The following is a 57,671-nucleotide window of genomic DNA, read 5'->3' as shown; positions in this document are numbered from 1 at the left end:
ACTGCATGGGCTTCGAACGCCGCACTCGACCAGCTCGGAATGCCCGACGCCACTGGCGGCGTCGTCACGGGTGCCGGGGCGGAATTCGCCATTGCGGGCCGCATTCCAGTTCCCGACTACTTGCGCTTCCTCGAACCTCTGATCGTCGCCCCCCAGCAAATCGACTCTGACGACCCGCATACCGTCAGCATCCTCGTCGTGATCGCGGAACGCCCCGACCTTGTCTCCCCAGTCTCCCAAGTGGTCCTGTCGGTGCTGGCCGTCGACGATCCGACTAAAGTTACGCTGACGACCAGCGAGGGCCTCGCCACCCTTCGCGCCCTCATCGAAGGCCAGCTTGGCAGCTTCGGCCGTAACCTCGTAATCGTTATATTCGCCCTCACCGCCTTGCTCGTAGCGGCGATCCTCTACGGTTTCGTGATGCTTCGCCGCAAGGATTTCGGACGCCGCCGCGCACTTGGCGCATCCCAAGGCCTGATCATTGGGCTGTTATTGACCCAGATGGCCTTCCTGAGTGGGATCGGTGCGGTCATCGGGTGCGCCGCGACTGCGATCAGCCTCGTCATTACTGGCGACCCACTCCCTGGAATCGCGTTCTTCGTCGCCGTCAGCGTGCTCGCGATCGCCGTCGGCGTCATCGCCGCACTGTTACCCGCTAGCGTTGCCGCACGACGAGACCCCCTCGCCGAGCTAAGAGTTCCGTGAGGCCCTGGTTTCAGCGGCTTGCAGGGCACCAACGACGTTGATCCCTCCTACGGTGAGAGAGTCAGGCGTTGAGCGCAGAGCGTACACGTCAGCAGGGTGCGCAATTCGCAGCACCCGATACACATGGCTGGTAGACCCCAGCGACCACGCGCAGAAAAGCGATTCAACTTGGTATAGGACCAATCCCGTTCCTCCGCTCGGCGGCCGAAGGCGGCCCGCTCCCGCTGAGTCTGAGCAAGGGAAGTCTGCTGTCCGCCGACCTCCCCTGGGCAACCGCCGCACCATCAGCCGAACCAGGGGCGCTGGAAACGGTCGTCGCCGCTTGCCCAGCCCGACATGAAGCCCGATCAAGCGAGCGTCTAGCGCGACAACCTATCCAAACCAATTGAGCCGACGAGCCCCCTCGTTAGGCGAGCGACCAGCCGGTTGTGCAGGCGTGTGCTGACATTTGTGCAATCGTGAACGGAAAATGACACGCTCGCTACGCGACGTGGGGTGAAACAGAACGGTGGCATGCCACGATCGGTTCGCTGGAGTGTGGCCGCAGCGACAGCTGAACTGTGCGCATTGAATCGACACGAAACCGACTGAAAGCCGAAGATCTCAAGGTGGGGGTCAGGTCGAGCATGACTCCACGATTTCGATCGTGGATTTTCTCGACAAGGCGAACGCGGAGGGCCTGTGTGGGAACGTTCACTGCTCAGCGCTCCGACGAGCGCGGGCGGCTACCCTAGACTGACATCGACGCTGGCCTCGGCCGCGTCACCCGATCACTGCTAATGGAGGCAGACGCTCATGGGATACGGCTTGAAGAGTTCGTCGTCGGTCCCGACCGGCGACGCGCGGGAGAGCATTGTCGCCCTGGAGCGGGCCCACGAATCCGCCATCACCGATCGGGTCTTTCAATCCGGGGTGCGCCAGCTCGTGCAGGACTCCTGGCAGCGTTCCCTGTCGCTGCGCCTCGACCCGTCGAGTGTGGCTCCCGAGCGGGCGCTGACCGACGGCGAATTGCGCGACCTGCGCAATCAGCATCCGCTCGCCGCGGTCTTGCCGGTCGTGCATAACCTGCTCATCCGCCACGCGACCGATGCCGAGCTGATCGTTGCTATCGGTGACGAATCGGGTCGACTGCTCTGGATCGACGGCGATCGGGTGCTTCGCCGCCGGGTTGAGGAGATGCTCTTCGTCGAGGGCGCCGACTGGTCGGAAAGCCGGGTCGGCACGAGCGCACCGGGAACGGCGCTCGCCCTCGACCGCGGAATCCAGATCTGGCGAGCCGAGCACTTCAACACTCTTGCGCACCCGTGGAGCTGCACGGCCGTGCCGATCCACGACCCGGACACCGGCAAGATCCTCGGGGTCATCGATATCACCGGCGGCGACCAGGCTGTCGCGCCACAAACTCTGCCGCTGGTCGAGGCTGCCGTCGCCGCGATGGAAGCGGAGCTGCGCATCCAACGACTCGACCGGCCGGCCGATTCACCGCTTGCCCAGCGGTCGCGGGCATCGATGTCGGTGAGTGTGCCGCGACTGGTGCCGGCCGGTCTGAGCGTGCTCGGTACCGATCACGGCCAGCTGCACTGCGCCAGCAGCACAGTGGATGTCTCGCCACGCCACACCGAAATTCTCACGCTCCTGGCCTGGCACCGCGAAGGACTATCCGCCGATCGCCTGGCCAGCTTTCTATCGGACCAAGACACGGCGGTGGAGACGCTGCGCGCCGAAATGGTGCGGGTACGCAAAGTGCTCGCGCTCCTCGACTCCCCCATCATGATCACTTCCCGCCCGTATCGGCTGGAATCCAAACTCGAGCTAGATGCCCAACGCGTGCTTGCCTTTCTGGAACGCGGCGCCCACCGCGTCGCCCTCGGCGCCTACCGCGGGGCTGTACTGCCGGGATCGTCAGCCCCCGGCATCGTCGAAATTCGCCAGGAAGTGAGCAGTCGGCTGCGCGAAGCGCTGCTCGCCGATGCATCAGTCGATCTGCTGCTCAGCTACGCGCGCACCGAAGAGGCCACCTGGGACACCGAGGTGTGGCGTGCCTGCCAAGAGCTGCTCCCGGCCCGTTCACCCAAACGCGCAATGGTCGTGGCGCATCTGGCACGCATTGAAGACGAAATCGGTGGGCATTGCAACATTCTGCAACGTTCCCGCTCTTAGAGTCGAAGCAGGTCGCAGCTTTGCGAATCCGACACCGTCGTCGATATACAGGAGTGACATGACCGTCTATGCAGTACCCGGAACACCCGGCTCCAAAGTTACCTTCAAGTCGCGGTACGAGAACTGGATCGGCGGCGAATGGGTCGCCCCGGTCAAGGGCCAGTACTTCGAAAACATCACCCCGGTCACCGGCAAGCCGTTCGCCGAGGTGGCTCGCGGAACCGCCGAGGACATCGAGTTGGCTCTCGACGCCGCGCACAAGGTGGCACCGGCCTGGGGCAAGACCAGCCCCGCCGAACGCGCTGTCGTGCTCAACAAAATCGCCGACATCATCGACGCCAACACCGAAATGCTCGCCGTCGCCGAAACTTGGGATAACGGCAAGGCTATTCGCGAGACGCTCAACGCCGACATCCCTCTCGCCGCCGACCACTTTCGCTACTTCGCCTCTGCGATCCGCGCCCAGGACGGCGACCACGCCCAGCTCGACGGCGACACCGTCTCATACCAGTTTCACGAACCGCTCGGCGTCGTCGGCCAGATCATCCCCTGGAACTTTCCCATTCTGATGGCTGTCTGGAAGCTCGCCCCGGCCCTCGCCGCTGGCAACGCGATCGTGCTCAAGCCCGCCGAGCAGACCCCGGTTTCGATTCTCGTGCTGTTGGAACTCATCGGCGACATCCTTCCACCTGGCGTCGTCAACGTGGTCAACGGTTTCGGCCTGGAGGCCGGCAAGCCGCTCGCCTCGAGCAACCGCATCCGCAAGATCGCCTTCACCGGTGAGACCACGACCGGCCGCCTCATTTTGCAGTACGCCTCGGCCAATATCATCCCCTCAACCGTCGAACTCGGCGGTAAAAGCCCGAACATCTTTTTCAGCGACGTCGCCCAAGAGAAGGATGCCTTCTACGACAAAGCCCAAGAAGGCTTCGTGCTGTTCGCCCTCAACCAGGGCGAGATCTGCACGGCCCCGAGCCGTGCGCTGCTGCAGAAGTCGATCTATGACAGCTTCCTCGGCGACGCCGTCACCCGCGCCGGGAAGATCATCCAGGGCAACCCGCTGGACACTGATACCCAGATGGGTGCACAGGCCAGCAATGACCAGCTTGAGAAGATCCTCTCGTACATTGACATCGGTACCAAGGAGGGTGCCAAGCTAGCCCTCGGCGGCGAACGCGTCGATCTCGGCGGCGACCTCACCGACGGCTATTACGTACAGCCGACCATCTTCGAGGGCCACAACAAGATGCGGCTGTTCCAGGAGGAGATCTTTGGACCGGTGCTCGCCGTGACGAGTTTCACCGACTACGACGACGCCATCTCGATCGCCAACGACACCATCTACGGCCTGGGCGCCGGGGTCTGGTCGCGCAACGGCAACGTCGCCTACCGGGCCGGCCGTGACATTCAGGCCGGTCGCGTTTGGGTTAATAACTATCACTCCTATCCGGCCGGAGCAGCTTTCGGAGGCTACAAGAGCTCCGGAATCGGCCGCGAAAACAACAAGCTCGCCCTCGGTCACTATCAGCAGACCAAAAACCTGCTCGTGTCATACTCCGAGAACAAGCTCGGCTTCTTCTAAACCGAACCGCTAGACCAATGGATGCTCACCCGTTCGATGGGAGTTCACTGAAGGTCTGGCCTGGGGGCTGTCGACGACGTAACGTCGGAGACAGCCCCCTTCTTCAGCAGAAAGGTCCGTCAATGTCGACTCCCACAATAACCGCATCGGTCACGATCGCCGGTGAAACCATCCCTCGCGTCGAGCTCAGACCCGTTGCTGTTGACCTTCTCCGCAGCCTGTGGGAGGAGTACGGCCCGCTCATGTTTCACCAGTCCGGCGGCTGCTGTGATGGCAGTTCGCCGATGCTGTTCATGGCCGGCGAATTCATCACCTCCGACCAAGACGTGCGGCTCGGCCAGTTCGATCTCGCGCCGACCGGCGGGCCAGCCCAGCCGCTCGACTTTTGGATGTCGATCGAACAGTTCAACTACTGGAGCCACACCTTTCTCACCGTCGACGTGGTGCCCGGCCGCGGCAGCGGCTTCAGCGCCGAGGCCCCGCGCGGCGTGCGCTTTCTCATCCGTTCCGAGCTCATGACCACGATCACCCCGTTCGCCGGTCCCGCAGCTATCCCCGCGTAGCGTCCCGTCCACCGCCGCCGAGCAGTGAGTGGCAAAGCCATAGCTTCCGCGCCGTGGGAAAAGGTGATGCTGCTACTGCCCGATGGCCTGGTACGCGCTAAACAGCAACGAGGCATCCGGGCCTTCGAGGATGGTGGCCTTGCCCACATCGTCGAGTACCACGAAGCGCAGCATGCCGCTGCGGGTCTTCTTGTCGCGCTGCATGGTAGCGAGCAGGGTGGGCCACCGACCCACCGGGTAGCTGGTCGGCAGGGTCAGCGATTCGAGGATGCTGCGGTGCCGGTCGACGGCCTCGACCGAGAGCCGGCCGCTCAGGGCGGCCAGTTCCGCCGCGAACATCATGCCAACGGCGACGGCAGCGCCGTGGCGCCAGCCATAGCGTTCGGCGTGTTCGACCGCGTGGCCGAGGGTGTGACCGTAGTTGAGGATCTCGCGCAGGCCGGCTTCCTTGAAGTCCTCCCCCACGATGCGCGCTTTCATGGCGATCGACAGTTCGATCAGACGACGGAATTCGGGGGTGGTCGGGTCGGTGGCGCGCTCGACATCCGCTTCGATGATGTCGAGAATCTCGGGAACCTGAATAAAGCCGGCCTTGACGATTTCGGCGAAGCCGGCGAGGATTTCATTTTTCGGCAGGGCATCGAGCAGGTCGAGGTCGCACAATACTGCGGCGGGCGCGTAGAAGGTGCCGACGAGATTCTTGCCCTCGGCGGTATTGATACCGTTCTTACCGCCAATGGCCGCATCGACCATGCCGAGCACGCTCGTGGGAATCTGCACGAGCTTCACGCCGCGCAGCCAGGTCGCGGCCACGAAACCGGCGAGGTCGGTGACGGCACCGCCACCGAGCCCGATCACGGCGTCGGTGCGGCTGAAGTCGGACTGACCCATGACCCCCCAGCAGAACGCGGCGACCTCGACCCGTTTAGCTGCTTCCGCGTCGGGAATCTCGGCTAGCAGAACCTCGGCGTAGGTTTCGAGCAGGCTGTCACGCAGGGCGACAGCGCGGGCGCCGACGGTCGAGGTGTGCACGATGAGCACCTTGTTGACACCGGTTCCAAGGTGCTCGGCGACGGTATTGACCAGGCCACGCCCTACGCTGACCGGATAACTGTCGACCCCAGTCACGGTGATCACGGTAGTACTGGTCTGTTCGATCATCTGTGTTGTCCCTGACTTCTCAATCATCATTTCTTTCTTGTACCCAGTTCACGATCTCGTCGGCAATGCCGGTGATCGGTCGGTTGGAGGTGTCCAGGCGAATCGTCGCGAGGGCCTCATAGGTGGGGCGGCGCAGGTTGTAGATGCGCTCCCAGTCGTTGATACCGCCGACCAGGAGCGGCCGTTTACTGCCGCCGAGGCGGGCCTGCACGGCCGCGGTGGTCACGCTGAGGTAAACCACCGTCGCAGATTCGAGGTCGCCCTGCGTCTCGGCGTGCAGCACGGCGCCCCCGCCGAGGGAGATGACGGCCGGCTCGCCGAGGGCCCAATCCACGGCTTCGCGTTCGACGATGCGAAAGTACTCTTCGCCCTCGCGCGCGAAGATCTCCGGAATTGGGCCGTAGCTTTCGACGATGCGCTTGTCAGTGTCGATGAACGGCAAATTCAGGTCGCGCGCCACTCGACGACCGATCTTGGTCTTGCCGGCTGCCATCGGACCAATGAACACGATCGGCAGCAAGGCGTTCCGCAGGGTCAGCATCGCATCGGCCTGTCTACAGCGACGCGTCGCTCGACGCGCCCGTGCGCAGGTTCGCCGGAATGTTGGCGAGGTACGACTCCAGGTTGCGACGGGTCTCCTCGATCGAGTCTCCGCCGAACTTCTCCAGCACCGAGTTCGCAAGCACGAGTGCCACCATGGCCTCGGCCACGACGCCGGCTGCTGGAACCGCGCAGACGTCGGAGCGTTGGTGGTGCGCCGCTGCCGGCTCACTCGTGGCGACATCGACGGTGCGCAACGCCCGCGGAATGGTCGCAATCGGCTTCATGCCGGCGCGCACGCGCAGCACGGTTCCGGTACTCATGCCGCCCTCGGTACCGCCGGCCTTGTCGCTGACTCGCTGAATGGCGCCATCCGCTTGAACGAGTTCGTCGTGCGCCTCTGAGCCGCGGCGGCGCGTGGTCTCGAAGCCGTCACCGACCTCGACCCCTTTGATCGCCTGGATTCCCATGAGCGCGGCGGCCAGCTGCGAATCCAGTCGGCGATCCCAGTGCACGAAGGAGCCGAGCCCGGGGGGAAGGTTGTAGGCAAGCACCTCAACGACGCCGCCGAGGGTGTCGCCGTCCTGGTGGGCAGCATCCACTTCAGCCACCATCAGAGCGGATGTCGCGGCGTCGAAACAGCGCAGCAGATCGGCATCGAGCGTGTCGACGTCCCCAGGCTCAGGAATCGGCGCGCCGTCGGGCACGCGTACCGGCCCGATGGCGATGGTGTGACTGACCAGGTGAATTCCGAGTTCGTTCAGGAACGAGCGGGCGACGGCGCCGAGCGCCACGCGGGCGGCGGTCTCGCGGGCGCTCGCGCGCTCCAGCACGGGGCGCGCCTCGTCAAAACCGTACTTCTGCATGCCGGCGAGGTCGGCGTGCCCGGGGCGGGGGCGGGTCAATGGTGCCCCACGGCCACGGCTCAGGGTGGCCGGGTCAACCGGCGCCGCACTCATCACATCGACCCATTTGGGCCATTCCGAGTTGCCGATACGCAGTGCGACCGGGCCGCCGAGGGTGAAGCCGTGCCGTACGCCGCCTGAGAGAGTGAGCTCGTCCTCTTCAAATTTCATGCGCGCACCCCGGCCGTAGCCGAGTTTGCGGCGCGCGAGATCGAGGCGGATCGAATCAAGGGTGACCGGGATTCCTGCGGGCAAACCCTCGACAATAGCGATGAGTTCGGGGCCGTGGGATTCTCCGGCGGTGAGCCAACGAAGCATGATTCCTATCTTTCCACAGCATCGTGCTGGCCAGCGTCACCCGGGGTAGCGTCGCGGGTTAGGGCACTGCGCATGGCGGCGAGCACGTCCGGCTCGCTGGGGAGTGGTTCGAAGGGGTCTGCGGTCACGAAGACCCGTACCTGGATGAGCGCCTGATGCAGCAGCATGCCCAGACCGTTCAATACGGTTCCGCCGGCCGATTCCCATGAGATGGCCACCGCGCTCGGCCACGGCGAGTAGGCAACGTCGAACAGCGTCGTGCGCTCGCGCAGCTCGAGCGGCAGCGTGGTCGGCAGCACCGTCCCACCGGGCAGCGTGCTGATCACAAGGTCGCTGCCGGTGCCGGTGCCGGCGGACCCGCTGAAATCACCGAGGTCGACGACGACTCCGAGCGACCGGCCGAGTTCAACGAGCGACTGCGCCTTCGTGAGGTCGCGCACGAGCACGCTGACGAACTCAGCTCCAAGTTCCGCGGCGGCCATCAGAGCAGATGCCGCTGTCGCGCCGGCTCCGAGCAGAGTCACGTGCTTAGCCCGGGAGACGCCGCCTTCGGCCAACGCTCGCACCAGACCAGCGACATCCGTGTTGTAGCCCGTGAGAGTGCCTCGCCCAGCCACCTGACGTAGTAGCACTGTGTTGACCGACCCGGTCAGCTGTGCGACCCGGTCGCAGTCGTCAATGAAGGGCAACACCTCGTGTTTGAGCGGCATGGTGAGCGAAAGCCCACGCCAGTCCGGCCCGACGGAGCTCAGAAACATGGCGAGCGATCCGGCCTTCACCTCGACGGCGTCGTAGGACCAGTCGAGGCCCAGCTGCCGGTAGGCGGCCCGGTGCAGCAGCGGCGAACGGGAATGTTTGATTGGTGAGCCGAGCACCGCGAGCCGATTTGACGTGGCATTATCCATATTCGGGGTGCTCCCTCATCCAGTTCTGCCAAACGATAACGGCAGCATTGTGTTCCCCAACCGTGGTGGAGAAAGCCGTCTCGCCGGAGTCGAGGTTGATCGTCACGAAGAACAGCCAGGATCCGTCTACCGGGTGCAGGGCTGCGTCGATCGCGAGGTCCCCGGGATTCGAGATCGGGCCGACGACCATATCGGGGTGCGCATAGGTGTTGTAGAGGTTGCCGGCGTCGGCACGTTCAGCGTCGGTCGTAGTGACCAGGTGGGTTTTGCCCGTGCCATAGGCGACAGTCGCGTCCGACTGCAGCAGCCCGCTGTCCCACTGGGCCGGGTCGAGTCGGTTTAGAAATACCCGGGACACCTTGTAATAGTCATCACGCAGGCCGGCTTCCCGCTGGATCAGCGAGGCGAACACGATCGTCGACCAGCGGTCCGCGACGGCCACACCGGCCGCATCGAGGGCCTCATACTGCCGGTTAACCATGGTCTGCAAAGCAATCTCGGCGGTGTCCTCCGGCGAGAAGGTGTACGTCGCGGGAAAGAGAAAACCCTCAAGAGTGGTCGCTTCGGTGGGCAGGCCAAACTGGGCCACGTTGGCGGCCGCGGCCTGCAGGTTCGCCAGGGGAATGTCTGTTCCCTCGGAGATCGCCGCCAGCACGTCGACGGCCGCGGTCCCCTCAGGCACGATAACGGTCTGGTTCAGTCGAGTGTTTTCATTTAACAGGGCGTCCAGCGCGGTGCTCGCGACCATCTTCGTTTTGAGTTGGTACGCACCGGGCTGGAACACCGGCTCTGGGGCCGTCTGCAACAGGAGGGAGTAGAACGCATCAAAGCTCTTGACCACGCCCTCTTCGACGAGGGTTGCGGCGATCTCCGAACCGCCGTTGCCGTTATGAATCATGACGATCACGCTTTCGCCGGCCGCCGCTTCCTCCGCGGTGAAGTCGGCCGGGCCTTGCGTGGCAGCAATGATCTGGGAGATCGGTCCCTGCAGAAACAGCGCAACTCCAGCCACGAGAGCGGCGAGAACGACGAAGACGATCAGGCAGCCCCAAGCTCCCTTGCGGCTCCTCTTTTCCCGCCGCGGTTCGTCCGCGAGCAGTGAGCGCCGGTTCGTGCGTCCCCGACCGGAGCCACCGATCTCGCTCGCCGTCAGGAACGTGGCGGCATCATCGCTTGGTTCTGCCAACTCGGCTGCTCGTCTCGGCAGCAACGGCGGTTGAACAGATGCCGTTCCCCCGGACGGTGCCGCCGGCTCGGCTCGAGATTGCTCGACGCCAGTTCGATCTGTCGCCCCCGGTTCCGTCGCGCTCGTCTCCGCCGCAGCGGCCTGCTCCGCGCGTAATTGGCGACGGCTCGGCAGGGGCTCTTCCGGAGTACTCGGCACGATTACGGCCTCTCGGTCGGTTCGACGGGTGACCCTGGCGGCCGCCCGGAGGAACGCTCACTATTGAGCGCATGTTGCAAAATGATAGTCGCGGCCACCTGATCGATCACTGGCCGCTGCGTTTTCGCGGCACGACCGGATGCCCGCAGCGCGGATTGCGCCGACACCGTCGAGAGACGTTCGTCGACGAGCCGCACCGGAACGGCCAGAGTTGCGGCCAGGCGCGCGGCGAAACCGACCGCGTCGTCCGTGGAGGCGGTGGCGTTGCCTGACAATGCCAAGGGCAGGCCGACGATGACCTCGACGGCGTCAAGCTCGAGGGCCACCGCGAGAATGCGGGCCAGATCGGTCACTCCGGTCTGGTCGCGGACGACGGTTTCCACCGGGGTCGCGAGCATGCCGTGGTTGTCGCTGCGGGCTAGACCGATGCGTACCTTGCCCACATCCACGCCGAGGCGTACTCCTGAGCGCATCTTGCCGGGGACCGCATCCGGCACGACACCGCCGGACAGCTCCGCCGAACGACAAGGTTCGGCGGAGCCAGAGCGTGAGGGAGCTCGGTCAGACCTCATCGTTAGCGACTGACCGCCGCGACAACCGCCTGGAGAGCGGCCGGTAGGGCGTCGCCGTTGGGGCCACCGCCCTGGGCCAGATCGTCCTTGCCGCCGCCGCCGCCGCCGAGAATTCCGGCGACGGTCTTGGCGAGAGCCCCGGCCCTGTGGCCGGCATCCCGAGCAGCCTGGTTGGTGGCAACGATGACGACGGGCTTATCGGCGGCAACGGCCGACAAGGCTACGACGACCGCGTCCGTGCCGAGACGTTCCCGGGTCGCGAGGGCAAGCATGCGCAGGTCGTCCGGGGAACCGAGCACGCCGAGGTCTTCGGCCACGATCGTCACAGCACCGACCCGGCGAGTCGCTGCCAGCAGGGCAGGAACCCGGTCGGTCAGGGCGTGGGCTTCGAAGGCCGCAATCTTCTTCTCGGCCGTCTTGAGGCTCGTCACCAGATCGCTGATGCGTTCGGGCAGCTGGTCACGCGGAGTCTTGAGGCTCGAGGTCAGCTGCGAGACCAGCATGCGCTCGGTGGCAAGGTCGCGGAACGCTTCGAGACCAACGAGCGATTCGATGCGACGGTTGGTCGATCCGACAGACGCCTCGCTGATCAGGTTGATCATGCCGATTTCAGCACTGCTGCCCACATGGGTGCCGGCGCACAGTTCGCGCGACCACGGGCCGCCGATGTCGACGACGCGCACGACGTCACCGTACTTCTCTCCGAACAAGGCCATGGCACCGAGCGCCTTGGCTTCGGCAATGGGCAGTTCACGCGTGGTGACCGGCAGATTATCCCGAATGGCGTTGTTGGAGATTTCTTCGATTTCGGTACGGGTCGCCGGTGACAGTGCCTGGTTCCACGAGAAGTCGAGGCGAAAGAAGCCGGCTTTGTTGTACGAGCCGGATTGGTGGGCGTTCGGGCCGAGCACCTGACGCAGGGCTGCGTGCAGCACATGAGTGCCAGAATGTGCCTGGCGGGCGCCACGTCGCCAGCTTTCGTCGACCACGCTCGTCGCACTGTCCCCCACACCGACCTCGCCGGACTGCACGAGCACCTTGTGACTGATCAGGCCCTTGACCGGCTTCTGCACATCGAGCACCTTGAGCTCGTAGCCGGGACCGACGATGCGGCCGGCATCCGCGACCTGCCCGCCCGCTTCCGCCCAGAGCGCTGTCTCGGCGAGGATGACTTCGGCTGTTTTTCCGGCGACGGCGGTCGTGACGGACTCACCGTCGACGATCAGGCCGAGCACGCTTGACTCGTTCTGCAGATCGTCATACCCGGTGAACACGGTCTCTCCGATGGCGCGGAAGGCGCTATAGACACCAAGGTCGGCGAGGGTCGTCTTCTTCGACTTCGCATCGGCCTTGGCCATGGTGCGCTGCTTGGTCATGAGTACGTCGAACGCATCACGGTTGACACTGAGGCCAGCTTCTTCGGCGATTTCCAGGGTGATCTCGATCGGAAAACCGTAGGTGTCGTGCAAGAGAAAAGCGGTCGGTCCGGCGAGTTCGGTCTTGTTGGCCTTCTTGGTCTTAGCTACGGCGAGGTCGAGCACTGCGCTACCACTGGCGAGGGTGCGCAGAAAGGTTTCTTCCTCGGCAAACGCGGCCTGGCTGATTCGACCGAAATCACTCTTGACCTCGGGGTAGGCGGCACTCATTGCATCACGCGACGCTGGCAGCAGTTCGGGCATACTCACGGTGTCGACGCCGAGCAGGCGCATCGCACGCACGCTGCGCCGCAGCAGGCGGCGGAGAATGTAGCCGCGGCCTTCATTGGATGGCATGACGCCGTCGCTCATGAGCATGAGCGAGGAACGCACGTGGTCGGCGACGATGCGCATGCGTACGTCGTCGTCGTGGTCGGCGCCGTAACGTCGTCTGGAGAGCGCGGCGGCGCGGTCGAGTACCGGGCGTACCTGGTCGATCTCGTACATATTCTCGACACCCTGCTTCAGGAAGGCGACGCGCTCGAGGCCCATGCCCGTGTCGATGTTCTTCTTCGGCAGGTCGCCGAGAATCTGAAAGTCGCCCTTGCCGTTGCCTTCGCCGCGCAGGTACTGCATGAAGACGAGGTTCCAGATTTCAACGTAGCGATCGTCGTCGGTAGCCGGGCCACCGTCGACGCCAAAGGCGGGGCCGCGGTCGAAGAAGATTTCCGAGCAGGGGCCGGCCGGGCCGGGCTGACCGGTGGACCAGTAGTTGGAGTCCATGCCGAGGCGTTGGATGCGGTTGTCCGGCACGCCGAGCGCACGCCAGTAGCGGTGCGCCTCATCATCGTCGAGGTAGATGGTTACCCAGAGGTCGCTCTCGCGAAAGCCGTAGCCGCCCTGGTTCTCCGGGGTGGTCAGCAGTTCCCAGGCGAAGCCGATGGCCTCTTCCTTGAAGTAATCGCCGAAGCTGAAGTTGCCGTTCATCTGAAAGAACGTGCCGTGGCGCGGGGTCTTGCCCACTTCTTCGATGTCGTTGGTACGAATGCATTTCTGCACGCTGGTGGCGCGCGGATACGGCGCCGGAACCAGCCCAGTCAGGTACGGCACGAACGGCACCATGCCCGCCACGGTGAAGAGAAGGGTGGGGTCGTCACTCACCAAGGAAGCGGACGGCACAACGGTGTGTCCACGATCGGCGAAGAAGTCGAGCCAGCGCCCGCGAATGTCAGCAGTCTGCATGGTGTCCGTAGTTTTTCTAGTGCATGAGTGAGGTGGTGCGGTAAAACCTGGTGTTTCAACTGAGCGGATGCTCAGGGCGCGCTGGGTGTCGGTGCGTCGCCAACGGCCGCGTCCTTAACAACCTCAGCGACATCACCGAGTGCGGCGTGCAGCTCGGCCTCGCGCTGCCGGTACCCCTCGGAGATGGCCTCGCCGAACTCCCGGGCCTTGGTGTCGAGTTCGGTGAAGAACTGCTTGCCCTGCTGAGTCTTGTTGACCTCGTGGGCAACGACGAAGCCAGCGGCCACACCGATGACCAACCAGATGACATTCTTCATGGCACTTCTCCCTGAATCTGCGCGGCCTGTGCTTTCAGTCAATAGAACCGAATTGAATGGAGCCAGGCACCGCTAGCCGTAGCTATCGATAAGACGGGCGTGAGAATATCAACGCCGTATTCAGAGTAGCCGGTCAACCCCGATTTCGCCCGGACCCCGGCCGTCCGACGCGAAAGGCCGCCCGAACCCCGGCCGAGAAGCCCGCGAGCTTGATTAGCGGACCGCCGACGGTGGCGGCGAACAGAGCGACGAGCGCTGAGACGTTACCGGTGACATCCGCTACGTTGCTGGTGATGGTGTCGACGCGGGCCAACTGCTGGTTAGTGGAGCGGATGGTCTCGGTCGTCTCGGCCAGCATCGGGGTGATTCCCGCGCTGACGTCATGGATGGCCGCGGTGGTTTCGTCAAACACCCGGCCCAGCTTGACCAGTGGAACGGCGATGACCGCCACCAGAATCGCAAATACGCCGGCGGCCACCAGCCCTGCAATATCTCCACCCGTCACTGTGACTCCACTCAGATCAATGGGCCCCTGGGGAGCCCGGGTATACAAAAAGGGCGGATCATCCAGAGACGATCCGCCCTTCAGCGTACCGGTCAAAGACCGGTTAACGAGCTAGCGAGCTGCGTAGTACTCCACGACGAGCTGGACTTCACAGGTCACGGGGATCTCGATGCGCTTCGGGGTGCGCACGAGGCGGGCCTGAAGCTTGTCGAGCTCAACCTCGAGGTACGGCGGGAGCTTGGGAAGCAGGTCGACGTGTCCGCCGGCTGCTGCAACCTGGAAGGGCTCCATGCCCTCGCTGCGAGCCTTGACGTGCATGAGTTGGCCGGGCTTCACGCGGAAGGAGGGCCGGTCGACGAGCTCTCCGTCGACGAGGATGTGCCGGTGCACGATCATCTGGCGAGCCTGAGCGGTGGTGCGGGCGATAGCCGAACGAACGAGGAGAGCGTCGAGACGGGTCTCGAGGATCTCAACGAGGTTCTCACCGGTCAGTCCCTGACGACGACGAGCCTGCTCGAAGGCAATCTTGAGCTGGGCTTCGCGGATGCCGTACTGGGCGCGTAAGCGCTGCTTTTCGCGGAGGCGCACGGCATAGTCCGAATCGGTCTTGCGCTTGGTGCGGCCGTGCTCACCGGGTGCATAGGGGCGCTTCTCGAGGAAGCGGGCTGCCTTCGGCGTAAGGGCAATGCCCAGTGCGCGCGAGAGGCGGGTTTTACTGCGGGTACGTGACTTGGTAGACACGGTTTCCTTTCAATCGGACTCAATAACAGGGATACCAGGGCGAGTGCGAACGTGATCGACACAGGTCATGGGAGATCAGAGGATTGGGTGCCACGGGACGTTCGGCTACAGAACGATTCCCCTCCAAACTGGAAACGGACGCAGCCGCATGCCGAAACCAGTTGTAGGCAGAATTAAGGGTAGCACACGGCCGTCTTGAGCGGATGCGGTAAGTCCGGTTGGTGAGACCGCCATCGGCGGTCACGGACGATCTCCTTAGTGCTGGTCACGCACTCTACTCATTGCGTACTATTCGGCGGATTTTCAGGAGGCGGGCCGAGATGTCGCGCTCGTGGCCGTGCTCGGTCGGCTCGTAGTAGCGCGTGGATTTGAGTTCGGTCGGCGGGTATTGCTGGGTCACTACGCCGAGGGCGTCGTCGTGCGGGTACCGGTAACCCTTGCCGTGGCCGAGGCGCTTGGCGCCTGGGTAGTGCGCGTCGCGCATACCCTTGGGCACGCGGCCCATCTTGCCGGCACGCACGTCAGCGATCGCCGCGTCGAGCGCCACGTAGGCAGCGTTCGATTTGGGGGCGGTCGCGAGGTGAACGACGGCCTGGGCCAGCGGTATGCGACCCTCCGGCATACCGATCAGTTGCACGGCATCGGCGGCGGCGACGGCGATGAGGAGAGATTGCGGGTCGGCCATGCCGATGTCTTCGGATGCAAGGACGATGATGCGGCGGCAAATATAGCGCGGGTCTTCGCCAGCCTCGATCATGCGTGCGAGATAGTGCAGGGCGGCGTCGACGTCACTGCCGCGCACCGATTTAATGAACGCGCTGATCACGTCATAGTGCTCGTCACCGTTGCGGTCGTAGCGCAGCAGCGCACGGTCAACGGCGAGCGAGACGATGTCGGTCGTGATCACTGGCTTGCCGGGCGCACCAGCTTCGAGCGTTGACTCCGCAGAAACGGATGCCGCCTCCAGCGCGGTCAGCGCCCGCCTCGCATCTCCGGAGGCGAGGCGGATGATGGCGCCGCGGGCCTCTGGCTCCAGTTCGAACCGGTCAGCGAGGCCGCGCGCATCGGTGACGGCGCGGTCCACAACAATGCCGAGGTCGTCGTCGCTGAGCACCTCGAGGGTGAGCAGAAGGGATCGAGACAGGAGCGGGGAAATGATCGAGAATGAGGGGTTCTCGGTGGTTGCGGCGACCAGGATAACGACGCCGTTCTCGACCCCGGGAAGCAAAGTATCTTGTTGAGCCTTGGAGAAGCGGTGGATCTCGTCGAGAAACAGCACCGTCGACAGTCCATACAGGTCCCGGTTGGTTCGGGCGTCCTCCATCACCTGGCGCACATCGCGCACGCCGGCCGTCACAGCCGAGAGTTCAACGAAACGACGTCCGGAACTGTGTGCGATCGCCTGTGCGAGCGTGGTCTTGCCGGTGCCGGGCGGTCCCCAGAGAATGACCGACACGCTTCCGCGCTCCCCCGTCTTGTCACTGGCCAGACTGACCAGGGGCGATCCAGGGGTGAGCAGATGACGCTGACCTGCTACCTCATCCAAGGTTTTCGGGCGCATTCGTACAGCGAGGGGGGTTGCGCCGCTGCGCAGACCCGGTTGAGCATCCGACATTCCTCCAGCGTAGTTTGTGCGTAGAGTTCTACGAGGTCGGGAGCGTTGGCGCCCGATTGCGTTTGTCCGGTCGTCGCCAACCCCGACGGCCCTGGAGGGGTTCCAAGTGGCTTCGAATTACAAGCTTGAGCGTGCGGCACGTGAAGAGCGCGGACGTGTTCGTTCCTACCAGGCTCGACGGGCGGTGCACGCGCGCCAGACGAAGCGGCGCGTGCGAGACAACCTGATCGCCGGTGGGGGCCTGCTCGTCGTGCTCACGCTGATCGTGGTGGCGCAAGTCTTCTACTTCAACGGCGGACCAGGTACTCCAGGAGCGACCACTGCGGCAACCGACATCCCGACCACGACGCCGACAGCTGCCGACGGTGCCAATTCGGGTCAGGTGCCCGCCAGCACGCTGGCCGAAGGTCGCACCTGGACCGGCACCATGACCCTCAACGACATTCCGGTCGGAATCGAGCTCGACGGTGCTTTGGCGCCGCAGGCGGTTTCATCGACTATCAACCTCGTTCAGACCGGGTTTTACAACGGCCTCATCTGCCACCGCCTGACGGTGGAGGGCATTTTCGTGCTGCAGTGCGGCGATCCGGTGGGCGATGGCACCGGCGGCCCCGATTACAGCTACGGACCGGTGGAGAATGCACCGACCGACGACGTGTATCCGGCTGGAACTCTCGCCATGGCACGTTCCGGCGATGACGGTTTCTCCAACGGCAGCCAGTTCTTCATCGTCTATGAAGACAGCACCATCCCCGCCGACAGCGCGGGCGGCTACACGGTGCTCGGGCGCGTCACGAGTGGCCTCGACCGGATCAAGGCCGAGATCACGGAGGCTGGAATTACGGCAGGTGGCGCCTCGCCCGTCGTACCGACCACTATTACCGGCATAACAGTTCAGTAGGATCGATCGATCCCCCTGCGCTATTGCAATAGGCTTGTCAGGGTATGTCCTGGCTCCGCATTTTTTCTTCCCGCGGCGCCCACACAACAACTCAGCAAAGGTGAGGCTCTTGACTACGACAGATCAGCAACCATGGGGTCGCGTAGACGAAACCGGCACGGTTTACGTGCGCGAGGCGGATGGCGAACGCGCCGTCGGCCAGTACCCGGATGCCACTCCGGAAGAGGCACTGGCCTACTTCGAACGCAAGTACGTTGAACTCAACGGGCAGGTAACTCTGCTCGAGCAGCGCGCCAAGGGTGGCGCTCCGGCCGCAGACGTCGCCAAATCGGTGGCCAATCTCACCGTCGCCGTTGCCAACGCCAACGCCGTCGGCAACCTGGCCGCGCTGGCCGAACGCCTCGGCGCCCTCGGCGGAGCCGTCAGCGAACTCACCGCGCTGCAGAGCATCGAGACCAAAGCAGCATCCGCTGCCGCCGTCGCAGAACGAGCCGAGATCGTGATAGAGGCCGAGCACCTCGCCGCCGAAGATCCGGCCAAGACGCAGTGGAAGCAGACCAGCGCTGCCCTCGATGCTCTCTTCGCGAGGTGGCAGGCACACCAGCACGATGCCCCGCGTATTCCCAAGGGCGAGGCCAACGACCTGTGGAAGCGCTTTCGTGCGGCCCGCACGACGATTGAGCAGAACCGTAAGGCGTTCTTCGCCGAGCTCGACAGCGCGCACAAGGACGTTCGTACCAAGAAGCAGCACCTGATCGAGCAGGCTGAGGCGCTCGCACCGCAGGGTGCCGACGGGGTGTCGGCCTATCGCAACCTGCTCGACGATTGGAAGCAGGCCGGCCGCAGCGGCAAGAAGCAGGACGATGCGATGTGGGCAAAGTTCAAGGCTGCCGGCGACGTGCTTTACTCCGTCAAGAGCGAGGTTGAAGTTCAGGACAACGAGGAATTCTCCGCGAACCTGATGCTCAAGCTAGAGCTGCTGACCGAGGCCGAGACCCTGCTGACGGCCACTGACCGCAACGTTGCCCGCGACACGCTCACGGTTATCCAGCGCAAGTGGGACGTTATCGGCAAAGTTCCGCGCGACCAAGTCAAGCCCATCGAGGATCGTCTGCGCAAGGTCGAAGCCGTCGTGCGCATGCTCGACGACGACCACTGGAAGCGCAACAACCCAGAGACCAAGGCTCGAACCGAGGGCTTCGCCGGCCAGCTGAACGACGCGATCGCCAAGCTTGAAGACAAACTGGCCACCGCTCAGAAGAGCCAGAACGCTCCCGCCATCAAGGACGCCACCGAAGCGCTCGAGGCTCGCAAAGCCTGGCTCAAGGCAATGGGTCAGTAGGTAGTACCGCAGCACGACCCGGCAGAAATTATCCCCACCTGCACAGGCGGGCGTTTTCTCCACAGATCCAGGCTCCTTGGGGGGCCTGGATCTGGTTTGGGGCAGTATGGCGCCATGATGAATCAAGGGGAACGAACGCTCACAGTCAACGACCTGCCCCTGGCCGAACTGTGCGGCGCCCGGCTCGACGGGCAGGTTTTTCAACTCGCCGACTCCTGGTGTGTGATCGATGAAATAGACGGATGCTCCAACCGGGCCGTCTCCGCCAGCCGGTTGGTCCCACCCCGCGCCATCGCGGAGCGCCTCACCGCCGCGTGGATCTACGGCGTAGCACCTGAGCCCCTGCGCCACCAGTTCTGCGTGCTCATCGGCGCCCGCACGACCGCCGTCTGGTCACCACGAGTGCAGCTGCGCGAAATCGTGCGCTCTCCCGAGGATGTGCATAGCATTGCGGGCGTACGGGTGACCACTCCGCTGCGCACCGCCGTCGACCTGGCGCGCTACTGGTCACCGACCGCGGGGCCCGAAATCATCGCGCTTCTGACCCGACTACTGCACTGCGGCGGGTATCCGGATGTCGACGCGGCCGTGCGCCTCTGCCAACGCGGCAGTCCAGCCTTCAGCGTCATCGCCGTGGCCAGGTTCGCCGCGGTCAACGAAGCGTTGCGAGCCCTGTAACGGCCGACCGAAGCACCGAGTCAGCAGTGGGCGTCTAGCCGTCGTTGACCCGATAGACGTCGTAGACAGCATCGATACGCCGCACGGCATTGAGGACGCGATCGAGGTGGGTGGTGTCACCCATCTCGAACACGAACCGGCTGAGCGCGAGGCGGTCACTCGACGTGTTAACTGTGGCGGAAAGAATGTTCACGTGATGCTCAGACAGAACCCGGGTGACATCGGAGAGCAATCCGGATCGGTCGAGTGCCTCAATCTGAATGTGCACCAGAAACAGGCTCTTCGACGTTGGCGCCCAGTCGACCTCGATCATGCGCTCTGGTTCCTTGAGCAGCGACTGCACGTTGTGGCACGCCGCCTGGTGCACCGAGACACCGGCACCACGGGTGACGAATCCGACGATTTTGTCGCCGGGAACCGGCGTACAACAGCGGGCAAGCTTGACCAGAATGTCCGGGGCACCGCGCACGAGCACACCAGAATCAGCGTTCCGGGTGGTCTGCGGCCGGCCGCGGGCAGCAACCGGAAAGTCGTTGCTGTCGTTGTCTTCGATGCTCTGCACCGAGGACACAACCTTTTCGAGTACGGACTGGGTCGAGACGTGGCCTTCACCGACCGCAGCATACAAAGCCGACACGTCGTCATACTTGAGTTGAGCCGCGACCTCCGCGAAAGAGTCTTGGTTCATCAGCTTCTGTAGCGGCAAGTTCTGCTTGCGCATGGCCCTGGCTATGGCGTCGCGGCCCTGCTCGATAGCTTCGTCGCGGCGCTCCTTGGTGAACCACTGCCGAATCTTATTGCGCGCTCGGGGACTCTTGACGAAATTGAGCCAGTCCTTGCTGGGCCCGGAGTCGGGGTTCTTCGAGGTGAATACCTCGACAACGTCTCCGGTGATGAGTTCGCTCTCCAGGGGAACCAGACGGCCATTGACTTTAGCGCCCATGGTGCGGTGGCCGACCTCGGTGTGCACGGCGTAAGCGAAGTCAACCGGGGTCGCGCCCGAGGGCAGCCCGATAACGCGGCCCTTCGGCGTGAAGACATAAACCTCTTTGGCACCGATTTCGTAGCGTAGTGAGTCGAGGAACTCGCCGGGATCGGCAGTTTCGGCCTGCCAGTCCGATATGTGGGCCAGCCAGGCCATGTCGGTGTCGCTCTGCGGGCCGGGGCTCCCGGCGCTCTTGCCGTTGACCTGTTCCTTGTATTTCCAGTGCGCGGCGACACCGAATTCGGCGCGCTGGTGCATTTCGGTGGTCCGAATCTGAATCTCGACCGCACGACCGCTCGGGCCGAGCACTGTCGTGTGCAACGACTGGTACAGGTTGAACTTCGGGGTGGCGATGTAGTCCTTGAACCGGCCGGGCAGTGGGGTCCAACGGGCGTGAATGGATCCCAGCACGGCGTAGCAATCCCGTACCGAATTCACGAGAATGCGGATGCCGACAAGGTCGTAGATTTCGTCGAATTCGCGGCCGCGCACGACCATCTTCTGGTAGATCGAGTAGTACTGTTTGGGGCGCCCGGCAACCTTGCCGCGAATTCGAGCGGACTTGAGGTCATCATTGATGATGTCGATGATCTGCTGCACGAACTCTTCGCGCTGCGGGGTGCGCTGTTTGACCAGACTTTCGATTTCAGCGTAGAGCTTGGGGTACAACACGGCGAACGAGAGGTCTTCAAGTTCCCACTTGATGGCCTGAATACCCAGGCGGTGTGCCAGCGGTGCATAGATCTCAAGGGTTTCGGTGGCCTTGCGCACGGCAGATTCGTTCGGTACGAAGCCCCAAGTGCGCGCATTGTGCAACCGGTCGGCGAGTTTGATGATGAGTACGCGGATGTCCTTGGACATGGCAACGATCATCTTGCGCACGGTCTCGGCCTGAGTCGAGTCGCCGTACTTCACCTTGTCGAGCTTGGTGACGCCGTCGACCAACATCGCAATTTCATCACCGAAATCGGCGCGCAGGGCATCGAGGGTGTAGTCGGTGTCCTCCACCGTGTCGTGCAGCAACGCCGCAGCAATCGTCTTGGTGCCAATGCCGAGGTCGGCCAAAATCTGGGCCACCGCCACTGGGTGAGTGATGTACGGCTCGCCGCTGCGGCGCATCTGCCCGTCATGGGCACGTTCGGCGGCCGTGTAGGCACGCTCAATGATCGACAGGTCGACCTTGGGGTGGTTCAGCCGCACCGTTTTGACCAGACGGTCGACGGCCCCGGCGGGCTGAGCGCGGGAGAAAATGCGCGGGACCAGACGGCGCAGCGAGGCTGGCGATGGCGTCGTCGTGTCCGTCATGGTCTCACCTCCGAGTCCCCGCGGTAGAAACCGCGCGGGCTGTGCTTGCGTTCCCTCAATTATGCCGGTTCGTGACGCCTCCCCCGTACGCTGCCAGCGATCCGTCCCGACCACATGCAGCGAAACGGCCAGTCCCAAAGGACTGGCCGTTTCGATCAAGGTGCGGAAGCTAGGCGGTAACGGACTCCACAGCGGGTGTGGAGGCCTTGGCGCGCGCGGCCAAAGCCTGCTTGTCATGCTTGCCAATCGCTGCTTCACCGACGCGCAGCTGAACGTACAGCGGTGACGCGATGAAGATCGTCGAATAGGTACCGACCAAGATGCCGATCAGCAGGGCCAGTGAAATGTCACGCAGGGTACCAGCGCCAAGCACGAATGCCCCGATGAACAAAATGGATGCCACGGGGAGGGCGGCGACGACGGAGGTGTTGATCGAGCGCACCAGCGTCTGATTCACGGCGAGGTTGACCGATTCCGCAAAGGTGCGGCTTGAGCCCGAACCGTCGAAGTTGGTGTTCTCCCGAATCTTGTCGAAGACCACTACGGTGTCGTAGAGCGAGTAGCCGAGAATGGTCAGGAACCCGATCACCGCGGCCGGCGTGATCTCGAACCCCGTGATGCCATAGAACCCGGCCGTGATTACGAGGTCGTGCAGTAGGGCAACCATGGCCGCGACCGACATCTTCCAGGTGCGGAAGTAGACCGCCATGATGATACCGGCGAGCACGAGGAACACCACCAGGGCGCGCAACGCCTGGCCGGTGATGTCCTGTCCCCAGGTGGCCCCGATAAAGGAGGTGGCGACTTCGGTGACCGGAACGTCATAGCCGGCGGCGAGGGCGTCCCGCACGCCAGTGGTCTCCCCCTCTGACAGCTGGTCGGTCTGGATCCGAACACCGTCTGAGCCGACGGTGGAAACTTTCGATACCGCTTCCGGAACGACGCTTGCGACGGCATCCGTTGCCGTGGTCTGCGACTGACTCGTCGTCTGGGAGACGACGAATTCGCTGCCACCGGTGAATTCGATGCCGAACACGAAACCGCCGCGCAGCAGGAAGGGGCCGACCAGCGCGATGAGGATCATGCCACCGGCAATGAGATACCAGAGTTTGCGGCGCCCGACAATATTGAGCGACCGTGCCCCGGTATAGAGGTCATTTCCGAACTTCGAGAAGCTGGCCATCAGGAATCCTTCCCACCTGTCGATCGATCAGTACTGGTGCCTACAAGTTCTGAAGCCTTACGTTCGGCGATCGTTTGTCGCTTGGCCGCCTCTTTGCTCGAGGAAGCCACCTTCGTCGCCGACACGGCCGACGAGGGTACGAAGCGGGCACGGCCACGGTAAACCGCGCCGAGGGCACGAGGATCAAGGCCGCTGAACTTGTGACCCTCATTAAAGAACTTCGTCTTGGCGACTAGTTGCAACATCGGGTGGGTGAACATGCTGACCACGAGCAGGTCGACGATGGTGGTGAGGCCGAGGGTCAGGGCGAAGCCGCGCACGTTACCGACGGCCAACACGAACAGTACGACGGCGGCGAGAAAGTTCACGACGTCGGAAGCAACGATGGTGCGGAAGGCACGCTTCCAGCCGGATTCGACCGACGATTCCAGACCGCGACCGTCACGCAGCTCGTCGCGTACGCGTTCGAAGTACACGATGAAAGAGTCGGCGGTGATACCGATCGCCACGATCAGGCCGGCAACTCCGGCCAGCGACAGGCGGTAGCCCTCACGCCAGGACAAGATCGTGATGAGCAGGTAGGTGATCACGGCCGCCACTCCGAGCGAAGCCACAGTGATGAGGCCGAGCAGACGGTATTGGGCGAGCGAGTACATGACGACGAGGATCAACCCGATCAGGCCGGCGATGAGTCCGTTGAGCAGCTGTGTTGATCCCAGGGTGGCCGAGATTGTGTCCTGGCTCTGCACTGTGAAGCTGATCGGAAGGGCGCCGAACTTGAGCTGGTCGGCGAGGGCCTTCGAGCTGTCCTGATCAAAGGAGCCGGAGATTTCTGGCTTGCCGTTGAGAATAGCTCCCTGCGTGTTCGAGGGCGCCGAGATGACGGCACCGTCAAGCACGATGGCGAACTGGTTCTGTGCCCCGCTGAGGCTGTTCAGCCGGGTCGTGACATCGGCGAACTTCGTGGTTCCCTCGCTGTTGAAGACAATGTTGACGACCCACTCACCGGTGGTCGCGCCCGACGATGTGGTGCGCTGGCCGTTGGTGGCGTCTGTAATGGTGGAACCATCTACCTCAACTGGACCGAGGATGTACTTGATCGAGCCATCCGTTTCGCAGGTGATGAGGGGCTCATCGGCCGGTGCGACGTTGGTGGTGTTGATCGCGGCACAGTCGAAGGCGTCGTACTCGGCCTGGAGGGCCGGGGTGACGTAGTTGAGGTCGCTCGCGTCGGTGGGCTCGACCGTTGGAGTCGTCGACAGGCTCGGGTCGACGGTCGCTTCCGGTGCGGGGGTCGCGGACCCGTCCGCGCCGACAGTCTGACCGGACGGCTGACCGGCCACGAGCACGGCGCGAAACTCCAATTTGGCCGAGGACTTGATGCGTTCCAGGGTGGCATCATCGGGGGTACCGGGGATCGACACGACGATGTTCTGGCCGCCCTGCGTGTTGACCTCGGTTTCGGAGACTCCCGAGGAGTTGATCCGCTGGCGAATGATGCCAACGGCCTCGGTGAGCTGCTCAGAAGTGACGGTCGCGCCGCTCTCGACCTGCGGGGCAAGAATAATCTGCGTCCCACCCTCAAGGTCGAGGGCCAGTTTCGGCGTCCACGACCCGTTCTGGGTGAACACCCCGAAGGCGTTGAGGGCGATCAGGCCGACGATGAGCACGCCCAGCCAGGTCAGGGAACGCCAGGCCTTTTTGGCTGGAGACGACGACTTAGCCACCTATGAACTCAGCTTTCTGTTGGCGCCCACACCAAAATGTGTGGGCGCGCCGCGTGTTGCAGTACGTGCGTTGTTGGTGCGGACTGGGACCTAGACTAAGCGTCGCCCTTTTTCGGCTGTTCGGTGGTGTCGATGTCGCTTTCGGCAACGCGCTGGCCGAATTCCGGCTCCTTGAGCGAGTCGATGCTATCAACAGTGGAGTCGTCTTCGACATCGTCGGCGACAATCGGCTCGACCACCCGAGCGATGGTCTGACGGTGGATCTCAACGATGACGCCGGGAGCGATCTGCAGCTCGACTTTGTTGGCCTCTTCGTCGATGGCAATGATTGTGCCGTACATACCGAAGTTGGTCATGACGTCGGCACCGGGAACCATGGTCGCCTGCAGGGCTTCCTGGTCTTTCTTGCGCTTGCGGCCATTGCGGAACATGAAGAAGACGAGTACGGCCAAAACGGCCAGCATGACGAGAGTCAAAGAATCCATGGAGCGGTGAAACCTTCCGATTGCGGCGCGGGTGGCCGAAGCTTGTGGGTGAAGAGCCGACAGCAGGCCTAGAGAGAATATGCCTCTAGACAGGCGGGCCAAACTGAATTATAGGTCAAGAAGGGTTGCACTTCCCTGTGGAGTCGCGCCCTGAGGTGGTGCGAGACCAAAATGTTGCCAGGCCGCACTGGTCGCAACACGGCCGCGCGGAGTACGCGTGAGGAATCCTATCCGTACCAGGAACGGCTCGACGACCGCTTCGACGGTTTCCGACTCCTCGCCGACCGAGACGGCCAGAGTGTTGAGGCCGACCGGACCACCACCGAATCGCGTCAGGATGATCTTCATGACCTCCCGGTCCAGACGATCCAGGCCGATTGCATCGACGTCGTAGAGTTCGAGCGCCGCGTGCACCGCGGCGATGTTGGCGCCGCCCCCGTGCACGAGCGCGTAGTCGCGCACCCGTCGCAGCAGGCGGTTCGCGATGCGTGGTGTGCCCCGGCATCGGCCGGCGATCTCGGCCAGCGCGTCGCGCTCGATCGGCAGGTCGATCAGCTGGGCGGCGCGATAGAGCACCTGTTCCAACTCGCTCTCGGCGTAAAACTCCAGGTGCGCGGTGAAGCCGAATCGGTCACGCAGCGGATTCGGCAGCAGGCCGGAGCGCGTCGTTGCCCCCACCAGGGTGAACGGGGCGAGCTCGAGCGGAACCGAGGTGGCCCCGGCGCCCTTGCCCACCATGATGTCGATGCGAAAATCTTCCATCGCGAGATAGAGCATCTCTTCAGCCGATCTTGCCATGCGATGAATTTCGTCGATGAACAGCACCTCACCCGGAACCAGGGAGGAGAGCACCGCAGCGAGGTCGCCGGCGTGTTGAATCGCCGGTCCACTCGACATGCGTAGCGGCCGGTTGCCCTCGTAGGCGACGATCATGGCGAGGGTGGTTTTGCCGAGGCCGGGCGGGCCGGCCAGGAGGATGTGGTCGGGCGTGCGGTTTTGCATCGTCGCGGCGGTCAGCAGCAGTTGCAACTGCCCGCGCACCTTCTTTTGGCCGACGAATTCGGCCAGGCTCGCCGGGCGCAGCGCGCCCTCGAAGGCGAGCTCAGACTCGCTTTCAAGGGAGGGGTTACTGAGTTCAGCGGCGGCGTGTTCAACACCGGAGTGTTCAACACCGGAATCGGTACTCATGGGTGATCCTTGCCGGACGCGGCTGCCGCCGAGCCGGTGGCGTGGTGCGCTGCCGGGCCGAGTCGGCCGAGGGCAAGCCGGAGCACAGCGGCGACGGTTGGGGGCGCTGAATCGGTATCGGCAGCATCCGTCAGCTCAGTAAGGGTCTCATCGACAGCCACAGCGGCGACCCGCTCCGACCAGCCGAGACCGATCAGCGCCGCCTGCACGCTTGCTGCGGCCGAGGTGGCGCCGGCCGGGCGGGTCGGGGTACTCGCCGCCGTGACGGCGATCTTGCCGGCGAGGGAGAGCACGATGAGCTTCGCGGTTTTCGGCCCGATACCGCTGACCTTGCGGAACGCGCCGTCGTCGTCGCCATTGACGGCCTGGCCGATCTGATTGGGGGTAAGCACGGCGAGCACCCCTAGAGCAGATTTAGGGCCAACGCCCGTGACGCCGACGAGCAGTTCGAACACGGCCAGTTCGTCAGCCGTGGGAAAACCGTAAAGGGTGAGGGAATCTTCGCGTACGATGAGCGTGGTCACAAGGCGGGCCTCGTCACCGATGCGCACGTTGAGGGCGGTGGCCGGCGTCACCTGCACGCCCAGCCCGACTCCCCCCACCTCGATTACCACCGTTGATGAGCTGGCGGTTGAGCCCACGGCAGACAGGACAAGGCCACGTACGGAAGAGATCACCGCTTAAGACTACGGGGCACCGCCGACACCGCTGGCACCGACCCACGTTCGGCGGCGCGCCAGGCCTTTTGCGCCGGGGTCAGCGCGGCAGGCGGGCCCGTGGCCGCTTTCACCGAGACGACGGTCGGCAGCGTGCCGCCGGAGGCGCCGGTGCGCCAGGCATGGCAGATCGCGAGGGCGAGGGCATCCGCTGCATCGGCAGGTTTGGGAATTTCGGTGAGGCCTAGTATGCGCGCGACCATGGTGCCGACCTGCTTCTTGTCGGCGGCCCCGTACCCGGTGATGGCAGCCTTCACCTCGCTCGGGGTATGGAGGGTCACCGGCAGACCGCGCTGAGCTGCCAGCAACAGGGCGACGCCGCTGATCTGGGCCGTTCCCATGACCGTGCGCACGTTGTGCTGGGCAAAAACCCGTTCGATGGCGATGAATTGCGGCCGGTGCCGGTCGAGCATCTCTTCGAGGCCTTGGGACAGCAGCAGCAGCCGCCGTTCCAAGGGCAGTTCGGGCGCGCTGCGCAGCACGGTCACGTCCACCAGGCGGGCCGTGCGGTTGCCCTCGACATCGACGACGCCGACGCCGCAGCGGGTGAGGCCCGGGTCGATGCCGAGAACCCGGACCGCCATCGAACTACTCGGACTCGGCGGAGAGTGCGGCCTGTACCTCGACTGACAGGTCGTAGTTGGAGTAGACGTTCTGCACGTCGTCGAGGTCTTCCATGGCGTCGATCAGGTGGAATACCTTGCGGGCAGTTTCGGCGTCGACCTCGATTTTAAGCGACGGGATGAAGGCAATATCGGCGGACTCATAGTCGATGCCGGCGGCCTGCAGCGCGGTGCGGGTGGCGACGAGGTCACTCACGTCAGAGTGGATCTCGAAGGTCTCGCCCTCGTCGATGACCTCTTCAGCGCCGGCGTCGAGCACGGCAAGCATGATGTCGTCCTCGGTGATCGTGGGCAGGTGCTTGACCACAACGACACCCTTGCGGTGAAAGTTGTACGCGACGCTGCCCGGGTCGGCCATGGCTCCCCCGTTGCGGGCCATCGCGGTGCGTACCTCGGCCGCAGCACGGTTCTTATTATCGGTGAGGCACTCGATCATGATCGCGACACCGTGCGTGGCGTAGCCCTCGTACATGATGGTCGTGTAGTCGACCTGTTCGCCAGACAGCCCGGCACCACGCTTGACGGCCCGGTCGATGTTGTCGTTGGGCACCGAGGTCTTCTTGGCCTTCTGAATGGCATCAACCAGGGTTGGGTTACCCGAGAGATCAGCGCCGCCCAGCCGTGCCGCAACCTCGATATTCTTGATGAGTTTGGCGAACGCCTTGGCCCGTCTGGAGTCGGTGACCGCCTTCTGGTGCTTGGTGGTGGCCCATTTGGAATGCCCGGACATACATCTCCCGTTGTTGTGCTCGAACAAACTGTGCTCGAATAAGCTGTGCTCGATCGAGCTCTGGTGATCGCTGCGAAGTTGGTGCACGCTTGGTGCCGCCTCAGTCTATCCCGGTGTGACTTCCAGCAGCTTGTGCAGGGTGTGCAGGTTGCGGATGGTCGTGGTGTCACGGTACTTGAGCTTGGCACTCTTCTTGCTGAAGGCGCTCTTGATACCGACTGCCTTGCGAACCTCCCAGTACAGCACGCCGTGGCCGAGTTCGATGCGTTCGTCGGTCGTGTCGAGTTCCTTGGCGTGTCCAGCGAGCTCGCTCAGGTGGCTAGGGTCGGAGGAGAACATGACATAGGGATGCCAGCCATCGCGGTCGGCGTTAAAGGGGTACGAGCGCACGATGCGGTCGAGCGATTCGGCGTCGACGAGCACGATCCACGCTTCGTACTCGAAGCGAGCTGTCAGGGCTGCTTCGATGCGCGCCTTGAGGGCTGCAGTTTCCATTTTGTTAGCCAGCGGAGCATCGGCGAGTGGACTGTCGATGCTGAACAGCACATTTCCGCTGGCCAGCACCGTCTTGATATCGGTGTAACCAAGTTCGTGAAAGGTATCAGCGAGATCGGCCATGCTGACGGTGATGCCATTGACATTTATACCGCGGAGGAGTGCTACATAGCGGGTCATCGTTGACCACTGCGTGTCTGAGTCATGTCTGAACCCTAGCTACACTCGCGCGCCCGGCACAATTCCGGCATCGGTCAGCGCGCGGCAGCGATAAGTTTCTGCAGGAAATACTCGTGAAAACGGTATTCGCCGGTGATTTCGGGGTGAAAGGAGGTACCAAGCAGGTTTCCTTGTTGCACAGCGACACAGCGGCCGTCGGCGAGGGCGGCGAGGGCGGTCGCTTTTGGCCCGACGGTCTCCACGACCGGCGCCCGAATGAAGACCGCGTGCACGGGCTGGTCGCCGAGCGCCGGAATATCAAGGTCAGTCTCGAAGGAGGCGGTCTGCGAACCGAAGGCGTTGCGGCGCACAGCGATGTCAAGTCCACCGAGGCCCTGCTGGCCGTCCATGCCATCGAGAATCGTGTCGGCAAGCATAATCAGCCCCGCGCAGGTGCCATAGACCGGCAGCCCGCCGCGGATGGCAGCGCGGAGCGGTTCGGCGAGGCCGAAGGTGCGGGCGAGTTTGTCCATGACGCTCGATTCGCCGCCCGGAATGACCAGACCGTCGATCTGGTCCAGTTCTTCCGGGCGGCGCACGAGGGCGACGTTCACGCCGAGCTCGCGCAATACCTGCGCGTGCTCACGAAAGTCGCCCTGCAGGGCGAGTACCCCAACCCGCAGTCTTGCCGGTACAGCGATTTCTGCCGGTCGGGTACCCATCGAGAGAATCGTCACGAACGGATGCGCTACCAGCCGCGCGTTGCGAGGCGGTGCGGTTCAGCGATGTCGGACACGTTGATGCCGACCATGGCCTCGCCGAGACCGCGCGAGACATCCGCAATGACCTTGGCGTCGTCGTAGAACGTGACAGCCTTGACGATGGCCGCTGCACGCTGCTCCGGGTTGCCCGACTTGAAGATGCCGGAGCCGACGAACACACCGTCAGCGCCGAGCTGCATCATCATGGCGGCGTCGGCCGGGGTGGCCACGCCTCCGGCGGTGAACAGAACGACGGGGAGTTTGCCGGTCGCGGCGATCTCGGCGACGAGCTCGTAGGGTGCCTGCAGTTCCTTGGCGGCAACGTACAGTTCATCGCGGCTCATCGAGCTGAGGCGCTTGATCTCACCGTTGATGGTGCGGATGTGCTTGGTGGCTTCGGAGACGTCGCCGGTTCCGGCCTCGCCCTTGGAGCGAATCATGGCCGCACCTTCGTTGATGCGGCGGAGCGCCTCACCGAGGTTGGTGGCGCCACAAACGAAGGGGATGGTGAAGTTCCACTTGTCGATGTGGTTCACGTAGTCGGCAGGGCTGAGCACCTCGGATTCGTCGATGTAGTCAACGCCGAGCACCTCGAGAATCTGCGCTTCGACGAAGTGGCCGATGCGGGCCTTCGCCATGACCGGAATGTTGACCTCGGCGATGATGCTGTCGATCAGGTCGGGGTCGCTCATGCGGGCCACGCCGCCCTGCGAGCGGATGTCGGCGGGAACGCGTTCAAGAGCCATGACGGCGACAGCGCCGGCATCTTCAGCAATACGAGCCTGGGCAGCGGTGACGACGTCCATGATGACGCCGCCCTTGAGCATTTCGGCGAATCCGCGTTTAACGCGGCTCGAGCCGAACTGCTCGGCAGAGGTTGATTCAGTCATAACTATGATCCTATTCCTTACGCGGTGGTGGTCTGACCGGGACTGGTATCGGTCGAACGGATGACCGGGGCGAGCCAGCACACTGCCCGGTCTTGAGAAAAACTAGAGGGCAGCTGTCGTGGCGTCTGAGGGAGTCAACGCGCCCGGCCAGGCGTCGGAAATCTCGCGGCGCACGTCGCCGAGTAGGCGCGGGATGGCCTTGGTGCCGGCGATGATCGGAAAGAAATTCGAGTCGAGGGCCCAGCGCGGCACGATGTGCTGGTGCAAGTGCTCGGCGATGCCGGCTCCGGCAATGCGCCCCTGGTTCATGCCGATATTAAAGCCGTCACAATTCGACACCTGAGTGAGCACCCGCATGGCAATCTGGGTGAGCTGGCCGATTTCGGCGATCTCCTCCGGCGTGGCCTGGTCGTAGGTGGCGACATGCCGATACGGACAGACCAATAGGTGGCCGCTGTTGTACGGAAAAAGGTTGAGCAGCACGTAGGCATGGGTGCCGCGCGCAACGATCAGCGCCTTCTCATCGTCCAGGGTCGGAGCGATGCAGAACGGGCAGTCGTCGGGGTGCGGCTGCTGCCCGTCCTGGATGTAGACCATCCGATGCGGCGTCCAGAGCCGCTGAAAGGCATCCGGAACACCGGCGAACTCGGCAGCGGTCTCCCCCGCGCCGGCGTCCACCGCGTCGGAACCGCGCAATCGATCTGCGGGAATGGCCGGCATGCTAGGCCTCCACTTCGGACACAGCCACGAGTGGAATCGTGGTCACCTGCGCGCGGTTCTCGATCGACTCCACGATGATGCGCACGGCCTCGGTGACCGGAACCCCGTTTTGCTGCGTGCCATCGCGGAAGCGAAAGCTTACCGCGCCGTTGGCCTGGTCGTCTTCGCCCACAATGAGCTGGTACGGCACCTTGGCCTTGGTGTGGGTGCGGATCTTCTTCTGCATACGGTCGCCCCCGTGATCCACCTCGGCGCGCACTCCGGAATTCTTCAGAGTCGCGATCACGTCATCGAGGAAGGGGCCATACTGCTCGGAAACGGGAATACCGACAACCTGTACCGGGGCCAGCCAGACCGGGAACGCTCCGGCGTAATGCTCAGTGAGCACGGCAAAGAAACGCTCGATCGAGCCGAACAGGGCACGGTGAATCATGACTGGGCGCTGGCGGCTGCCGTCATTCGCGGTGTATTCGAGGTCGAACCGTTCCGGCAAGTTGAAGTCGAGCTGAATGGTCGACATCTGCCAGGTGCGCCCGATGGCGTCCTTGGCCTGCACCGAGATCTTGGGGCCGTAGAAGGCCGCTCCACCCGGGTCGGCGACCAGATCGAGACCGGATGCCTCCGCGACCTCGCGGAGAGTCTCGGTGGCTTCAGCCCAGGCTTCGTCGCTGCCCACGAACTTTTTCGGGTCTTTGGTGGAGAGCTCGAGATAGTAGTCCTCGAGGCCGTAGTCGGCGAGCAGCTGCAGCACGAAGTTGAGGGTGGTCGTCAGCTCCTCTTTCATGCCTTCCTTGGTCGTGTAGATGTGGGCGTCGTCCTGGGTCATGCCGCGCACGCGGGTGAGGCCGTTGAGCACGCCGGACTTCTCGTAGCGGTAGACCGATCCGAATTCGAACAAGCGCATCGGCAGATCACGGTAGCTACGGCCACTGGACTTGAAGATGAGGTTGTGGAACGGGCAGTTCATCGGCTTGAGATAATAGTCAACGCCCTGACGGGTGACGTGACCGGTGTCGTCGCGTTCCTCGTCGAGGTGCATCGGGGGAAACATACCTTCGCGGTACCAGTCGAGGTGGCCGGAGGTTTCGAACAGGGTCGACTTGGTGATGTGCGGTGAGTAGACAAAGTCGTAGCCGGCTTCGGCGTGGCGTTTGCGGGAGTAGTTCTCCATCTCCTGCCGAATGATGCCGCCCTTGGGATGGAACACGGCCAGGCCGGAGCCGATCTCTTCCGGGAAGCTGAACAGGTCGAGTTCGGCGCCGAGCCTGCGGTGATCGCGCTTAGCCGCCTCTTCCTGACGTACCTGGTAGGCGCGCAGTTCGTCCTTGGTGGGCCAGGCGGTGCCGTAGATGCGCTGCAACTGCGGGTTCTTCTCGGAGCCGCGCCAGTAGGCGGCGGCCAGGCGGGTGAGCGAGTAGCCGTTGCCGATCATTCGGGTGTTGGGCAGGTGTGGGCCGCGACAGAGGTCCTTCCAGACCGTCTCGCCCGTCTTCGGGTCGACGTTGTCGTAGATGGTCAGTTCGGCTCCGCCGACCTCGACCGACTCTTCGTCGGCAGTTGCGCTGTTGTTGCCACCCGCGTCGCCGCCCTCGCCGGGGCCGCCTTTGATTCCGATGAGCTCGAGCTTGTACGGTTCGGCGGCCAGTTCGGCGCGGGCCTCGTCGTGGGTGGCGACGCGGCGCACGAACCGCTGGCCCTGGCGGATAATACGGTCCATCGCCTTCTCGAGCGACTTGATGTCCTCGGGAGTGAACGGGTCGACCACATCGAAGTCGTAGTAGAAGCCGTCGGTGACGAATGGGCCGATGCCGAGGCGGGCGGCCGGGTTGACGGTCTGCACGGCCTGGGCCAGCACGTGGGTGGCCGAGTGACGCAGAATATTCAGTCCGTCGGGAGTGTCTATGCTGACCGGCTCGACAATATCCGTCGGCAACACGGTGGCCGCCAAATCTTTCAACTCACCGTTGACGCGCATCGCGACAACGGATCGGTCGGTGAAAAGCGCAAAGCCGTCAGCCACGTGTATTACTCCCTGTTGTTTGCCTACTCGTCAACTTTAGCGGCGTGCGCAGGGCTGATCGTCGGCTGAGCGACGGGGAGCCCACGATAGTGCTCGCACGCACTACAAACCGAGCCGATATGAGAGTACTTTGTCCGTGATTTGGGGGCCCGAGCACCACCGACTGCAAAGAAGCGAGACATGACACCATTACCGCACCCGTCCCCATCCCCCCGCCCTGGCGCGAAGCGCTCCTGGCGCCTGCCCGCGCTGGTTATTGCGTCCGTGCTCGGCGCCCTGATCGTCGCACCCGCCGCCTCGGCAGCAACGGATGCCCCGACCCTTTCGACGGGGCGGGGCACGGTCAGCATTAACGCCGGCACCTATGACTTCTACTTCGCCGGCCAGGCGGCTTCCGTTTACGGCGAGATCTCGGCCGTCGCCCCCGCCACCGCCGTTCCGACGGGGGGTGTGCGCGTCGTGTCGATTGAGCCCGGCAACCGCACCGAGACACCCGTGCTCCTGCCGAGCGACACGGCCGGTATTTTCTACTCCGATGCCTACCCCAGCAAAGCCGGTACGCGCCAGTTCCGAGTGGACTATCTCGGGGATAGAAACTTTGCCCCGGCATCGAAAACCTTCAGCTACTTCGTTCCGACCGGACCGGACACCAAAACGACCCTGACCGCGACGCCGTCCGGCATTATTACGGCCGGCCAGCACACCACCTTCACCGCGGACGTCACGGACAGTCAGGGCCGCGCCCTGAACGGTGATCGTTCCGGCGAGGAGATCACCTTCTTCGACAATGGCCGACCGCTGGTTGGCGATCAGGTATTCGGAAAGTGGCACTCCACGCTGACGACGACAAGGCTGTCCGTGGGGGTGCACCGCATCACGGCTGAGAGTTTCGCGGTCTTCTACAACTCCTCGACGTCACCAATTGTCGTCATTACCGTCGTGGCGAAGCCGGCCAGAGTCAGTGGAACGCTGACCATAGCGCCCCGAGGCGATGTGCACGTGGGCGTGCCCGTCTCGGCGACGGCGAACTTCACCTCCGCGACCAAAACGGTGACCGGTTTCGTACAGTTTTATAACCTGGTGACGAAGGTCGGCCAGCCGGTGGCGCTCGTTCAGGGTTCAGCCACACTCACGTACGCATCATTGAAGGTCGGCAGGCACGCGCTCGCCGCCCGCTATCTGGGTACGACAAAGCATGCTCCGGCGGTGACCCTGCCGCGATTGGTACGGGTTATTCGGTAACGGGTGCGGGGTGAGAGTTCAGTGCGGCTGAACTCTCCCCCTCCCGGTGATCTGGGCGCGGCATCCGCTTTCGCGGGTTGGTCGACGCGCAAATCAGGCGCTGACCTAGACCGATTCCGACGAATGTTCGATCACGAAGTCGGCGCCGGGGTACACGATGCTCTCATGCCGGTCGTCGAACAACACGTGGTACGGCGGCCCGCCGTCGATCCCACGAACCTCGAGTATCTCGCCGCGACGGTCCGGCCGCTCCACCGTTTTGCCGCGAATGACAATCCGATCTCCCTCTGTGGCGCGCATTGCACTCACCTCCTGCGCGTAAAACTACGCGGGCAGCGGATGCTGCACAAGGGCGCATCAGCTGGCTTATCGCCCAGATCTTGCACGGCCGGTTCTGGGTACAAAAAAACCCCGGCTGACCGGGGTTCCTGTGTTTTGTTGCGATGCTCTGTGGGCGATACTGGGATCGAACCAGTGACCTCTTCCGTGTCAGGGAAGCGCGCTACCGCTGCGCCAATCGCCCAAGATTCTGGGAAGTACGGTGTCTATGCAATGCAGTTCTCGGCGAGTGCACCAGGAATTGAGGTGGATACGGGATTCGAACCCGTGTTAACGGCTTTGCAGGCCGCTGCCTCGCCTCTCGGCCAATCCACCAGTTGGGTTCATACCAAACGAATTGGAACCGGTCCGTAGGCCGATTCCATTTCATTCGAGCGGATGACGAGATTCGAACTCGCGACCCTCACCTTGGCAAGGTGATGCGCTACCACTGCGCCACATCCGCAACTGTCCGCATTTCTGCGTACTCAGTGACTCTAGCTGAATAGCAAGACGGAAACCAAACCGAGGCTTGTACGGCGTGTTGCGCGGGCTGTTGCGGGTGGTGTGCGGGGTGTTGCGGGTGGTGTGCGGACAGGGCCGGGCGACGCGACTCTGCCGTCGAGCTGGAGTAGGCGATGACCCGCGCCACACCGGTGTGCGGTGTGGATGTGCGGCGACCCGCCAGTCTGGGCTAGTATCAAAAGCCGCACCAGCAACTTCGATTTTGCGGTGTGAGTACAACTGGGCGATTGGCGCAGCTGGTAGCGCGCTTCCTTCACACGGAAGAGGTCGTGGGTTCAAGTCCCGCATCGCCCACCACGACTACACGAAAAGCCCCGAGAAATCGGGGCTTTTTTGTGCCTTCACTCCGCATTAGTGCAACCTAGTCTGAGACGCATGGACCTGCTCTTGGACATCTGGCAGCGCATGACGACTTCGCACGCCGCTCTAGCCCCCCTCACCGCGTGGCTGACCGTGGCGGCGGCCGCGGCGATCGTGCTGTTTCCGCCGGTTTGGCGCATCGCCCGTCACGCCATCACCATCGTGCACGAGGGCGGCCACGGAGTCGTCGCGGTGCTCTGTGGGCGGCGGCTGGGCGGCATCCGCATGCATTCGGATACCTCGGGGCTCACCGTGAGCCGCGGCCGCCCGAGCGGGCCGGGCATGATCTTCACCCTGTTGGCCGGGTACCCAGCCCCCGCGCTGCTCGGCTGCGGTGCAGCCTGGCTACTCAGCCGGGGGTTCGACGTAGGACTGCTCTGGGCGCTGCTCGCGGCGCTGGCCCTTCTCCTCGTGCAGATACGCAACTGGTTTGGGCTCTGGTCGGTCGCTGTCACGGGCGCCGTCGTCTTCGGCGTCTCCTGGTTCGGCACGCCGCAGATGCAGGGTGTGTTCGCCTTGCTGGTCACCGCACTTCTCCTGCTCGGTGCGCTGCGCACGTCCCTTGAGCTACAGCAGTCCCGATCCCGCACGGCCGGGTTATCGTCGGACGCCGACCAGCTGGCTCGGCTCACCCACATTCCGGGGCTTTTCTGGGTAGCCGTCTTTCTCGGCATCCAACTGGGCTGCGTTGCGCTCGCCGCGATACTGCTGCGTTTTCTTCAAGCCTGAGCGCTTCCCGCAGCCAATCGTGACAGGCTGAATGACATGACAAAAATTGCGATCATTGGCGGGCACGGAAAAGTTGCCCTCCACCTAGCCCACCTGCTCACCACTGCCGGCCATGAGGTCAGCTCCCTTATCCGCAACCCCGAGCATGCCTCCGACGTCTCAGCGACCGGCGCAACCCCGCTGCAAGCGGATGTCGAGAATCTGTCCACGGATCAGCTCACGACGCTCCTGGCCGGCCACGACGCCATCGTCTGGTCAGCCGGGGCCGGCGGGGGCAGTACTGCGCGCACCTACGCGGTCGACCGCGATGCGGCCATCCGCTCAATGGTTGCCGCCGCGCAGGCCGGTATCTACCGTTACGTGATGGTCTCGTATAAGGGATCGCGCGCCGTCCATGGCGCCTCTCCCGACGACGGCATGTTCGCCTACTACGAGGCTAAGGCGGCTGCCGACGGCTACCTGCGGGCAACCTCACTGAACTGGACCATCCTCGGACCGAGCGCGCTGACCCTCGATGCCGCGAGCGGTTCCATCAGTGTGGGATCAGGCAGCACGGACAGCGACACCTCTCGCGAGAACGTCGCGCTCGTCGCCGCAGCCGTGCTCGCGAGCGACAACAGCATCGGCAAATTCATCGAGTTCACTGACGGCGACGTTCCCATTGGTGAGGCCATCGCCGCCCTCCACTAACGGCTCTGGAAGATTAGAACCCGAAGTCCCCACCGAAATCACCGCCGCCAAAATCACCGCCGCCAAAATCTCCTCCAGCGTCTCCACCGGAGTCGCCGCCCGAATCGGCGTTGGTTTCGCTGTTCGCGTCGGCACCGGCATCCGTGCCGCCGCCGTCCATCGACATGAAAGCGCTCACCAGCGCTGATCCGATGAAGAATCCGGCGACCGGACCGAGCAGTGATCCGCCGACCATGCTGCCAAAGCCCATGCCATTCTGGTTTCCGAAGGTTCGGGTGAGTGTGCCCGGCTCGCGGAGCTCGGCCCGGGTCGCCGCCTGGGCCAGGTGGGCCGGTACGGCATCCGCTGGACGCTCACTCGGTTCAAGGTTCTCGGTGAGTTGGCGAAAAAGAATATCGCGCTGTTCCTCAGTCAATTTGGAGAACGCCTCGGTGTGCACCTTCTCGATGGTCTCGGGCGGTGCAGTGCGTAGCAGGTACTGGTACCGCTCGACGGCAATCTCGTCCTCGCTGCCTGCCGAACCATTGTTTACCGGACCATTGTTAAACCGAGGCGACCGGTCGCCGGTCGGTGCCTAGTCCTTTCGGCCCAGCAGAAAGTCAAGAAATCCCATGCTGTAATACTCCCTCGATGACGCGGTTGTTGTCGGTATTTTTTAGAACTTTCTAAGTGCTGGCACCATGTCAACGACCCCGGCCGAACCACGTCGTCACTCCGGGAGAGTACAGAACCGAGTCGGGAGCGCGTTCGGTCAGACCGGTGAAACCGGCGGCGGCCAGCAGCGTGTCGTCGAGACTCACGAGCTCGGCACGGTACAGCGGCCACGGCTCGTGATGGTTGCGCAAATGCACGGTGCGACCGCGGACGCGCGTGAACAGCGCCCAGCGCGCGGTCAAGAAGTCGGCCAACGAGTCATCCACCACGGCGACTGAACTCGGCCGAGCAACCACCTCGGTGTGCGCCATTCTGTCGCGGTGGCGCGTCGCGGTGTACCGGTACTGTCCCGAATCAACCGATAGCCGCGTACGCGACCAGATGTAGGGCAGTGAGAACAGCGCACGCGCAGCGAGCACGGCGGCGAGGCGGCTGGCCTCCAGCGATACGAACACAACGCCGCGACGCCCCTGGGCGTCGACGGCATAGAGGCGCACGTTTACTTCAACGAAAGTGCCGAAGTACGGAATCGGCATGCTTCCAAGAACTGTCGCGCGATCGAGGACGAACGGGATGAGGCCCACCCAGCTCGATCCGTCATGCTCATCGGGAACCAGGCCGCTGGGCAAAAGCGGCGCGATCAGCGCAGCATCCACTCGCCAATGCAGAAACACCAGGTGCGACCAGCGCTGGCTGGCCACGGCCCGCCCGGCCAGGGGTGGTGCGATCGTTGAGATGGGCAAGGACTCTGCTGGAGTCACCGCTGTACTTTCGGGCCAACGTCGGTCATCGCTTCACGATACTTCAGTTTGGCGTGCCCCGCGCCTGTTGATCGGCCGGGAAAGAACGCGGGGCGGGGGCTGCGCTCAGCAATCGCGAAGGAGGCCTGTGTAACCATGAATAAGGCGAAATCGTGACCAAACAACACGTGCAGCATCAACTCAGGGAGAAGCATGTCAGGCTCAACCGTGCTCGACTTCTTGCTCATTCTGTTGTTGGTCGTCGCCCTCGTCAACGGCTACCGCAGTGGTCTGTTACGCAGCCTGACCGGCATCATCGGCGCGGTCGCCGGTGGATTCGCCGCCTTCTTCGTCGTGCCGCTGGTCGGCGGCTGGATTCCCGCTCCGGAATGGCGCACCCCCGGCACGATTGCCGTGGCCGTTCTGCTCGTGCTTATTGGGCACTCGATCGGTGCTTCCGCCGGCAGCATGGTCGGCCGCAAATCGAAGCGTTCCCCACTCGGCACCATCAACCGCGTGCTTGGTGCAGCATTCGCGGCGGTCGCATCGGCTCTCGTGGCGTCGATGGTCGCGTTCAGCATCGGTGCCCTGGGAATCCCATTCCTCTCTCCCGCCATCGCTGAATCTACCGTGGTGTCCCGCATCGACTCGGCGACTCCTGACCGGGTCAAGGCCTTGATGGCGCAACTTCGCTCCGTTGCAGTGTCTCAGGGTCTGCCACGCATCGTCGATGCTTTCACCGGCCCGACACCGGATGCTGCTCAGGCCGACACGAGCAGTCCGGCCCTGGCTGTTGCCGCGCAGTCCGTCGTGCGCATCACCGGAACGGCCTACGCCTGTGGCCAAAGCCAGTCGGGCAGCGGATTCGTGGTGTCCGACGGCCGCGTCATCACCAATGCCCACGTCGTGGCCGGGGTGAACCAGCCCGTGGTTGAGACACCGTCTGGGGAAGCCCTTGCCGGGGAGATCGTCTACTTCGACCCGGTCGATGACCTCGCCGTCATTTCCGTGCCTGGCCTCGGCGCAGCCCCGCTCGCCGTCGGCAACGATCTCGCCGCGGGCAGCGGCGCGGTCGCTGATGGGTACCCCTTCGGCGGACCGTACGTCTCCGACCCGGCCCAGGTCATCTCGCTTGGAACCATCAGCGTCGCCGACATTTACGGCCAGGACCCGACACCGCGCCAGGTGTACACCGTGGCGTCCGACGTGCAGCAGGGCGAGTCGGGTGGTCCGCTGCTGAGCGAGTCCGGCCTCGTCGTGGGCGTCATCTTCGCCAAGGCGTCGAACACCGACAACGTCGGCTATGCGCTTGCGCTCGATGAGGTTCAGCCGGTCATCAACGAGGCACCGGGCCTCGACGCCCCGGTCTCCTCCGGCACCTGCGTTCGCGGCTGAACCAGCGGCATCCGTTCACCGGCAGCACCCTGGTCGGGCATGCAAAGGGCGAGACTGAAGCGGATGATTCCGCTCCAGTACCGCCCGATTGCCTGACCAGTCGGAAGTGTCAAAGACTAGACACGCTCGAGGGCGTAGCCAGTTTCGCCATGCACGCTCGTGTCGATTCCGGCCAGTTCGTCTTCGTTCCTGATGCGGAAGCCGATGGTCTTTTCGATCGCGAGACCGAGCAGGTAGGCGATGACGAAGGAGTAGACGAGGACCGAGAAGGCCGCGATGGCCTGAACGGCGAGCTGACCGAAGTTTCCGCCACCGGTGAAAAACCCGGTGTCGATGGCGAATAAGCCGAGGTAAAGCGTCCCGATAATCCCGCCGACAAGGTGGATTCCGACCACGTCGAGCGAGTCGTCAAAGCCGAGCTTGAACTTGAGTTCGACGGCAAGAGCGCAGACGGCACCGGCGACGGCACCGAGCAGCAGGGCCCAGCCGGGCTCGAGGTTGGCGCAGGCCGGGGTGATGGCGACCAATCCGGCAACGGCACCGGAAGCCGCACCGACCGAGGTGGCCTTGCCGTCCTTGAACTTCTCGACCAGCATCCAGGCGAGGATGGCCGCTGCAGTGGCACCGAGGGTGTTGACGACGATGAGGCCGACGTTGGCGAGACCAGTGATCCATTCGGCGCCGGCGTTGAAGCCAAACCAGCCGAACCAAAGGATTGCGGCACCGAGCAGCACTAGCGGAACGTTGTGCGGCTTGGTGATGCCCTTCTGGAAACCGATGCGCTTGCCAAGAACCAGAGCGAGAGCGAGAGCAGCGGCACCGGCGTTGATGTGCACCGCGGTGCCGCCGGCGTAGTCGATGACGCCCGACAGGCCCATGCTGTCACCGAGGTTGAGGATCCAGCCGCCGCCCCAGACCCAAGCCGCGACCGGGAAGTAGACAAGGGTCGCCCAAACGCCGGCGAAGATCATCCAGGAGCCGAACTTCGCCCGGTCGGCGACCGCACCACTGATCAGCGCGACGGTGATGATCGCGAAGGTGGCCCCGTAGGTGGCGCTGAGGAGACCAACATTGCCACCGACACTCGTCGCGAGCTGACCCAATCCGAAATCGGAGAAGGGGTTTCCGGAGAAAGCCGTTGGACTGCCAGCAACGCTCATGTTGTAGCCATACAAAATCCAGAGCACACTGATGAGCCCGAGAGCCCCAAAGCTCATCATCATCATGCTGATGACGCTCTTGGCCTTGACCAGTCCGCCGTAGAAGAAGGCGACACCCGGTGTCATGAACAACACCAGGGCGGTGGCTGTGATCAGCCAGGCAATGCTTCCGGTATCCATAAAAAAATCCTCACGCGTGTCGAGTGTGTACGGTGTAGCGCGAGGTGAACCGCCTCGGATACGACTCCAGTATCTGAGGCGGCTGTTACAACAAACGTTCCGACGTGTTTCGTACCGGTTACGAGCCTGAGTGATTTGTTAACGTCACGTTTCGCACACAGCAGCTTCATGTCCGGTCAAATTGTTCCGGGTCAATCCGAACTAATCGGTGTGCGGCGGCAACTCTCCGGTGGTGAGGGCGACCATACGCGACTGCGAACGCTGGTATTTCTTGCGGTAGCCACCCGCCATCATTTCGTCGTCGAAGACCTCATTGAGTGGGCGCCCACTCGCGACGATGGGAATTTCAGCGTCGTAGACGCGGTCGATGAAGGCCACGAGGCGGAGGGCATCCGTTTGATCGGTCAGCAGGTACACCCCGCGGATGGCGATGACCTCGACGTCGCGAATGACCTTCACATACTTGGAAGGATGCACGGTACCGAGGTGGCGCATGAGGGCACCGAAGTCGTCTTCGGTAACCTTTGAACCGCGCTGAAGAAGGGTATTGACCAGGTGTTCGCGGGCTTCGGGTTCGACGGAGACTGCCTGGCCGGATACGTTACGACGACGGTAGTCGAGGCCGTCGATGCGCAGGGTCTCGAAGTTGGCGCTCATCGCGGAGATCTCCCGCAGAAAGTCCTGCGCGGCGAACCGTCCCTCGCCGAGCGAGTTGGGCGGGGTGTTCGATGTGGCGGCCACCCGGGTGCCGGTGGCGACGAGTTCGCCGAGCAACCGGGTCATCACCATGGTGTCGCCCGGATCGTCGAGTTCGAACTCGTCGATGCAGATGAGTTTCGCGCTGCGCAGTTCCTTGATGGTTTCCTGGTACCCGAGCGCACCGACCAGTGCGGTGTACTCGATGAAGGTGCCGAAATACTTGGGGCCGGTCGCCGCATGCCAGAGCGCCGCGAGCAGGTGGGTCTTGCCGACGCCAAAGCCGCCATCGAGGTAGATTCCCGGCAGGTCGTCCTTGGCCTGACGGCGGCGGGAGAAGAACCCGGCCGGCCGAGGATTGACAAACTCGATGAGTTTCTCGACCGCGGTCATCTGGGACGGATAGTCATGGTCGGGGCGGTAGTTCTCAAACGAGGCGTGTTCAAACTGGGGAGGCGGCACCAGCTCGGCCACGATTTCGCGACCGGTGATCGTCGGCGTGCGGTCGGCGAGTTGCGGAACCGTGTGCTGTGCCTTCTCGTGGGCCTCTGGTGCCATGCTGAAACGCCCATTCTCGTTCTTCGTGCTGCAAAATGCGCAGTGATACCAAAATGCGTAGTGTGCCGGCACCGCGTAGGTTTAAGTGGTGGGCATCGATAAGCCTAATCCGCGGTCAACCCGACTTGCGAATGCATCCCCGGTCCACCTGGAGGTTACATGTCTGCCCCGTTCGACACGACCGAGAAATTTTCCGCCTACGCGCACCCCTCGAAACTGGTTTCCACACAGTGGCTGGCCCAACACCGGGGCGACGCCGGTCTCGTGGTGGTGGAGTCCGACGAGGACGTGCTGCTCTACGAAGTCGGCCACATTCGCGGTTCGGTCAAGATCGACTGGCATACCGACCTCAACGACAAGGTCAATCGCGACTACATCGACGGTGCCGCCTTCGCCGCTTTGCTGTCGAGTAAGGGCATCGCCCGCGAAAGCACCGTAGTCATCTACGGTGACAAGAGCAGCTGGTGGGCCGCCTACGCCCTCTGGGTCTTCACCCTGTTCGGCCACGACGACGTTCGCCTGCTTGATGGTGGCCGCGAGAAATGGCTCGCCGAGGAACGCGAGATGACCACGGATGCCTCAAGCGTCACCCGCACCGACTACCCCGTCGTCGAACGCGACGACGCTCCCATTCGGGCGTTCAAGGACGACGTCCTTGGCCACTTCGGTCAGCCACTCATCGACGTGCGCTCCCCCGAGGAATACAGCGGCGCCCGCACGACGATGCCGGCCTATCCCGAAGAGGGTGCCCTGCGCGGCGGCCACATTCCCTCGGCTGCTTCGGTGCCGTGGGCTCGCGCCGCAGACACGGACTCGACCTTTCGCTCGCGCAGCGAACTCGACGCGATCTATCGGGATGAAGCCGGATTGACCGACGGCGACAACGTGATCGCCTATTGCCGCATCGGCGAACGGTCAAGCCACACCTGGTTTGTGCTGACCTACCTACTCGGCTTCGAGAATGTGCGCAATTACGACGGATCCTGGACCGAGTGGGGCAACGCCGTCGCCGTACCGATCGCCGTCGGCACCGAGCCCGGCGACGCCCCGGCTCCGGCTCCTCGCCGATGACCACGGACCTGCTGGCCGAGATTCGGGAAGATTTTCTCGCCCTCGAGCAGAAGGATCGGCTGCTGTTGCTGCTCGAGTTCGCCAACGAGCTGCCGAAACTTCCACAGAAGTTTCAGGATCACCCCGACCTGCTCGAACGCGTCGTCGAATGCCAGTCGCCGGTTTTCATCTTCGTTGAAGTGGATGCCGATGGCTTGTTCCACCTGCACGCGACGGCTCCGCGCGAGTCACCCACCACCCGCGGCTTCGCGTCGATCCTCGCGCAGGGCCTCGACGGACTGAGCGTAGAGCGGGTGCTGGCCGTTCCCGATGACTACCCGCAGTCGATCGGACTCAACGAGGCTGTCTCACCACTGCGCCTGCGCGGCATGAGCGCCATGCTCGGCCGGGCCAAGCGTCAGTTGCGGGAGCACGTGGAGGCGTGACCCTCGGCGCGGTCAGCGCTGCGCTAGCCGAGCCAGCCAGCCGGCAATTTCGGCGTTCCACCGGCCAGGGTCGTAGTTCCACAATTTAGTGTGACGCGCCTCGGTGAACGCTACAAAGGTCACCTCGTCGGGCCGCCGGTCGGCGAGGCGGCGCGACCCGGTCGCCGGAACAAAGCCGTCATCGTCGCTGTGCAGTAGCAGAATGGGCCGGTGCAGGTCGCGGGCGCGCGCCACGAAGTCGAGCCGCCCGAAGTCGATCGGCGCTCTGAGTCCGGTCAACCACTGTCCCCGACGTGACCCCATCAGCGCGACTGCTCCGCGGGCGATCTGCCTCGGTAACCGGCGATCGATGGCCTGCGCGGCCACGACGTCGGCCCAGTCGATCACGGGAGATTCCAGCACCATCCCGACGATCAGGGGTGCCTGCGCGCTGCGGGTGAGGGCCTGCAAACAGATCGCTCCCCCCATCGACCAGCCCATCAGCACGACGCTGGTCGCGCCCTGGTCGGCGGCAAAGCTGATGGCCGCATCGACGTCGGCCCACTCCGTGTCGCCCAGCCCGTAGCGCCCGTCGGGGCTAGCCGGGGCGTCTCCGTCGTTGCGGTAGGAGACGAGCAGCGACGTGTAACCGGCCGCCCGAAACACGGGCACCGCCCGCAGCGCCTCCTCTCGGCGCACCGCCCGTCCGTGCACCTGGACCACCCAGCGACCACCGGCGGCTGCGGCATCCGCTGGAATGAGCCAGGCGGGGGCCGGGCCAAGCGCGGTCGGGACGATGACATTTTGCCAGGTAAAGCCGACATCGTCGGGACCGGTGTAGAGCCAGCCGCTGAACCGGCCGTGCCGGGCCGCCTGGAGGTCGCCGTAGTCCACCGCGAGGATGCGCCGGCTGACGGTTGCGGCCGTTCGCTCGGTGATCGCGCCGACCCGGGCGTGGCCAGTGTCGTTGCCGAAGAAGAAGCTGTAGTCGCCTGGGAGCATCGAATCACGGTGCCGTTGCAGGGTGATCAGGCCGCGTCCGAGGTCGACCGCGAATACCCGCGTGTCATCCTCACGTCTGGTCGGAGGTGTGACGATGGTTTTGGCCATGACCGCGGCGAGAACGGCGCCGGCGGTAAGACCAGCGACGGCCGCGCCGGCGATGGCCATGCCGGTGACAGCCAGCATCGGTCCCAGAATCGACCGTTGTGCAGCGTCTCCGCGCCCGTTTGGGGGCTGTGCCTCGTTCACCTGCACCTCCAACTGGTCGGCGTGCCTCACGGACAACACCCAGAAAAAACTCTAGTCTGCAGACGTGCCCGAAACTGATCAATCGCTGCCCGTCGAATTTGCCGCGGCTTTGTCAATGATTCGTCGCGCCACGAGTCGGGCCGAATTAGTTGTCACCGAGATTTCCGCGCCGGCCCAGCTGGCGCCGTACTCCTTCGCCCTGGCGGCAAATATCACGCCGGTCCGACACGGCAAGGACTCCGAACTCGGAACCGGCCGATTCATTCTGTTGTACGACCCGGATGAGCCAGACGGGTGGAACGGTGCGTTTCGCGTCGTCTGCTTTGCACAGGCGCCGCTCGAGGTAGAAATCGGACTCGATCCCTTTCTGGCGGAGGTCACCTGGGCCTGGCTGGTCGATGCTCTGAACTCCCGCAAAGCCAGGTACACCGCGGCGTCGGGAACGGCGACTAAAATAATCTCGTCAGGCTTTGGCGAACTCGCCAAACAGGGAGATGGCGCGCAGATTGAGCTGCGCGCGTCGTGGACACCCCTGGATCACAATCTCATCGCCCACGTCGAGGGGTGGGGCGAGCTGCTCTGCATGCTCGCCGGACTCCCTCCCGCTGGGGAAGGAGTCAGCATGTTGTCAGCACGCCGAGCAGCCCGTGGCTGAATCGCAATCCAACCAGACCATCGTTGTGCACCGGGTCGTGGATACCCACGAGGCCTACCTGGCCGCCACGGCCGCCCTGGCGGCCGGGAATGGGCCGATCGGGGTCGACGCGGAGCGGGCATCCGGTTTCACCTATTCGCAACGCGCCTATCTCATTCAGATTTACCGTCGCGGCGCCGGAACGTTTCTGTTCGACCCACCGCCGATCGGCGATTTCAGTGAACTGAACGAGGCCCTCGCCGACGTGGAGTGGATTCTGCACGCCGCCAGCCAGGACCTCGCCTGCCTGCGCGAGGTGGGACTTGACCCGGCACACATTTTCGACACCGAGTTGGCTGCCCGACTGCTCGGCATCCCCCGTGTCGGCCTTGGCACCGTGGTGGAAGAGCTGCTCGGCATTCACCTGGCCAAGGAACACTCAGCCGCCAACTGGTCGACCCGGCCGCTGCCGGAATCGTGGCTGGTCTACGCCGCCCTCGACGTGGAGCTGCTGCCCGACCTGCGCGACCGTATGGTCGATCTGTTGGTGGAATCCGACAAGACCGAAATCGCCGATCAGGAATTCGCCGCGACCCTGGCCAAGGAGGCCAAGGCCGCCCGCGTCGACCCGTGGCGACGATTGTCCGGTCTGCACTCGCTGCGCGGCCAGCGCAACCTCGCGGTCGCCCGGGAGCTCTGGCTGGCCCGCGACGAATTCGCCCGTGACGTGGATGTCTCCCCCGGCCGCCTGGTTCCTGACGCCTCCCTGCTCGCCGCGGCCCGGGTGCTCCCCGCGACCCGCCAGGCGTTGTCCGACCTGCGCGAGTTCAACGGGCGAGCGAGTCGCAACGAACTCGACCGCTGGTGGGCCGCCATTCAGCGTGGCCTCGCTACCACCGAGTTGCCGCCGCTCAAGGCGAGCAACGACACCCTCCCGCCACCGCGCGCCTGGGCCGACCGTAACCCTGAGGCAGACGTGCGCTACAAGGCGGCGAGGGCTGCGCTGCAGACCGTCACCGACGAGTTGGCGATTCCCCTGGAGAACCTGCTGACCCCGGACTTTTTGCGTCGGGTGGCATGGACGCCGCCGGAGCCGCCGGATTCGGCATCCGTCGGAGAAGCGCTGACCCAGTTAGGGGCGCGACGCTGGCAAGTTGACGTGACTGCACAATTGATAGCGGATGCTTTTGTAGCAGTTCCACAAATGGCCGATCCCGTGTCGGATCTGGAGTCGTAGGATCCGGCAAACGATTCGGGTGGGAAATTTCGCCGCCGTAGGATCGAAACGACCTGACAGGTCGATTTTGACCTGACCCAACACGTACTGGAGGCATTGTGGCCGAGAGAGCAGAAGTCGTCTTTGTGGACGGGGTCCGAACCCCGTTCGGACGCGCCGGCGAAAAGGGCATGTACTGGAATACCCGAGCCGATGACCTCGTGGTCAAGGCGATCATCGGGTTGATGGAACGCAACCCGGGGGTACCCCCGGAGCGTATTGACGACGTCGCGATCGCTGCCACAACACAGACCGGCGACCAGGGCTTGACCCTCGGTCGCACGGCTGCACTGCTGGCCGGGCTGCCGAAATCGGTGCCCGGATTCGCGATCGACCGCATGTGCGCCGGGGCGATGACCGCGGTGACCATGATGGGGTCCTCGATCGGTTTCGGTGCCTACGACCTCGCCATCGCTGGCGGCGTCGAGCACATGGGTCGTCACCCGATGGGTTTTGGGGCCGACCCGAACCCACGATTCCTCTCCGAGCGGCTCGTCAGCGAAGACGCCCTCAACATGGGAGCGACCGCTGAGCGCATTCACGACCGGTTCCCCGAATACACCAAGGAACGTTCAGACCGGTTCGCGCTGCGCAGCCAGCAGAAGGTCGCCGCGGCCTACGAAGCTGGCACGATTCAGCCCGACCTGATTTCCGTTGCGACCCGCAGCGAATCGGGCTGGGGCCTGGCGACGCGCGACGAAGCGCCGCGCCCGGAGACGACCATGGAGGGACTGGCCGGCCTGCGCACCCCTTTCCGCTCCCACGGACGGGTCACCGCCGGCAACGCCTCTGGGCTCAATGACGGCGCATCTGCGTGCCTGCTGGCCAGCCGCGCCACCGCCGAGGAGCTCGGCCTCGGCGTGAAGATGACCATGACGAGCTTCGCCTTCGCCGGCGTCGAACCGGAGGTCATGGGCCTCGGCCCGATACCCTCGACCGAGAAGGCGCTGCGCAAGGCGGGCCTGTCGATCACCGACATCGGCCTGTTCGAGCTCAATGAAGCCTTCGCTGTGCAGGTCATCTCCTTCCTCGACCACTTCGGCATCGATGACGAGGATCCGCGTGTGAACGAATACGGCGGAGCGATTGCGGTGGGGCATCCGCTTGCCAGCTCGGGCGTTCGCCTGATGAACCAGCTGGCCCACCAGTTCGAGCGCCACCCGGAAGTGCGCTACGGTCTCACCGCCATGTGCATCGGTCTCGGCCAGGGTGGCACCGTGATTTGGGAAAACCCGCACTTCAACAAGAAGGCAGCGAAGCGATGACCGACACGGGCACAATTAATTACGACTCCTTAGACTTCTCCCCGCTGATCGCGATCTCCACTGACGAGGTCGTCACGCACTCTTTTGTGCGCGACGTACCGCTGAGTGCCGACCGCACCCTGGCCCTGGTGACCCTGGACAACGGGCGTGACCACACCCGGCCGAACACGCTTGGCCCGGTCACCCTGCTCGAGTTTGCCGCCACTCTGGACGAGCTGGCAGCTCGCGCCGGGCGGGGCGAGATTCACGGCGTCGCCGTCACCGGCAAGCCGTTCATTCTCGCCGCCGGAGCGGACCTCAGCAAGGTGGCCGAAATCCCCTCGCTCGAGGTCGGCAGGCTGCTCAGCCAGCTCGGCCATCACTCCCTCGGTAAGCTCGACACCCTCGGTGTGCCGTCGTTCGTCTTCATCAACGGACTCGCACTCGGCGGCGGGCTCGAAATTGGCCTGAACGCGGGCTACCGTACGGTGGACGCGGCCGTGCCGGCGATCGCATTGCCCGAGGTCTTTCTCGGCCTGATCCCCGGCTGGGGTGGCTCCTACCTGCTACCCAACCTGATCGGCATCGAGAATGCTTTGAAGATCATCATCGAGAATCCGCTCAAGAACAACCGTACCCTGACCGGAGCGGATGCCCTCGCCCTCGGCGTCGCGGATGTCATGTTCACTTCGGCGCGGTTCCTCGAGGACTCCATCGCCTGGGCCGACGGGGTGATCGCCGGTACGACGAAGGTGTCTCGCCCGAACACCCCCGGCAAGATGGAACGCCTGGTCAAATGGGACGTTGCCATCAATATCGCCCGCAAGATGCTCGTTAACCGCATCGGTGAAGTCGCGAAGTCTCCCTATGTTGCGCTCAATCTGCTGCAAGCGGCCAAGAGCGGTAACCGCGCCGAAGGTTTCCAGCGCGAAGACGAGGCCCTGGCCGGTCTCATCGCCGGCGACCAGCTGCAGGCGAGCATCTACGCCTTCAACCTCGTGCAAAAGCGGGCAAAACGCCCGGCCGGAGCGCCGGACAAGAAGCTCGCCCGACCGATCACCAAGGTCGGCGTGATCGGCGCCGGCCTCATGGCTAGCCAGTTCGCGCTGCTGTTCGTGCGGCGACTCAAGGTGCCCGTCGTCATCACCGACCTTGACCAGGCCCGCGTTGACAAAGGTGTTGCTTACATTCACGGGGAGATCGCGGCCCTCGAGGCTAAGAATCGAATCTCCTCCGACGAGGCCAACCGGCTGCGCGCGCTCGTCACCGGCACGACCGACAAGTCGTTATTCTCCGACGCCGACTGGGTGATCGAGGCCGTCTTCGAAGAGCTCGGCGTCAAGCAGAACGTGTTCGCCGAGATCGAGAAGTTCGTGTCGCCCGAGACGATTCTGGCGACGAACACATCGTCGCTGTCGGTCGAGCAGATCGGGTCGAAGCTTGCGCACCCGGAGCGCCTGGTCGGCTTCCACTTCTTCAACCCGGTCGCGGTTATGCCGCTGATCGAGGTGGTCAACACCCCGCAGACCGACGAGATCACCCTCGCGACCGCCATGGTCATCGCCGGCAAACTGCGCAAGAATGCGGTGATCACCAGGGACACCCCCGGCTTCGTGGTCAACCGTGTACTCGCCAAGCTGCTCGGTGAAGCAATGCACGCCGTTGATACCGGAACGCCCCTCGAAGTCGTGGAGGCCGCTGTGGCGCCGTTCGGGCTGCCGATGAGCCCGTTTGAGCTGCTCGAGCTGGTCGGCCTCACCGTGGGCGCTCACGTGCTCGACACGCACCATGCGGCCTTCCCCGACCGGTTCTTCGAGAGCGACAACCTGCACAAGCTTGCCGCGCACGGCAAAATTCTCGAACGGGACGGTAAGGGACGCCGTACCGGCTTCGACAAGGGTGCACTAAAGATCATCTCCGGCGGCAGCACGCCAATGACCGCCGAGCAGATTCTGCAGCGCGTCGAAGACGGCCTGGTCGATGAAATCAAGCGGATGCTCGACGACGACGTTGTGCATGCGGCCGAGGACATCGACCTGTGCATGATCCTCGGCGCCGGCTGGCCGTTCCAGATGGGCGGGATCACCCCGTACCTCGACCGGGTCGGCGCGAGCGAGCGGGTCTTCGGCGGAACCTTCCACACCCCGGCGATCCGCGGCATCGGTGCTGCCGTCGGGGCGACATCCGCTCAAAGATAGCGAGAACGGGGTCGGGTCATTGACCGGGCCCACCTTATGGTCGCGGGCCCAGTTTATAAGCTGGGCCCGCGGACGGGGCCCGGGCCCGTCCATGTTCTTAGGGCCTGTAAATCAATAACACGCGTAGTTCAGGGTTGATCTGCTGGGCTTACGGTGTAGTTTCAGTCGCCGTGGAAGTCGTGCCTGGTGAGGTGTTGTGTTTCCAGGTCTGCCATCTCACGGTCGGTGATCTTGATGCCTCTGGGGTACAAAGTGTCGTCGAGTCCGGCGGTGACGGTTAGGCCGGTGCGGGCAGCCATGTCATACACGCCGTAGGGCGTGACCTTGCCGAGTTCCCCCGTGAAGTCGTAGACGCTGGTCGCCACCGCCTCACCAGCCGGCCGGTACTCCCGACCAACGTTGCGGAAGTTGCCGACCAGCTCCTTCTTCTTGCCGTCCACACTGATCACCGGCTGCCCGGCCGCGAGGTGCTCTACGGCCGCGGCGTTGATGTAGGCGAACTGGGCATCCCGGTCCGGATAGTGGCCGCCCTCGATCGTCATGGCGTTGCCCTGAAGGCCGAAGTTCTCCTCCCGCAGCAGGCGCGCCACGGTCGGGGCCGACACCGGGCAGCCCGCCTGCGTGAGCTCGTCGGCCAGGTGGCGCAGACTCTTCGTCGTCCACCGCAGCGGCGACTCCGGATCGCCACGCGACTCGGGCTCCACCAGCGCCAGCAGCGCCGCCCTCCCCGGATCGGTCTTGGTCACACTCTTGCGACCACCACCGACCCGCCGGGTCCGCCCCAACGGCTCATTACCGGCGTCCAACTCCCGCACGCCCCCGGTCACCGTAACCCGGCTCACCCCAGCCGCCCGGGCCACTACCGCGACCCCCGCCATGCCCCAGCACCCGAGCCTCAGCGCCCATCAGCAACCGTCGCTGACGCTATTGCCACACCGCCCGGAAGTAGGGTCCTGACTCCCTCATGATCGTTTCTAGCCCAAGGTTTTCCCAAGGTCGGCCGAGCAAGGTTGCCCCGTAGACCTCCACACCCGTGACCAAGCCATTCCGCCCTGATTCGTTCCAGCTCAAAGGTCCGGCTTGACCTCAGCACACCTTCAATGCCGTTACAGGGAGACCAATGAACATTTCTATGAGAGCTCGCGTCGGCATGGGAGTGGTGTTCGCCTATGGCGGCACGGCTTGGCTCCACGGGCTTCACGCAGCGTCTGCCCAGCAAGACTGGAGTTCGGGTACCTCAGCGTTGCACTTCCTTCGGGACGGGACATTGTCGCTTTTACTAGTGGTACCGGCCGTCCTGATCGTGTTCGCGGTGATCGCGCGCCTGCGGCCGGCATCTCGAATGATATCCTTGGCTCGCGCCACGGCCGCGGTCGTCGGCGTCACCACGGCGGTGTTCATGTCAGGTGCGATCGGCCACACGCTGATCTTCCCCTCCGAGCATGCCTCCGCCGCCCACGCGGTTGCCTCAGCTAGCGCACCGGCTGCCCAGGCAGCTCCTGGCGCCAACGTCGCACTTGGTGCCGTCCCGCCCCCTGGCGCGCCAGGTGCCCCAGTCGCTGCCGCGACCAAACCCGGGTTCCACCCACACCAGCCCTCGGCAGCGTGGTTGGCCAAGACGGGCCAAGCCAATGGCTCCGCCGAAGCCGCTGCCGACCCGCACGCTGCGCACAACGGTGCAGCCTCTTCCGCTGGCACTACTGGCGTAGCGGTGGCCGAATCGGCCACGGGCGGCCACATGGAGGCGACCTCGGGTGCTGCACTCTTCGAGCACGGAGCCATCGAGGCCGCTCGCGTGTTCCCGGTGCTTCTGCTCCTCACCCTGGCAGGCCTCGTCCTGGGCATGCGCCGAAGCGATGACGTGACCGGTGGGTATGCCCCGACGCCGACACGGCGTGCCCGGTCTGTCATGGCCCCGACACCGGCACGGCGTGCCCGGCCTGTCATGGCCTCGACACCACGCCGCTCTCGCTTGGTCATCGCCGTGGCGGCGGGCGGTGTCGTCCTGATGACGACTTCCGCTCTGATGGGTCCCTCTGCGGCAACAGCCGTCATTGGCGATCCGACCACCCCGGCCAACGGGGTCTGCCCGGCCGGTGCCCGCGCTATAGAGTACGACCTGGCCGCCTTCCAGGTGACCATCCCTCTCAACGGCTGGGGCGATAAGCTGCCCAACGGCCTGATGTATGCCCTCAAGAACACCGACGCAAGGGTGAACAAGGAAAAAATCCTTGCCAACCCCAACCTCACCCAGCCACTCGTCGTGCGCGCCAACGTCGGTGACTGCGTGTCCGTCAAGGTGCGCAACGACATCGCGGGCCGGCGAATCGGCCTGTCCACCCAAGGCCTCGTTCAAGCGGACGTGAAGACCTCTGACGGCGCGCGGGTAGGCCTAAACCCGGACACGACCATCGCCACGGGCACCGAGCGCACCTACACTTGGTACGCCGACCGGGAGGGCGAGGCGCCGTTGTACGACAACGCCAACCTCGACCCGAACGACCCGAAGCACACCACCGTCCAGAACGGCCTGTACGGCGCGGTCGTCGTACACCCGAAGGACTCGACCTGGCACAATCAGATCACCGGGGCCAACCTGCTCACGGGTGGGCGCGCAGTCGAGTCCCAGCTGTTCGCCGACATCCGAGCCGGCGCGGACTCGACCCGTTCGGCCGTCATGATCTTCCTCGACGAGAACGAGGACGTTCTGGACCGGGACGGGAAACAACCGACCTTCCCGACGACCGGGCTGAAGGACTCGACCTTCGGCATCAACTACCGCTCGGAGCCGCTGCGCAACCGGCTGCGGGCCATCCTCGAGCACCGTGGGACCGTCACTCCGGAGAACCCGGGTGGCGTGGCCAAGACCATCACGCTCCCCAACGGCAAGACTTATGCCCCAAGCGACAACTTCTGCAACGGCTACGTGCCCGAGCTCGACAAGGTCGTCGACGACCCCGGCGCCAAATGCATGGGAGAAGAGTCCCACCTGCAGTCATGGGTCTTCGGCGACGAGGGCAAGCTGACCCGAACCGTCGACGGCGTGAAGGTGACCGATTCGGACAACCTGATCCCGAAGGCGTACGTCGGTGACCCGCTGAAGTTCCACGTCGTCCACCCGGGCGCCAAGGAGACCCACCCATGGCACCAGCACACCCAGCGCTGGAACGCCGACCCGAAGAACCCGAAGTCACCGCTTAATGACGTCCAGTCGTTTGGCCCCCACGAGGCTCGGGAGCTGAAGATCGAGGGAGGTGCCGGCGGCACTCAGCGCACGGTCGGTGACACGATCTTCCACTGCCACCTCTACCCGCACTTCGCCCAGGGTTTCTGGGGCCACCTGCGGATCTTCGACAAGTTGCGCGACGGCACGGCCCAGTATGCCGACGGCACGCCCCTGGAGGCGCTGCAGGAGCTACCGAACCGGGCAGGCGCCACGGCGGCCCCAACCGCAGCACAGCCCGGTTTCCCACTGTTTGTCAAGGGTGACGTCGGCCAGCGTGCCTACCGTCCGCCGAACGCGGTGGTCAAAGACACCTTCGCTGCTATCCGTCGCCCCGGCGACGCCCCCCGTGGCCCGAACGCGCTTGAGGCTGCAGGAATGCCTGCTCTTGACCCGGCCAAGCCCGGCAACGGCTACGTCGACCCATGCCCGACAACTGCACCAACACGGGTCTACCGGCCACACGTCATCGACACCCCGATCACCTACAACTCCGCGGGCTGGAAGGACAGGCAGGGAAGGGTCTACGTGGAGGAATCCGATGCGGTCGCTGTACGGACAGGACAGAAGGCACCCGAGCCGTACACCATTCGGTCCAGGGTTGGTGAGTGCGTTCAGCTGTTCACCACCAACGACCTGCACCTCGACGAGAATCCCAACGTCCCCCTCGACCACGTGAACCGCCTCGACGGTGATTACATGGCCACCGAGGAGACGTCCGAGGTCTCGACACACGTACACCTGGTCAAGTTCGACGAGCTTGCTTCCGACGGCACCAGCGTAGGCTGGAACTACAGCTCCTCGGCGATGCCTGGCCAGACCTACGGCTACCGGTGGTTCGTGGACACAGCGTTGCGGACGACCTTCTTCCACGACCATCAGTACGCCAATCTGCACCAGCAGAAGGGCCTCTATGCCGCGATGAACGTCGAGCCTGCTGACGCCACGTGGCACGATCCGAAGACTGGTGCTGCGACGAACGGAGTCGGCCCTATGGCCGATATCCGCTCAGCCAGCGGCCCGGACTTCCGGGAAATGACCATCTTCTACTCCGACCGAACGCCCATGTGGAAGGATAACGGCACTGGTCCACCGATCAACCCACCTTCGGCACCGGACAACTACGGCCAAGACCAGGGCGGCTACTCGATCAACTACAAGAACGCCCCGTTCCAGATCCGGACGAAACCCGGGGTTACCGGCGCTAAGGGCGACCCCGCGTACACCTACTCATCCGCGGTCAACGGCGATCCCGATACGCCGCTCCTGAGGGCGTACTCGAAGGACCCTGTGGTCATCCGCAACGTGGCTGGCTCCCACGAGGAGATGCACGAGTTCAACCTTCACGGTCACCGTTGGCTGAATGAGCCGGACAACCCCCTGTCTCGGACGGTCGACACCCAGACCCTCTCGCTCGCGGAGTATTTCAACTACGAGCTGCAGGGCTCGCAGGTGGTCAAGACCAACCCCGGTGCTGCAGCAACAGTCGCCAAAGCCTCAAACAGCGTCGCCAACGGCACCCCGTCGATCCTGCAGGACGGCGCCGGTTCCCCCGGTGACTACCTTTATGGGTCCCCGTTGCTTGAGGACCAGTGGATGGGGATGTGGGGTCTGTTCCGGGTCCCCAAGAACGCGGTCTCCGACCTCCAACCGCTGCCCGACCGGGCAGCTCCTGGAATTGGCAACGCGTGGCCAGCCCTTAAGCCCGGTGACGCGCTCAAGGTTGCTCCAACAGGATCGCTGGGTTCGGTCACCCCGTGCCCGACAGGGTCAAGGGCGGTCGCTGTCAACGTGTCGGCCATCGCCAAGGACATCGTGTACAACGTGAAGTCAGGTGACCACGACCCGTACGGCACGATGTTCGTGCGGAGCGAGGATGTGACTAAGGTTCGCACGGGTGCCATGAAGACCGAGCCCCTGGTGATCCGAGCAAATGTGGGTGACTGCGTCACGGTGACGCTCAAGAACGAGCTGCCGAAGACGCCCGAAGCGCACACCGGTGACCTACCGTTGCCTGCGGACGTGACGAACTTCCCACGTTCCAACCGGGTGTCCATGCACCCAAACCTGTTGACCTACAATGTCATTGACTCCGACGGGGCCACGGTCGGGTACAACTACGACCAGACCGTAGCGCCAGGAGTTACGACAAAGTACACGTGGTATGCCCATGCCGCGGTCGAGGACGGCGCAGCGAACCTGCTCGACTTCGCTGACCGGCGTGGGAGTCGCCACCACGGGTCCTACGGGTCGCTGTTGATCGAGCCAAAGGGCTCGACATACGTCAACCCCAACTCCGGAGTTGCGATCACCTCGGGCGCACAGGCCAACGTCACCTACACCGACGCCGCCGGCGTCAAACGCAGCTTCCGCGAGGCTGTGCTCAACTGGGTCGACGGTCTGATCCTGCGAGACAAGGCCGGGGCCATCCTCCCCTACCCAGCGGAGGGCGAACCCAGCGACCAGGGGCACCGGGGCATCAACTTCACGACCGAGCGTTTCGCCCCTCGCCTGGCGAAGGACCCAGAGGTGGCCAACGTCATGTCGTCGGTGGTGCACGGCGACCCGGCCACACCGCTCGTGCGGGCCTATGTCGGAGACGAGACGCACCTGCGGCTCGTATCGGGTGGTGACCGCGACCGGCCACACACCTTCAGCCTGAACGGGCACGGGTGGCGCTACCAGCCAAGCGACCCGAACGCGATGATCAAGACAGCTGAGGGCGGTCTGCTCACAGGCAACGCCTTCAACTACAACCTGCTCGGTGGGGCCGGTGGACTCCAGAAGCTTCCTGGGGACTACCTTTACCGGGACGGCGGTCTGGAGAACCAGGTCAACCAGGGCCTGTGGGGCATCTTCAGGGTGGAGGACTCGCCCAAGGCGGACCTTAAGCCTCTCCAGTAGTCCATCCATTGTGAGAACAGCTTGAGAACGTGAGCCGGCGGCACCTCGCGTGCCGCCGGCTCACGCGCGTTGCTGGGCGCGCTGGACCCAGGAGTGCCACCGAGTGGGGCTCGCGGGCCGGATATCCTGAACCTCGTGTTCTCAGCGCGTGCGCCGCATCCCGCGCGACCAGAACCTGTGAGCCCACGAAAGTCCCGTCGGCGTCCGTCCCGGCGCAGGCCGAGCGAGGTACCGCCGGCGCGGTCAGCCCGTATCGCGCGCCGTCTCACCGCGGTTCCCAGAAGCAGCTATCCCGACGACCTGCCGGTCGCTGCCCGCAGGGACGAAATCGCCGCGGCCATCCGAGACCATCAGGTCGTCATCGCCGCCAGGTCGGTGGCCGAGCGCACCGCGCAGGAGCTGGACACCGAGCTGGGGACTGCGGTGGGTTATCCAGGTGCGCTTCACCGATCACTCCAGTGTCAACACCCTGGTCAAGGTGATGACCGATGGCATCCGGCTGTACTCCCAGGAGGATTTCAAGGCTCGATCGGAGTTCACCGACCCCGAGATCCTGCTCACCAACCTGGCGTCGGTCATGGTACAGATGACCTCCCTGGGCCTTAGCCTGAATCCACCGGTCGACGTGAGATTCTGACGGCGCGTTAAACCGAGAATGCCCATCTGATCAGGTAAAATAGG

At 64.0% G+C, this 57,671-nt stretch carries 49 protein-coding genes, 4 tRNA genes and 2 pseudogenes; 20 read left to right on the top strand and 35 right to left on the bottom strand.

Annotated features, from left to right (window positions below; translation table 11 throughout):
• Nucleotides 1-39: 39 nt before the first annotated feature.
• The 4 genes from CXY71_RS07705 (at nt 40) to CXY71_RS07690 (ending at nt 5,010) form a co-directional block, all read left to right on the top strand.
• A complete protein-coding gene (locus CXY71_RS07705; RefSeq protein WP_158253016.1) occupies nt 40-705 on the top strand; it encodes an FtsX-like permease family protein in 666 nt (221 codons plus the stop codon).
• A 795-nt stretch (nt 706-1,500) separates the two neighbouring features.
• A complete protein-coding gene (locus CXY71_RS07700) occupies nt 1,501-2,865 on the top strand; it encodes a GAF domain-containing protein (protein ID WP_233204540.1) in 1,365 nt (454 codons plus the stop codon).
• Nucleotides 2,866-2,923: 58 nt separating this feature from the next.
• A complete protein-coding gene (locus tag CXY71_RS07695; protein WP_104135059.1) occupies nt 2,924-4,447 on the top strand; it encodes an aldehyde dehydrogenase family protein in 1,524 nt (507 codons plus the stop codon).
• A gap of 122 nt (nt 4,448-4,569) precedes the next feature.
• Nucleotides 4,570-5,010 carry a DUF779 domain-containing protein gene (locus tag CXY71_RS07690; protein WP_104135058.1) on the top strand — a complete coding sequence of 147 codons (441 nt, stop codon included), beginning with the start codon at nt 4,570-4,572 and terminating at the stop codon, nt 5,008-5,010.
• A 72-nt stretch (nt 5,011-5,082) separates the two neighbouring features.
• Here the strand turns inward: CXY71_RS07690 and aroB are convergent, their stop codons facing one another.
• From aroB to CXY71_RS07635, 11 genes are all read right to left on the bottom strand, one after another.
• A complete protein-coding gene (gene aroB / locus CXY71_RS07685; protein ID WP_104135057.1) occupies nt 5,083-6,171 on the bottom strand; it encodes a 3-dehydroquinate synthase in 1,089 nt (362 codons plus the stop codon).
• Between the two features lie 19 nt (nt 6,172-6,190).
• Nucleotides 6,191-6,712, bottom strand: a complete 522-nt coding sequence (locus CXY71_RS07680; protein WP_233198256.1) for a shikimate kinase — start codon at nt 6,710-6,712, stop codon at nt 6,191-6,193.
• A 13-nt stretch (nt 6,713-6,725) separates the two neighbouring features.
• The gene (gene aroC / locus CXY71_RS07675; protein ID WP_104135056.1) at nt 6,726-7,934 is read right to left on the bottom strand and encodes a chorismate synthase; all 1,209 of its coding nucleotides are present in this window, start codon (nt 7,932-7,934) and stop codon (nt 6,726-6,728) included.
• Nucleotides 7,935-7,939: 5 nt separating this feature from the next.
• On the bottom strand, nt 7,940-8,839 hold the full coding sequence (locus CXY71_RS07670; protein ID WP_104135055.1) for a shikimate dehydrogenase: 900 nt from the start codon (nt 8,837-8,839) through the stop codon (nt 7,940-7,942).
• Complete coding sequence (gene mltG, locus CXY71_RS07665) at nt 8,832-10,025, bottom strand: endolytic transglycosylase MltG (RefSeq protein ID WP_104135054.1); 1,194 nt, start codon at nt 10,023-10,025, stop codon at nt 8,832-8,834. Before mltG ends, CXY71_RS07670 begins: the two co-directional genes overlap by 8 nt.
• A gap of 200 nt (nt 10,026-10,225) precedes the next feature.
• Nucleotides 10,226-10,696 carry a Holliday junction resolvase RuvX gene (ruvX, locus tag CXY71_RS07660; RefSeq protein WP_104135064.1) on the bottom strand — a complete coding sequence of 157 codons (471 nt, stop codon included), beginning with the start codon at nt 10,694-10,696 and terminating at the stop codon, nt 10,226-10,228.
• Nucleotides 10,697-10,797: 101 nt separating this feature from the next.
• Nucleotides 10,798-13,452 carry an alanine--tRNA ligase gene (alaS, locus tag CXY71_RS07655; RefSeq protein WP_104135053.1) on the bottom strand — a complete coding sequence of 885 codons (2,655 nt, stop codon included), beginning with the start codon at nt 13,450-13,452 and terminating at the stop codon, nt 10,798-10,800.
• A 71-nt stretch (nt 13,453-13,523) separates the two neighbouring features.
• Nucleotides 13,524-13,769, bottom strand: coding sequence for a hypothetical protein (locus tag CXY71_RS07650; protein ID WP_104135052.1), 246 nt, complete (start codon nt 13,767-13,769; stop codon nt 13,524-13,526).
• Between the two features lie 133 nt (nt 13,770-13,902).
• Nucleotides 13,903-14,274, bottom strand: a complete 372-nt coding sequence (locus tag CXY71_RS07645; RefSeq protein WP_104135051.1) for a DUF948 domain-containing protein — start codon at nt 14,272-14,274, stop codon at nt 13,903-13,905.
• 111 nt (nt 14,275-14,385) lie between these two features.
• A complete protein-coding gene (gene rpsD, locus CXY71_RS07640; protein WP_104135050.1) occupies nt 14,386-15,015 on the bottom strand; it encodes a 30S ribosomal protein S4 in 630 nt (209 codons plus the stop codon).
• A gap of 274 nt (nt 15,016-15,289) precedes the next feature.
• Nucleotides 15,290-16,630, bottom strand: a complete 1,341-nt coding sequence (locus CXY71_RS07635) for a replication-associated recombination protein A (RefSeq protein WP_104135049.1) — start codon at nt 16,628-16,630, stop codon at nt 15,290-15,292.
• A 106-nt stretch (nt 16,631-16,736) separates the two neighbouring features.
• On the opposite strand from CXY71_RS07635, the gene CXY71_RS07630 reads away from it, so the two are divergent.
• The 3 genes from CXY71_RS07630 (at nt 16,737) to CXY71_RS07620 (ending at nt 19,551) form a co-directional block, all read left to right on the top strand.
• A complete protein-coding gene (locus tag CXY71_RS07630; protein WP_104135048.1) occupies nt 16,737-17,531 on the top strand; it encodes a peptidylprolyl isomerase in 795 nt (264 codons plus the stop codon).
• A 109-nt stretch (nt 17,532-17,640) separates the two neighbouring features.
• On the top strand, nt 17,641-18,873 hold the full coding sequence (locus tag CXY71_RS07625) for a DUF349 domain-containing protein (RefSeq protein WP_104135047.1): 1,233 nt from the start codon (nt 17,641-17,643) through the stop codon (nt 18,871-18,873).
• Nucleotides 18,874-18,987: 114 nt separating this feature from the next.
• Nucleotides 18,988-19,551, top strand: a complete 564-nt coding sequence (locus tag CXY71_RS07620; RefSeq protein WP_104135046.1) for a hypothetical protein — start codon at nt 18,988-18,990, stop codon at nt 19,549-19,551.
• Between the two features lie 34 nt (nt 19,552-19,585).
• On the opposite strand, the gene CXY71_RS07615 is transcribed toward CXY71_RS07620, so the two are convergent.
• The 13 genes from CXY71_RS07615 to thrS form a co-directional block, all read right to left on the bottom strand.
• Nucleotides 19,586-21,841: a bifunctional (p)ppGpp synthetase/guanosine-3',5'-bis(diphosphate) 3'-pyrophosphohydrolase gene (locus CXY71_RS07615; protein WP_104135045.1), complete on the bottom strand. Its 2,256-nt coding sequence runs from the start codon at nt 21,839-21,841 to the stop codon at nt 19,586-19,588.
• A 169-nt stretch (nt 21,842-22,010) separates the two neighbouring features.
• The gene (gene secF / locus CXY71_RS07610; protein WP_104135044.1) at nt 22,011-23,024 is read right to left on the bottom strand and encodes a protein translocase subunit SecF; all 1,014 of its coding nucleotides are present in this window, start codon (nt 23,022-23,024) and stop codon (nt 22,011-22,013) included.
• Complete coding sequence (gene secD, locus CXY71_RS07605) at nt 23,024-24,751, bottom strand: protein translocase subunit SecD (protein ID WP_104135043.1); 1,728 nt, start codon at nt 24,749-24,751, stop codon at nt 23,024-23,026. The genes secF and secD overlap by 1 nt, the downstream gene beginning before the upstream one ends.
• A gap of 95 nt (nt 24,752-24,846) precedes the next feature.
• Nucleotides 24,847-25,236: a preprotein translocase subunit YajC gene (gene yajC / locus CXY71_RS07600; RefSeq protein ID WP_104135042.1), complete on the bottom strand. Its 390-nt coding sequence runs from the start codon at nt 25,234-25,236 to the stop codon at nt 24,847-24,849.
• 108 nt (nt 25,237-25,344) lie between these two features.
• A complete protein-coding gene (gene ruvB, locus CXY71_RS07595; RefSeq protein WP_104135041.1) occupies nt 25,345-26,424 on the bottom strand; it encodes a Holliday junction branch migration DNA helicase RuvB in 1,080 nt (359 codons plus the stop codon).
• A complete protein-coding gene (ruvA, locus tag CXY71_RS07590) occupies nt 26,421-27,101 on the bottom strand; it encodes a Holliday junction branch migration protein RuvA (RefSeq protein ID WP_104135040.1) in 681 nt (226 codons plus the stop codon). The genes ruvB and ruvA overlap by 4 nt, the downstream gene beginning before the upstream one ends.
• Nucleotides 27,098-27,724 carry a crossover junction endodeoxyribonuclease RuvC gene (gene ruvC / locus CXY71_RS07585; RefSeq protein WP_104135039.1) on the bottom strand — a complete coding sequence of 209 codons (627 nt, stop codon included), beginning with the start codon at nt 27,722-27,724 and terminating at the stop codon, nt 27,098-27,100. The genes ruvA and ruvC overlap by 4 nt, the downstream gene beginning before the upstream one ends.
• 4 nt (nt 27,725-27,728) lie before the next feature.
• Complete coding sequence (locus CXY71_RS07580) at nt 27,729-28,493, bottom strand: YebC/PmpR family DNA-binding transcriptional regulator (RefSeq protein ID WP_104135063.1); 765 nt, start codon at nt 28,491-28,493, stop codon at nt 27,729-27,731.
• A 105-nt stretch (nt 28,494-28,598) separates the two neighbouring features.
• Nucleotides 28,599-29,168, bottom strand: a complete 570-nt coding sequence (locus CXY71_RS07575) for a DUF1697 domain-containing protein (RefSeq protein ID WP_104135038.1) — start codon at nt 29,166-29,168, stop codon at nt 28,599-28,601.
• Between the two features lie 74 nt (nt 29,169-29,242).
• Nucleotides 29,243-29,869: a pyridoxal 5'-phosphate synthase glutaminase subunit PdxT gene (gene pdxT, locus CXY71_RS07570; protein WP_104135037.1), complete on the bottom strand. Its 627-nt coding sequence runs from the start codon at nt 29,867-29,869 to the stop codon at nt 29,243-29,245.
• Between the two features lie 26 nt (nt 29,870-29,895).
• Nucleotides 29,896-30,798, bottom strand: coding sequence for a pyridoxal 5'-phosphate synthase lyase subunit PdxS (gene pdxS, locus CXY71_RS07565; RefSeq protein ID WP_104135036.1), 903 nt, complete (start codon nt 30,796-30,798; stop codon nt 29,896-29,898).
• 102 nt (nt 30,799-30,900) lie between these two features.
• The gene (locus CXY71_RS07560) at nt 30,901-31,518 is read right to left on the bottom strand and encodes an HIT domain-containing protein (protein ID WP_104135035.1); all 618 of its coding nucleotides are present in this window, start codon (nt 31,516-31,518) and stop codon (nt 30,901-30,903) included.
• Between the two features lies 1 nt (nt 31,519).
• Nucleotides 31,520-33,538, bottom strand: a complete 2,019-nt coding sequence (thrS, locus tag CXY71_RS07555; RefSeq protein WP_104135034.1) for a threonine--tRNA ligase — start codon at nt 33,536-33,538, stop codon at nt 31,520-31,522.
• Between the two features lie 180 nt (nt 33,539-33,718).
• Between thrS and CXY71_RS07550 the strand changes: the two genes are divergently transcribed.
• Nucleotides 33,719-34,780: an Ig-like domain-containing protein gene (locus tag CXY71_RS07550; RefSeq protein ID WP_104135033.1), complete on the top strand. Its 1,062-nt coding sequence runs from the start codon at nt 33,719-33,721 to the stop codon at nt 34,778-34,780.
• A 105-nt stretch (nt 34,781-34,885) separates the two neighbouring features.
• On the opposite strand, the gene CXY71_RS07545 is transcribed toward CXY71_RS07550, so the two are convergent.
• The 4 genes from CXY71_RS07545 to CXY71_RS07530 all read right to left on the bottom strand — a co-directional run bounded on the left by CXY71_RS07545 (nt 34,886) and on the right by CXY71_RS07530 (nt 35,564).
• The gene (locus tag CXY71_RS07545; RefSeq protein WP_104135032.1) at nt 34,886-35,080 is read right to left on the bottom strand and encodes a DUF1918 domain-containing protein; all 195 of its coding nucleotides are present in this window, start codon (nt 35,078-35,080) and stop codon (nt 34,886-34,888) included.
• A 151-nt stretch (nt 35,081-35,231) separates the two neighbouring features.
• Nucleotides 35,232-35,303, bottom strand: a tRNA-Val gene (locus CXY71_RS07540).
• Nucleotides 35,304-35,363: 60 nt separating this feature from the next.
• A tRNA-Cys gene (locus CXY71_RS07535) sits at nt 35,364-35,434 on the bottom strand.
• Between the two features lie 58 nt (nt 35,435-35,492).
• A tRNA-Gly gene (locus tag CXY71_RS07530) sits at nt 35,493-35,564 on the bottom strand.
• 280 nt (nt 35,565-35,844) lie between these two features.
• Here CXY71_RS07530 and CXY71_RS07525 point away from each other — a divergent pair.
• The 3 genes from CXY71_RS07525 (at nt 35,845) to CXY71_RS07515 (ending at nt 37,402) form a co-directional block, all read left to right on the top strand.
• Nucleotides 35,845-35,920: transfer RNA gene (locus tag CXY71_RS07525), tRNA-Val, on the top strand.
• A 78-nt stretch (nt 35,921-35,998) separates the two neighbouring features.
• Nucleotides 35,999-36,712, top strand: coding sequence for a M50 family metallopeptidase (locus tag CXY71_RS07520; RefSeq protein WP_104135031.1), 714 nt, complete (start codon nt 35,999-36,001; stop codon nt 36,710-36,712).
• 36 nt (nt 36,713-36,748) lie between these two features.
• Nucleotides 36,749-37,402 (top strand): SDR family oxidoreductase, encoded by a 654-nt coding sequence (locus CXY71_RS07515; protein WP_104135030.1) that lies wholly within the window; start codon nt 36,749-36,751, stop codon nt 37,400-37,402.
• Between the two features lie 13 nt (nt 37,403-37,415).
• Here CXY71_RS07515 and CXY71_RS07510 read toward each other — a convergent pair whose 3' ends face one another.
• From CXY71_RS07510 to CXY71_RS07500, 3 genes are all read right to left on the bottom strand, one after another.
• Nucleotides 37,416-37,817, bottom strand: a complete 402-nt coding sequence (locus CXY71_RS07510; protein WP_368665869.1) for a hypothetical protein — start codon at nt 37,815-37,817, stop codon at nt 37,416-37,418.
• Between the two features lie 268 nt (nt 37,818-38,085).
• On the bottom strand, nt 38,086-38,817 hold the full coding sequence (locus CXY71_RS07505; RefSeq protein ID WP_104135029.1) for a YqjF family protein: 732 nt from the start codon (nt 38,815-38,817) through the stop codon (nt 38,086-38,088).
• Complete coding sequence (locus CXY71_RS07500) at nt 38,814-39,011, bottom strand: hypothetical protein (RefSeq protein ID WP_104135028.1); 198 nt, start codon at nt 39,009-39,011, stop codon at nt 38,814-38,816. The genes CXY71_RS07505 and CXY71_RS07500 overlap by 4 nt, the downstream gene beginning before the upstream one ends.
• Here CXY71_RS07500 and CXY71_RS07495 point away from each other — a divergent pair.
• Nucleotides 39,010-40,191, top strand: coding sequence for a MarP family serine protease (locus CXY71_RS07495; protein ID WP_104135027.1), 1,182 nt, complete (start codon nt 39,010-39,012; stop codon nt 40,189-40,191). The two genes, CXY71_RS07500 and CXY71_RS07495, sit on opposite strands and share 2 nt — an antisense overlap.
• Before the next feature lie 116 nt (nt 40,192-40,307).
• Here the strand turns inward: CXY71_RS07495 and CXY71_RS07490 are convergent, their stop codons facing one another.
• Both CXY71_RS07490 and zapE read right to left on the bottom strand, forming a co-directional pair.
• Nucleotides 40,308-41,531, bottom strand: coding sequence for an ammonium transporter (locus CXY71_RS07490; protein ID WP_104135026.1), 1,224 nt, complete (start codon nt 41,529-41,531; stop codon nt 40,308-40,310).
• Between the two features lie 201 nt (nt 41,532-41,732).
• Nucleotides 41,733-42,785 (bottom strand): cell division protein ZapE, encoded by a 1,053-nt coding sequence (gene zapE / locus CXY71_RS07485; RefSeq protein ID WP_104135025.1) that lies wholly within the window; start codon nt 42,783-42,785, stop codon nt 41,733-41,735.
• Nucleotides 42,786-42,944: 159 nt separating this feature from the next.
• On the opposite strand from zapE, the gene CXY71_RS07480 reads away from it, so the two are divergent.
• Together CXY71_RS07480 and CXY71_RS07475 are read left to right on the top strand one after the other, a co-directional pair.
• Nucleotides 42,945-43,856, top strand: a complete 912-nt coding sequence (locus CXY71_RS07480) for a sulfurtransferase (protein ID WP_104135024.1) — start codon at nt 42,945-42,947, stop codon at nt 43,854-43,856.
• Complete coding sequence (locus CXY71_RS07475; RefSeq protein WP_104135023.1) at nt 43,853-44,281, top strand: SufE family protein; 429 nt, start codon at nt 43,853-43,855, stop codon at nt 44,279-44,281. Before CXY71_RS07480 ends, CXY71_RS07475 begins: the two co-directional genes overlap by 4 nt.
• A gap of 12 nt (nt 44,282-44,293) precedes the next feature.
• Here CXY71_RS07475 and CXY71_RS07470 read toward each other — a convergent pair whose 3' ends face one another.
• Nucleotides 44,294-45,511 carry a S9 family peptidase gene (locus tag CXY71_RS07470; protein ID WP_146072769.1) on the bottom strand — a complete coding sequence of 406 codons (1,218 nt, stop codon included), beginning with the start codon at nt 45,509-45,511 and terminating at the stop codon, nt 44,294-44,296.
• An 85-nt stretch (nt 45,512-45,596) separates the two neighbouring features.
• Here CXY71_RS07470 and CXY71_RS07465 point away from each other — a divergent pair, with 85 nt between their 5' ends.
• From CXY71_RS07465 to CXY71_RS07450, 4 genes are all read left to right on the top strand, one after another.
• Nucleotides 45,597-46,166 carry a DUF3000 domain-containing protein gene (locus tag CXY71_RS07465; protein ID WP_255412627.1) on the top strand — a complete coding sequence of 190 codons (570 nt, stop codon included), beginning with the start codon at nt 45,597-45,599 and terminating at the stop codon, nt 46,164-46,166.
• Nucleotides 46,167-46,185: 19 nt separating this feature from the next.
• Nucleotides 46,186-47,382: an HRDC domain-containing protein gene (locus CXY71_RS07460; protein ID WP_104135061.1), complete on the top strand. Its 1,197-nt coding sequence runs from the start codon at nt 46,186-46,188 to the stop codon at nt 47,380-47,382.
• Nucleotides 47,383-47,480: 98 nt separating this feature from the next.
• Nucleotides 47,481-48,686 (top strand): thiolase family protein, encoded by a 1,206-nt coding sequence (locus CXY71_RS07455; protein WP_104135021.1) that lies wholly within the window; start codon nt 47,481-47,483, stop codon nt 48,684-48,686.
• On the top strand, nt 48,683-50,863 hold the full coding sequence (locus CXY71_RS07450; RefSeq protein ID WP_104135020.1) for a 3-hydroxyacyl-CoA dehydrogenase NAD-binding domain-containing protein: 2,181 nt from the start codon (nt 48,683-48,685) through the stop codon (nt 50,861-50,863). The genes CXY71_RS07455 and CXY71_RS07450 overlap by 4 nt, the downstream gene beginning before the upstream one ends.
• A 257-nt stretch (nt 50,864-51,120) precedes the next feature.
• Here CXY71_RS07450 and CXY71_RS07445 read toward each other — a convergent pair.
• Nucleotides 51,121-51,829 (bottom strand): annotated as a pseudogene (locus tag CXY71_RS07445) (ISAzo13 family transposase); the annotation flags it as partial.
• 385 nt (nt 51,830-52,214) lie between these two features.
• Here CXY71_RS07445 and CXY71_RS07440 point away from each other — a divergent pair.
• Nucleotides 52,215-56,990 carry a multicopper oxidase domain-containing protein gene (locus CXY71_RS07440; protein WP_158253014.1) on the top strand — a complete coding sequence of 1,592 codons (4,776 nt, stop codon included), beginning with the start codon at nt 52,215-52,217 and terminating at the stop codon, nt 56,988-56,990.
• 252 nt (nt 56,991-57,242) lie between these two features.
• A pseudogene (locus CXY71_RS07435) lies at nt 57,243-57,492 on the top strand (hypothetical protein); the annotation flags it as partial.
• Nucleotides 57,493-57,671: the final 179 nt, after the last annotated feature.

Origin of the sequence: Cryobacterium sp. Y62 (genome assembly GCF_002929785.1) — a bacterium.
GTDB lineage: Bacteria > Actinomycetota > Actinomycetes > Actinomycetales > Microbacteriaceae > Cryobacterium.
The sequence above is the reverse complement of the archived record's forward strand: the minus strand, read 5'-3'. Positions and strand labels throughout refer to the sequence as shown.

Coding starts and splice junctions, on each gene's coding strand:
- CXY71_RS07705 (WP_158253016.1), top strand. CDS start 40: ATGCCCGACGCCACTGGCGGCGTCGTCACGGGTGCCGGGGCGGAATTC.
- CXY71_RS07700 (WP_233204540.1), top strand. CDS start 1,501: ATGGGATACGGCTTGAAGAGTTCGTCGTCGGTCCCGACCGGCGACGCG.
- CXY71_RS07695 (WP_104135059.1), top strand. CDS start 2,924: ATGACCGTCTATGCAGTACCCGGAACACCCGGCTCCAAAGTTACCTTC.
- CXY71_RS07690 (WP_104135058.1), top strand. CDS start 4,570: ATGTCGACTCCCACAATAACCGCATCGGTCACGATCGCCGGTGAAACC.
- aroB (WP_104135057.1), bottom strand. CDS start 6,171: ATGATCGAACAGACCAGTACTACCGTGATCACCGTGACTGGGGTCGAC.
- CXY71_RS07680 (WP_233198256.1), bottom strand. CDS start 6,712: ATGCTGACCCTGCGGAACGCCTTGCTGCCGATCGTGTTCATTGGTCCG.
- aroC (WP_104135056.1), bottom strand. CDS start 7,934: ATGCTTCGTTGGCTCACCGCCGGAGAATCCCACGGCCCCGAACTCATC.
- CXY71_RS07670 (WP_104135055.1), bottom strand. CDS start 8,839: ATGGATAATGCCACGTCAAATCGGCTCGCGGTGCTCGGCTCACCAATC.
- ruvX (WP_104135064.1), bottom strand. CDS start 10,696: ATGCGCTCAGGAGTACGCCTCGGCGTGGATGTGGGCAAGGTACGCATC.
- alaS (WP_104135053.1), bottom strand. CDS start 13,452: ATGCAGACTGCTGACATTCGCGGGCGCTGGCTCGACTTCTTCGCCGAT.
- CXY71_RS07650 (WP_104135052.1), bottom strand. CDS start 13,769: ATGAAGAATGTCATCTGGTTGGTCATCGGTGTGGCCGCTGGCTTCGTC.
- CXY71_RS07635 (WP_104135049.1), bottom strand. CDS start 16,630: ATGTCGGATGCTCAACCGGGTCTGCGCAGCGGCGCAACCCCCCTCGCT.
- CXY71_RS07620 (WP_104135046.1), top strand. CDS start 18,988: ATGATGAATCAAGGGGAACGAACGCTCACAGTCAACGACCTGCCCCTG.
- CXY71_RS07615 (WP_104135045.1), bottom strand. CDS start 21,841: ATGACGGACACGACGACGCCATCGCCAGCCTCGCTGCGCCGTCTGGTC.
- secF (WP_104135044.1), bottom strand. CDS start 23,024: ATGGCCAGCTTCTCGAAGTTCGGAAATGACCTCTATACCGGGGCACGG.
- yajC (WP_104135042.1), bottom strand. CDS start 25,236: ATGGATTCTTTGACTCTCGTCATGCTGGCCGTTTTGGCCGTACTCGTC.
- ruvB (WP_104135041.1), bottom strand. CDS start 26,424: ATGAGTACCGATTCCGGTGTTGAACACTCCGGTGTTGAACACGCCGCC.
- ruvC (WP_104135039.1), bottom strand. CDS start 27,724: ATGGCGGTCCGGGTTCTCGGCATCGACCCGGGCCTCACCCGCTGCGGC.
- CXY71_RS07580 (WP_104135063.1), bottom strand. CDS start 28,493: ATGTCCGGGCATTCCAAATGGGCCACCACCAAGCACCAGAAGGCGGTC.
- CXY71_RS07575 (WP_104135038.1), bottom strand. CDS start 29,168: ATGACCCGCTATGTAGCACTCCTCCGCGGTATAAATGTCAATGGCATC.
- pdxT (WP_104135037.1), bottom strand. CDS start 29,869: ATGGGTACCCGACCGGCAGAAATCGCTGTACCGGCAAGACTGCGGGTT.
- pdxS (WP_104135036.1), bottom strand. CDS start 30,798: ATGACTGAATCAACCTCTGCCGAGCAGTTCGGCTCGAGCCGCGTTAAA.
- CXY71_RS07560 (WP_104135035.1), bottom strand. CDS start 31,518: ATGCCGGCCATTCCCGCAGATCGATTGCGCGGTTCCGACGCGGTGGAC.
- CXY71_RS07550 (WP_104135033.1), top strand. CDS start 33,719: ATGACACCATTACCGCACCCGTCCCCATCCCCCCGCCCTGGCGCGAAG.
- CXY71_RS07545 (WP_104135032.1), bottom strand. CDS start 35,080: ATGCGCGCCACAGAGGGAGATCGGATTGTCATTCGCGGCAAAACGGTG.
- CXY71_RS07520 (WP_104135031.1), top strand. CDS start 35,999: ATGGACCTGCTCTTGGACATCTGGCAGCGCATGACGACTTCGCACGCC.
- CXY71_RS07515 (WP_104135030.1), top strand. CDS start 36,749: ATGACAAAAATTGCGATCATTGGCGGGCACGGAAAAGTTGCCCTCCAC.
- CXY71_RS07495 (WP_104135027.1), top strand. CDS start 39,010: ATGTCAGGCTCAACCGTGCTCGACTTCTTGCTCATTCTGTTGTTGGTC.
- CXY71_RS07500 (WP_104135028.1), bottom strand. CDS start 39,011: ATGCTTCTCCCTGAGTTGATGCTGCACGTGTTGTTTGGTCACGATTTC.
- CXY71_RS07490 (WP_104135026.1), bottom strand. CDS start 41,531: ATGGATACCGGAAGCATTGCCTGGCTGATCACAGCCACCGCCCTGGTG.
- zapE (WP_104135025.1), bottom strand. CDS start 42,785: ATGGCACCAGAGGCCCACGAGAAGGCACAGCACACGGTTCCGCAACTC.
- CXY71_RS07480 (WP_104135024.1), top strand. CDS start 42,945: ATGTCTGCCCCGTTCGACACGACCGAGAAATTTTCCGCCTACGCGCAC.
- CXY71_RS07475 (WP_104135023.1), top strand. CDS start 43,853: ATGACCACGGACCTGCTGGCCGAGATTCGGGAAGATTTTCTCGCCCTC.
- CXY71_RS07450 (WP_104135020.1), top strand. CDS start 48,683: ATGACCGACACGGGCACAATTAATTACGACTCCTTAGACTTCTCCCCG.